A 57671-nucleotide genomic window follows, 5' to 3' on the forward strand; every position below is an offset into this window, starting at 1 on the left:
AAGAAAACTTCTATCTATTTTTAAATGCAGAAAACAAAAATATTGCTAGGAAAGAATTAGAGAAATGGATAGAAAGAGCGAAACAATCAAAAATATCTGAATTCAAAGCATGTATTAAAGCTTTAGAAAACTGGAAAGAAGAAATACTTCATTATTTTGAAAGCAGATTTACCAACGGAAGAACGGAAGGATTTAACAATAAAATCAAAGTGATTAAACGAGTATCTTATGGATATCGTAATTTCGAGACCTTTAAGAAAAGGATTTTGTGGTGTTGCAGTTAATTTAAACAAAAAATTAGAATAAAAATTGAGGTAGGAAAAAACCTACCCCAACATTTGACAATGAACCAAAAAAAGAAGCCCTTTGGCTTCTTAAAATTAATCTGCAGAATATGGAATTAACGCAATTTGACGAGCTCTTTTAATAGCTTTTGTCATTTCTCTTTGATGTTTTGCATTAAGACCGGTTACTCTTCTTGGTAAAATTTTACCTCTATCACTAATATAGTTTTTTAACAAAGCTACATCTTTATAGTCAATTTTTTTATTAGGATCCTTTTCAAATGGATCTACTTTTTTTCTAGGTCTAAATCTTCTTTGCATCTTCTACCCTCCTCTAGAATGGAATGTCTTCGTTATCTATTGGGAAAAAGCCGTCAACATCAGAAGAATCATTATCTGAAGAACTTCCGAAGTTGTTTGAAGGTTGATTAAAATCATTTGAATATGCTGAATTTACCGGTCCACCTTGATTTTGACCATAGTTACTAGGTCTTTGCATTTGTGGAGCAGCTCCCTGTTGCATATTATCTAAAAATTCCATTGTATCAACCACTATATCAGTTGTATAAACTGTATGGCCGTCTTTCTCATAGCTTCCTGTTTGAATACGTCCTTGCACACCTATTCTTCTACCTTTTTGAAGAAAGTTAGCAATTAGTTCAGCAGTCTTGTTCCAAGCTGTGCAAGATATAAAATCTGCAGTTGGTTGGTTTTTGGACTCTGCTTCCATTTTTCTTTCTTTTGACATACGTCTATCCACAGCAAGAGTAAACCTAACTACAGCTGCTCCGCTTGGAGTATATCTAAGTTCTGGATCTCTTGTAAGTCTTCCAATTAAACATACATTGTTCATTAAATCACCTACTTATCTAATCTGACAACCATGTGTCTCATAATTGAATCTGATATTTTAGAAACTCTATCAAATTCTTTAACAGCGTCTGGCTCAGCTTCAAATTCAACTAAAATATAGTATGCTTCCTTATAGTATTCAATTTCATAAGCTAATTTTCTAAGTCCCCATTCGTCAACATTTAAGATAGTTCCCTTTTCTTCAATAATACCTTTAAGTCTTTCAAAGATAGAAACCTTTTTTTCCTCTTCCGCATCTGGGTAAAACATCATTACTACTTCATATTTATTCATATCATTCACCTCCCTATGGACTACCGGCTCATCATTTAAGATGAACAAGGATTCTTATGAATCTAGATAATTATATAGCATTGATAAAAGCCTGTCAATTAGAATTTACCTCTTAATCCAATAATTCTCGGGATAATATTGTAAAAGTAATATATAATTGTACTGATGAGATTTTTTCATATTTTAGTAAATACTATACTCAAAGGAGAAAAATATGTATATTGTAAAAAAGACAGTTCACGTAAATAAAAGAAAGAACATTGCCCTAGTTGCCCACGACTTTAAAAAAGATGAACTATTAAACTGGACTTTAAAACACAAAGACATTTTAAAAAATCACAACTTAATGGGAACTGGAACTACTGCTACAATTATTTCACAACACACCGGATTGGAAGTTGAAAAATTTGCCAGCGGTCCACTTGGCGGAGACCAACAACTTGGTGCAAAAATAAGTGAAAGCTTAATTGACGTGCTCATATTTTTTTGGGATCCACTGGAAACTCAACCTCATGACCCTGATGTTAAAGCACTGCTTCGAATTTCCACTTTATATAACATTGCCATAGCAAACTGCGAAACCTCTGCCGATTACATTATAACTTCTCCTATGTTTTCAGGAGAATATGATATAGAAATTATAGACAACCTTGCCAATATTGAAAATAGAGCTGAGCAAATCAAACTTTAGAACATATTTCGTACTGTAACTCTGTCTAATGAAATAGTTAAAACAGGTGTTGTTTAATAATTAAATAATTATTTTTAATTCCAATCGAAATAAAATTATAGTCTTAACTATAAACCAGAGCTTTTAAGCACTGGTTTTATTTTTTTAACTTTACTATACTTTAAATTATAAGCTTTACATTTTTTCTATATTAAAAATGACTTATATTTTATATTTAAAAAGCAATGCAACTCAACGCATAGTCCAATATTGCTATATAAATTTGTTCTAATATTATTGACAACACTCATCTTAAATGTTATTATCCAATTAATCCCTTAAAGCGAATTTATATCCCTTATTACGGGATTTGCTTATAACTATACATAATTGAAAGGAGGTTTATATGGAACTAATAAAACGAACTCTTCGCGTTTTAGAATCTTTAAGTCATGCGGAAAACGGTTTATCTGTATCTGAAGTAGCTAAAGATATAGACATCTCATCGAGTTCTGCTCATCGCATATTAAAATGTTTAACAGAACAATCCTATGCTTATCAAGAAAAAGACACTAAACGATATTTCATTGGATATAAAGTTTTAACCCTCTGCCAAAATATAACTCAAGAAAATAGTCTTATTCAAATAAGTAAACCGTACATACGCGAACTTCGAGACGAGTTAAATAAAACTATCGCACTTTGTGTTAGAAAAAATGACACTATTATTTGCATAGACTATGCCGATGCAGGCGATGCTTCTATGTACTACGTTAGAACTGGATTTTCAATGCCAATACATTCCACGTCAGCTGGAAAAATTCTATGTAGTTACTTAGATCGAGATAAAGTATTTGATTTGTTAAAAAATACAAACTCCACTCAAAACACTCCTTTCACTATTACTAATGCTAAAGATTGGATAAAAGATCTAGATGAAATTCAAAAACAGGGATATGCAATATGTGACGAAGAACTTCAAATAGGTATTCAAGGAATTGCGGTTCCAATTTTTGATAGTCAGAAAAAAGCCGTGGCCAGCATATCTTTTACTTCGTTAAAATCTGAAAATTCTATAAATTCAAAAAATATAGATATCCTAAAACTGTATGCAGAAAAAATATCACAAATTTTAGGAAATAATATCGATTAAATAAATTTGGAGGTATGTATAAATGAATGAAGTAAGTTTTAGTGCAAAAAATATTGGAAAAATTTATCACAATTTATTAAAAGATGATACTGTAGCTCTTCAAAATATAAATTTAGATATAAAAAACGGAGAGTTTATATCTATTATTGGACCTTCCGGTTGTGGTAAATCTACGTTGTTACGCATTATTGGCGGACTTGACAGTCCCACCAGCGGAACTTTAACATATTCCGGAGAAGAAAATCCCGAATTAGGTTTTGTATTTCAAGATTCTGTATTACTTCCTTGGAAAAATGTTGAAGAAAATGCCGGCTTTCCACTTAAAATTAAAAAAATTGAAACAAAGAAAAATATGGATAACTTAGATAATCTCTTAGAGTTGGCAGGATTGGCTGATTTTAAAAAATCTTTGCCTAGAGAACTTTCAGGTGGCATGAAACAAAGAGTGTCCATTGTAAGAGCACTGTCTTATGACGCCCCTTTGCTACTGATGGACGAACCCTTTGGCGCTTTAGATGCAATAACTAGAGATCATTTAAATATTGAACTTTTAAAAATATGGGACAAAACTAAAAAAACTGTTTTGTTTGTTACTCACAGCATAGAAGAAGCTACATTTCTATCTGATAAAGTTATTGTGATGACTTCTCGCCCAGGACAAATAAAAGAAATCGTTGATATAGATCTTCCTAGACCACGTAACGAAGAAACTCGTAACAGTACTGATTTTTCTAAATACAATCAATATTTAAGGGAGATGATAGAATGAAGAAGCACTCTAAACTCCAAAAATCAATTAATTCTATTATGGAATATGTAATTTCAATTTTATTTTTTCTCATCATATGGCAAATATATGTACATATTTCTAAAATTCCCACATATGTCTTACCTAGTCCTTCCATAGTTCTTTCAGAATTATTTAATTTATTTTTAACTGGGGACATATGGTTTCATTTATTTATTACCAGCGCAGAAGTTATTTTGGGATTTGTTATTGGATCTATTTTAGGAATGATTTTAGGTTATATTATAGTTAAATTTGAAACTTTAAAACTTGCTCTAATGCCCTACTTGATTTTTGCTCAAACCGCTCCTAAAATCGCCTTAGTTCCACTATTTGTAATTTGGTTTGGAATTGGCTTTACATCAAAGGTAATACTTATTATCTCAATGGTTATATTTCCTGTAATGTCAGGTATGATAACTGGTGTGGACTCTATTCCTGAGGACTCTCGAAATCTAATGAAGATATTAAAGAGCTCCCCACTTCAATTATTTACACAGTTAGAACTTCCCTATTCACTACCATCTTTATTTTCCAGTTTTAAAATAGGTATCGTTCAAGCTGTAATAGGAGCTATTGTAGCAGAGTGGATTAGTGGAAAGCAAGGTCTTGGTTATCTTTTAACCTATGCTTCCTCTACTTATAATACTCCTATGCTAATTGCAGGAATTGTCGTAACTATAGTAGTAGGCGTCGTAACTTATGAATTAATTGGCTTCATTGAAAATAAATTAATTTATTGGCATGATTCTAAATCTTTTTAGATTTTTAGAAAGGAATATATCTATGAAAATTACATCAGCTTCATCCCCATCTTATGATGGAAAAGCTCCACACCTAATGTGTAGAAAAGAAGATATTGCAAAAATAGTTTTACTACCTGGTGATCCCGGCAGAGTAGATTTATTTAAAAGTTTATTTGATGAATTCTCAATTATATCCAGCAATAGAGAATATGTCGTTGGAACCGGAATATATAAAGGTGTTCCAATAAGCGTTTGTTCGACTGGAATAGGTGCACCTTCCACAGAAATAGCTGTAGTTGAATTAGTTGAGCTGGGAGCTGAGGTCTTAATTCGAGTTGGTGGAACAGGAGCAATTCAAGAAAATATAAATTGTGGAGATTTTATAATAAACACAGGTGCAGTAAGAAAAGGTGGCACATCTAATTTTTATGCTCCTGTAGAGTTTCCTGCAATTTCATCTTTTGAAGTGACAGAATGTCTATTAGAAACATGTAAAAAAAATAACCTAACTACTTGGAAGGGTATTTGCGCCTCTGTTGGTTCTTTTTTTGCAGGTCAAGGTCGCCCTGCTGCCGGTATAGAATTTTATAATTCAAACCTTATTGAAAACTACAGGAAACTTGGTATTTTAAATCTTGAAATGGAATCTGAAACTATAATGACATTAGGTTCTATATTTAATGTATTAACTGGAAGTATCTGTGCTGTACACTGCAATAGAATTACAGATGAGTGGGTTGTAGACTTTGAAGAAATTCAACTAGAACTCTGTAAAGTTGCTTTAGATAGCATGGTTGTACTTTATAATAGATATCTAAAAGAGGAGGAGAATTAAAAATGAAATTAAAGAAAAAAAACACACTTTTACTTAGCTTACTGGTGTTGTCTATGGTAGTTTTGGTTGGTTGCTCAAATAAGACCACTCCTGAAAATACTTCAGACAGCAAGACAAAATCAGATGAACTAACTACTGTTTCAATTCAAATTGATGGTGCAGCTGTTCCATATTATGCTCCACTATATTTAGCGCAGGAAAAAGGATACTTTGCTGAAGAGGGTTTAAATGTAGAATTCTACTATGCAGCTGCTGCAGATATTGTTAAGAACGTTGCTGCAGGAAATGTAGAATTTGGATTTCCAAATGCTGACTCAGTGATTTTAGCTAAATCACAGGAAATACCTGTAAAAGTAGTACACACTACATACCAAAACGGATTAGGTGCAACTATTTTTCCAGCAGAGTCCAATATTAAAGAACCTGCTGATTTGGCCGGCAAAAAAATAGCCGTTACCAGTTATGGAAGTCCTAACTACATTCAACTTCAAGTTCTACTTGCAAAAAATGGAATGTCTATAGATGACGTTAATGTTGAAATTATAGGAACTGGCGCAATACTTAATGCACTTACTACTGGAGAAGTTGACGCAATAGTATTTAGTATGCTAAGAACTATTGAGTTAAATGAATCTGGATTTGCTGCTGAAGAATTCCGTTCTGATGACTATTTACCTTCATTTGGAAATGTTTTAATAAGCAGTGATGACTATATTAATAAAAATCCAGAATTAGTTAAAGGCTTTAAAAAAGCTCTCAATAAGAGTATTGAATATATAATAGATGGCCACGTTGACGAAGCCGTTGACTTATCTATTGAAAAATATGCCACAACAGCATCAGATAAACGCGACATCAGTATCCAAATTATAAATGAAATTTTTGTTCCTTATCTATGGCAAAGTGACTATACTAAAGAACATGGAATTGGCGCATCAGATTTAAATCGTTGGGACAATTTAATTTCTGTTTCTAATGAATATAAAATTATTGATTCAGAATTTCCTGCTACAGATTTAATCTATGAATAAAACTTCTAAAGAGGTGGTTAAATGTTTTACCATAAGCATAAAAAAATTATATTACCCCTAATAATACTTCCCTTTATTTTCATAATCTGGGAAATGTCTGTTGTAATTTTTAATATTCCCCAATACTTACTTCCAAAACCTAGTTTTCTTGCGGAATATATGGCTAAATTATTTTCTTCAGGCACTATAGTTCCCCACATTTTAATAACATTAAAAGAAATTTTACTGGGCACACTTATAGGCGTTTTATTAGGACTAGTACTTGGATATATAATGGCTAAAATTCGCATTATTGAAAAACTAATAATGCCACTAGTAGTAATTTTACAAACAGCCCCTAAAATTTCTCTAGCCCCTCTTTTTATTTTGTGGCTTGGACTTGGTATAGAGTCAAAAATTGTATTAGTAGTATTAGTTGTAATGTTTCCTGTTATGATAAATGAAGTACTTGCAATTAGAACCATTGACAAAAATGTCTACGATCTAATGTCTGTTTTAAAATCTAATAAAATACAAGTATTCTTTTATATTGAGTTGCCCTATTCCTTCGAAATGCTCATATCAGGAATCAAACTTGCAATGACACAAGCTGTTACAGGCGCTGTAATAGGAGAGATGATTGGAGCTAAAGCAGGATTGGGTTACTTGCTCACACTCGGTAGTGAAACTTATGATATAAGTATGATTCTTTCATCTGTAATAATTTTAAGTTTTATAGGGCTGTTTTTATATGAAATATTTAATATTTTAGAAAATAAAGTTCTATATTGGAAAGCAACTGATATAAATACAACAAATTAAAAAAATCAGAAGATTAAATAATTTTAATCTTCTGATTTTTTATGGTGTACTATACTTACAAATTTGTCGCCTTCTTTAATTTTTCTAACTCGCTTTTCAAATTCCATTCTACTTAACCAGACTTGCCTTTCACAACCCAGGCACTTTAATTTAATATCCACACCTGTTCTAAGTATTTCCCACTTGTTTTCACCGCAGGGATGGCCTTTTTTTAATGTTACTATATCTCCCAATTCGTATACTAACATACACTACCTCCTAATTTTCATCTCTGGAAGCTCTATATTATTTTCTATAAATAGCTCTACAATTTTCTCTCTAAGTTCATATTCTACGTTAAACTGCTCTCCCGATTTAGTGTTAACTGACACCGTTATTTCATATCCTCTATCTGTATTATTTGTAACTCCCCAAATTCTTGGAGCGGAGAGTATTCTACTGTCTCCCTCTAAAAATACAATTTCTCTAGATAGTATATCTATAACTCTTTTGGGACTTTCAGATATATTCACGGGAATTACAACTTTTGCCCTTGCTACTCCCTTTTGTCTATTTGTAACTATTTCTATTTTCCCATTTGGAATTATGTGAACTTCTCCATTAAAGTCTCTAAGTGTGGTACTTCTTATTCCAAAGTCCTCCACATAGCCCTCATACTTTAATATCTCTACTAAATCTCCAACTCTATACTGGTCTTCAATTATTATAAAAAACCCGTTAATAACGTCCTTTATTAAGCTCTGCGCTCCAAACGAAATGGCAAGTGAGCCCACTCCAAAGGCTGCTATAATTGAAGATGTATTTAATCCCACTAAGTCCATGGAAAGTGTAAGTGCAAAGAAAAAGATTATTACCTTTGTAACTTTATTTGCCAAGTTCATTATAGTTACTATTCTAGTATAGGAATTTCTCTTTTTAGCCTCTTTAGAACTTAAATTTTTCTCTATAATAAAAGATATACACTTTGAAACAATAACTGCAAAGAGAAACACAATTCCTATTATTAATATTTTCCCAAAAATATTTAATTCTCCGCTATCTTTTTTCAGATATTGAGATATAAAACTAAAATACCTCATTTCTCCTCCTGTACACCTATTGGCTTACTATCCTCATTTAAATTTCTCTTGTCTATTATTTTATATGTGGTTACTACACCATTTCTAAGTGTTCCTATTGTAAGTCCAAAGAACTCAATTTTATCTACTGAATATCCAAACCTTGTATAGAACTGTGAATCACTTCCAAGTTCCCCACCTATATCACTGTTGCCATAGGCATAAATTGAATTTGAAACTTGAACTAAGCGATCTACATTTGCAGCAAGTATTTGCTTTGACTTCTCCTCAAGGTTAAAATTGTACTTTGAAAGTATTCCACTGTGAAGTAAATAAACATCTCTTCCCACTACTAAGACATCTGAAACATTTGGCACTTCTATGGATTTTTTTTCTCCACCTTTATATATATACATATTTTTATCTGTGACCATTAGTATTTCATGTTTAGAGGTGTAAAGATAGAGTGCTCCTTCTGATGTAAATTTTTCTGAACTCTTTTCTCCATATCCTTTCATATTTAATATACTTTGATATCCACTCGCATCTATAGTTAGTTCTGCAACTGCAAATTTAGACTTGTCATATATGTCAAAAGTCATAATATTGTTTGGAGTTTTATATATTTCTTCAATACTTCCATCGCTGTTTAAAATACTGAGTATTTCATATTCGTCATTTTTCATATGCAGTACAATATATTTATTTAAGTACTTTATATTGTATAGGTCATCATCTAACTGTACTGTATTTAACAGTTCACCTGTGTCCTTATATTCATAGATTTTTTTTAAATCTGAATCGTATAAAAAGGCATAGTTATTGTCAAAGAACACTTCCAATTCTCTGTCTTTGGAGCTTATGCTCTTTATAAAATTAACATCTTTGTCGCAAAAATATAGCTTTTGTCCATCAAATATCATAACTCCATTAGTGCTTATATGAAAATCCGTTGCATTTTCCGTCACATTGGAAACTTTGTGTTCAACAATTTCTCTGTTTTTAGCTATAGTTCCCCTATTTAAAAATACAAACAACAAAATTATAACTGTTATTGCCAATAAAATAGGTTTTATATATTTACGTACCATTTTATACCTCCACAAAAGTATTATAACATAGCTATTCTCAAAGATAAATTCTAAATAGTTCTCTAAAGTACATTAAAAAAGAGCATCTACAATTTTTTGTAGCGCCCTTTTTTAATTATAGAGATTTTGATCCCCGAACTTGATTTTGCTGTCTACTACCACTCTTTCTGCTGGAAGTCCATATCCATCCATCAATAGGTATAACATTTTGCAAACTTCTGCTCTAGAAATTCCATCATTAGGTCTCAATTGACCTGAATCACCACTTACTATCCCAAGCTTTACAAGAGCTCCTGCATAACCCTTGTTATCTGACGACAATTTTGAAGCATCGTTAAATTGTTTTAATATAGCTGTATCTGGTTTAAGCTTGTACATATACCCCAGTATTCCCATAACCTCTTGCCTAGTTATTGGATTGTTGGGATTTAATTTTCCTGTTGTGGGAGTTAGATATCCTGATTTTATAGCTTTTGAAACGTCTTTATAAAACCAATCTGATGTGGAAACATCTGCAAAAGTAACAGTGTAAGTCTTACTTAAATTAGCCATTGAGTTGACTATTTTATAAAACTCCACTCTAGAAATTTCTGCATCGGGTCTAAAACTATCAGACTCATATCCTGATACAAATCCTGCATCAGAAAGATTGTCGATATATTCAACCGCCCAGTGATTTCTAGTGTCTTGATACTTTTTTGCATATACATTTGAAGAACTAAATACAAATAAAAGAGCTAGTAGGACTAACAGCGTTTCCCTACCTTTTTTCATTGCCCTTCACCTTTTCACTGTTAACTTTTTTACTACTACCATTATATCAGCAATACAGGCAATTTTTCTTTAAGATTGTGTTACAAAATCACACTTACTTGTAATACTGGTGACATATAGAAAGGCTACTATATGACAATCTTTTGCAGTTTTAATTTATTTTTTTTCTCAATTTTTTTAACAGTTTAATATTTTCTTCATCCATAGATGAAATAGTATTTTCAGAGTTATCTTTTAAGATTTTTTGCTGTACTTCAATTTTTTTCATTGCGCTTTCCACTTCAATTTCAAACTCTCTTGCAGAAACTCTACTTCCTCCTCTTGATAGTATTATTTGCTGCTCTATATTATCTGAGGTTGCAACTCGCACTCTTCTAACTCTTCCTATTTCATTTAGCTCGTGTTCAATAAAGTGGTCTGCCGTTTCAAATTCTCTAGTAAATACTACTGTAATTCCATTGTGGTGGTATATTGCTCCCGGGGATTTTTTTACCATATATCCGTCAAAAACCAATATTATCTGCTCTTTTGTAGTGTGAGAATACTCTGATAAAATATCTATTAACTTAATTCTCTGTTCTTCTAAAGTAATATTTAAATCTTTAAAGGCATTCCAATAGTTAATAATATTGTATCCATCTACAAATAAATACTCTGTGTCTTTTTTATAGCGTAATTTTTTCATCTTGCCTTAACACTTCAAACATTAAAATTGAGGCTGCACAGGAGGCATTTAGTGAGTTAATTTTCCCAATCATTGGTATTGATATTATCTCGTCACAGTTTTTCTTTACACTGTGTCCTAAACCCTTGGATTCATTCCCTATTACCAGACACACTTTTCCCTTTAAGTCCACTTTCGTATAGTTGACACCTTCCATGTCCGCTCCGTAGATCCAGTATCCCTCTTTTTTTAACTTTTCTATTGCATTTGATAGATTGTTCTCTATTACTACGGAAATGTTTTCTATTGCCCCAGCTGAGCTCTTATATACTGCATCGTTTACATAGACAGACTTGTGCTTTGGAATTATAATTCCGTCAAATCCCGCTGCTTCCGCAGACCTTGCAATGGCGCCTAAGTTGTGAGGATCTTCTATTTTTTCAAGCATTAAAAGTCTTCCCGACGCTCCATTCATAACTTCTTCAAGAGTTTTATATTCATAACCACTTACAAGTGCCACAACACCTTGGTGATTTCCATCTTCGCTCATTTCATCAAGTTTCTTTTTATTTAATTCAGTGATTAAAATATTTTGTTCCTTTGCAAGAGCATATACTTTTTTCATTGAACCTTCAAAGTTTCCCTTTTGAACGTAGAGCTTATCTACCCTTTTATTTTTAAGTACTTCAATTACCGGATTTCTTCCGTATATATATTCCTTCATTACTCACCTAAATTTCTAAAAAATTCTCTTACTTCTGTTATCTTTCCACAAGTCATTGCACCTTCTGGACAAGGTCCATTTACACAGCCCGGTCCTCCGTCTTTAAATAAAATCGGACTTATTTTTTTGCACTCTTTTAACATTTCTGTGGCAAGTTCTCTGATTTCCCACTGAGCTCTATTACAACATCTAAGTTCAAAGAAGTGAAGTAGAGTTCTCACATTCATAGTAAATACTATCTTTGTCTCACAGGCATTTGGAAATACATATCTTGCATCTTCAATTGAATCTTTTTCAACTTTTTTTCTGGCTTTCTTTTCATCCATTCCGCCATCTATTAACTCTTTTGACCTTTGAGTTATTAAAAGTTCAGTAATTTCTTGGTAAGCTTCCTTATCTTTTTGCATTATTTCCTTATATACTTTTAATGCCTCTTCATTTTTTGCAATCTCAGGTGGAATTATATATTCAAAATTATCAAGTCTTACATACCTTTGAGACTGTTGAGAATAGCTTGCTATTCTATGTCTTACAAGTTGGTGTGTAAGAGTTCTTGAAACTCCTTCAACAGCAAATGTAAAACTTGCATGCTCTAACGGAGAAGCATGAGAAAAACTCATTAACATATTTAAAAATTTGTCTCTATTTTCAACTGTCATCTTTTCTCTTATTTCATCTACCCCAACAGCAGAATAACAAAGTTTTGCAGCCTGAGCTATAACCTCTTCCGGATTTGGTGTGTTAGCTATAATTTCAACCTTCATTTTTATACCCCTCCATCATTTCAAAAAGTTCTAAAATTCTATTTCCCCTGTTTAACAAATATAAATATCCAAATAAGCTCTCAAGTCCCGTTGCCTCTCTGTAGTCACTTACATTTGCATTTTTAGGCATTGTATTGGACTTTGCATTTCTGCCTCTCTTATAAACCATAAATTCTTCTTCAGTCAAGTTGTCTTTTAATTTTTTCATTAAATCTGACTGCCCTTTTGCCTTTACATATTCTATGGCCTCAATGTGAAGTTTCTTTGGATTTTTATTCTTATTTAATATATGCGTTCTAACTAAGAGTTCAAAAACCGCATCTCCCAAAAAAGCAAGAGCAAGAGGAGAAAGCTCTCTTATTGAGTTTTCATTATAATCCCTTGCCACTTGCAAAAACATTAAATTCTCTTCCATTTTGTTCCAGTCCTTGTGTCTTCTATTGAAATGTTCTTTGACAATAGTATATCTCTAATTTCATCAGCTCTTTTAAAGTCTTTGTTCTTTCTTGCGTCTTCTCTTTCTCTTATTAAGTCCTCTACTTCAGCGTCAATATTTTCTTCTTTTATCTCCAATATTCCAAGTACCTTTGTAAGTTTTAAAAGCGTACTATCTGCTATTTCCACTATTTTTCTATTGGAATCCTCTCCCAGTGACACGTTTATTAACTTTACTATATTAAATACAGCAGTAATTGCATCTGCAGTATTTAAGTCGTCGTCCATAGAGTCTTCAAACATTTTTACATTACCATCTATTTCATATATAAATTTTTTGTCTTCCTCTGAAAGTTCTCTATTTTCAGTACTGTCTATTAAACTGTCTAACTTGTCCTTTGCATTGTAAATTCTCTCCAGAGAGTTCTTTGTCTGCTCCATTACCTCTCTTGAAAAGTTAATTGGTGAGCGATAGTGACTGCTAATTAAGAAAAACCTAAGCACTTCAAGGTCAAATTCCTTTGAAACTTCTCTAACTGTAAAAAAGTTCCCAAGGGATTTACTCATTTTTTCATTGTCTATAGTAATCATTCCATTGTGAAGCCAGTAATTTGCAAAAGTTACTCCATTACAAGCTTCTGATTGAGCTATTTCATTTTCATGGTGAGGAAATTGTAAATCTTCTCCACCAGAGTGAATATCTATAGTAACACCTAGAAGTTCCTTTGCCATTACAGAACACTCTATGTGCCATCCTGGTCTACCTTGACCCCAAGGCGCATCCCAATAAGGTTCATTTTCTTTTCTGGCTTTCCAAAGGGCAAAGTCAGCCGGACTTCTCTTAATTGCAGATACGTCAACTCTTGCTCCGGAAATTAAATCATCTAATTTTTTGTGGGACAACTTGCCATAGTCCTTTGCAGCCTCAATATTAAAGTAGACATCTCCCTCTGAAACATAGGCAGCATCTTTATCTAAGAGTGTTTGAATAAATACAATCATCTCATCTACATAATTTGTAGCCCTTGGATTAATAGTATCGTAGTCATACAGGTGAAGACCACCTGCATCAATTTTAAACTCCTCAATATATCTGTCGGCAACTTCTTGGACAGTAGTTCCCTCATCATTTGCCTTGTTTATTAACTTATCATCAATATCTGTAAAGTTTACAACGAACTTAACTTCATATCCCTTGTATATAAAATATCTTCTCAATGTGTCAAAAACACTAAGGGGTCTGGCATTTCCAACGTGTATTAAGTTATACACTGTAGGTCCACAGTTGTACATTGTAACAAGCCCCTCTTTTATAGGTACAAATTCTTCTTTTTTTCTCGTAAGTGTATTATATAATTTCATAGTACCTCCCAAAACTCCATATATTAAAAAAAGTCTCCATTTTAGAGACGTTTACATCGGTTTTTTTATAGGCATTGACAACTATATCTCAAACCTAAATATATCTTTATTGCCCAAAACCTAAATATCATCTTCAATTATTTTATATTAAATAGGGTATTTTTTCAACAGACTTAAAGAATTTATCATAATAATCAAGATATATCATCTCACCGCTTTTAATTAACTTCTTTATTTCTTCAGAAGATACTATTTTTGCCTCTGATACCTCTTCTTTTTGAAGAACTAAATCATCTATGTTAATTTCCCTGTCAATTAAATATATATAAAAAATACTGTAGTCCTCTACAACAATTCTCTTAAGGCGAATTTTATCACTTGAAACATCTATACCCAACTCTTCTTTAACTTCTCTAATTATTCCATCTCTAGGTTCTTCCCCTGCAAGCACAGAACCTCCCGCTGAGCAATACCACATATTTGGAAACAGTTTTTTATTTGCACTTCTTCTTTGAATTAAAAATTCATTTTCTCCGCACCTAATCCAGCTTTCCACTACCAGGTGATATTCTCCCCTTAAAAGAAGCTGTCCTTTTTTAATTATCTTGTTTTTCTTTTTGCCTTTTTCATTATAAATGTCCCAAAATTCCGCCACATTAACTCACCCTTTAAATAAGTATATCAATTTAAAAAGCGAATGTAAATTATATAAGCACATATTCTAAAAACAACTTAAAATTTAACTAAACTGTTGGTTTACTAAAGTAAACTAGAAGTTTCTTGCCTTAAACTATTCCACTGTATATACTTATTTTACTACATTGGAGGTATTATTATGGAAAACAAAACACTTGGCAAAGTAATTTTGTCACTTAGAAAAGAAAAAAATATGACACAACAAGAACTTGCCGAAAAATTAAATATAACAGATAAAGCAATTTCAAAATGGGAAAGAGATTTATCTTATCCGGATATAGATTCCCTTCCAAAAATTGCAGAAATCTTTGATATTTCAATAGATGAGCTTTTAAAAGTTAAAATTACAAAACCGGAAGAAGAAAATATCTTTGAAAAAAATAGAGACTTGATAAATCTCATACTAAAAGCAGTATCACTTGCCATGGGTGTAGCCGTAGTCGTACTCTCCATACTTAAGAGTATTGACCCAAGTTCAGGACTTACTTTGCTGGCAATAGCAGTTACTTGTATTGGGATCTTACTTTTAAGGGAAAATTAATAAGTTATTTCATGAAAGTTTAATTTGTAAAATATACTAACCCTGTAACTGTAAAAAGTAAATTCTATTTACCCCTTTATTTAATTTAATGTAATTTAGTCCAAATTAAAATATGTGATACAATTTTGTTAAATTAATATTTAAATTTAGAGGAGGGGATTTTTTGAATAAAAAGAAATTGTTTTTTAGGCTGGTATTATTAATGCTGATTTTATTTTCAGTAAAGAAAGTTTTCTTCTCCTACCCTGATATAATTACAAGCTCTCCAGAAGAAGCAATTACCGACTTAGACCAACTGGGCCCTCGAACTGAAAGACTAGCTCATAAATTTTTAGAAAAGTGTGCAAATGAAGGACTGCCTGTGAGAATAATAGAAACCTACAGAACTAAAGAGCGTCAAGAGTACCTATATAGCTTGGGAAGAGATATACCCGGAGATGTAGTAACTTGGACAAAGAACAGCAAACACACCAATAGAAGAGCCTTTGATATCGTTAAAGATATTCCGGGTCAGTACTACAGTGACGAAAACTTTTTTAGAAGATGTGCAGAAATCGGCGAGAGCATAGGTCTTGAAGCCGGCTATTACTGGAAGGTTCAAGATAGCGGTCACTTTGAAAATAATGGTCTTGTAAAATAAGTATTCCCTTAAAAACAATTACGTAGAAATATTATATTTTATTTTATATTACAAAAGGCGTCTTTAAATTAGACGCCTTTTAATAATTTATTTTATAGCTGCTTTTACAAATCCATTAAAAAGTGGATGCACTTTATTTGGTCTGGACTTAAATTCAGGATGGAATTGACAAGCTAAAAAGAATTTGTGATCTTTTAATTCTATAATTTCAACTAAGTCTAAATCTTCATTTACTCCTGAAAATACAACTCCACCTTTTCTAACTTCGCCTCTAAAGCTATTGTTAAATTCATATCTGTGTCTATGTCTTTCAACTACATCTTCTTCACCATAGAGTTCTCTTGCAAGTGTATTTTCTTCAAGGTTGCACTTATAGTTTCCAAGTCTTAATGTGCCACCTACTAACTCAACTGACTTTTGATTTTCCAGTAAGTCTATTATAGGATAAGCTGTCTCTGCATCTATTTCAGTACTGTTTGCTCCCTTTAGCCCAAGTTTATTTCTTGCAATGTCAATTAGTGCTATTTGCATTCCATAACAAATCCCAAAGTAAGGTATGTTATTTTCTCTTGCATACTTACTTGTGCCAATCATTCCCTCTGTGCCTCTACTGCCAAATCCTCCCGGAACTATTATTCCGTCCATGTCTTTAAACAGTTCTTCTGCACCTTTTGTTTCAACCTCTTCAGAGCCAATCCACTTAATATTTACTTTTACTCCATTTGCATATCCCGCATCAACTAGAGCTTGTACTACAGATAAATAAGCGTCATGAAGATCTGTATACTTTCCAACTAGGGCAATATTAACTTTTCCTGTGGCCTCTTTATATTTTTCAACCATCTTACTCCAACATCCCTTTGATGGCTCTTGGTCTTTTAAATTGAGTTTATCTAAAATATATTCATCTATTCCCTGTTCATGAAATATTATTGGAACTTCATATATTAAATCCACTGTCTTGGATTCAATTATAGCTTCTTTTGGAACGTCGCAGAATAGAGAAATTTTATCTTTAATAGATTCTGTTATGTCTCCATCTGCTCTTGTTATTATTATATCTGCCTTTATACCGTAACTCATAAGTTGTTTGAATGAGTGCTGAGTCGGCTTAGTCTTTAGTTCATCTGAACCCGGAATTTTAGGAACTAGTACAGTGTGAACAAATAGTACATCTTCACTTTTTTGCTCAGAGTGAATTTGTCTAATTGCCTCTAAGAAAGGTAACCCTTCAATATCTCCTACAGTTCCCCCGATTTCAGTTATAACTATATCTGCTTCAGATTCCTTTGCAGCTTTGTACACCGCACTTTTTATTTCATCAGTTATGTGAGGAATTACTTGCACTGTTGAGCCGTTATAATCTCCTCTTCTCTCTTTTTCTATAATTTTAGAATAGACTTTTCCAGCAGTTATACTGGCTCTCTTAGTCAGTTCCTCATCTATAAATCTCTCATAGTGTCCTAAGTCAAGGTCTGTTTCAGCTCCATCTTTAGTGACAAATACTTCTCCATGTTGGTATGGACTCATAGTTCCGGGATCCACATTTATATATGGGTCAAACTTTTGCATAAAAACTGTAAGACCTCTATCCTTTAACAATCTTCCAATACTAGCAGCTGCTATTCCCTTTCCTATTCCCGATACAACACCGCCAGTAACAAAAATAAACTTGGTCATTTCTTCCTCCTATTTTCATGAACACATATTTAAAAACTCTTCTTTAAAAAACAAAAAAATTGGCAAATAATTCGCCAATATGAAAAAAATTATAATCTACCTCTAGAGGTGTTTTCTTTTATAATACATATTTTTCTATTTCTTGTCAATACTCCACCAACTTAGAATTGCAATAAAAAAGTAAAATAGCCCTAAGGCTATCTCACTTTATATATGCTCTAAATACATCTAAAACCTCTGCCGGTTCGTCTATTTTATAGACCCTTGCCGGATTTCCGCTTGCATCTAAATCCGTTCCGTTAAACCAAATTGCCACTTTAATTTTAGGGTACTTAGTATTTAATTTTTGCAGCATATCTCTAGTCCACTCTACCTTGTCTCCACCTGTTGTACTGCAGGCAAATTCTGTAATCATCATTGGTTTTTCATACATCTTTAGAGAGTCATTATAGAGTTTTGTGTAGAGTTGGTCAAAACTCTCCCAGAGTTCGTCACTATAGTAAGTTCCGGTGTTATAAAGTGTAAGTCCCAATATGTCGTAGTGATCTTCTTTAGGTCTATACATTGATTCATCATTGTATTTAAAGTTTGGAAAGTTTCTTCCATTGGGATTAAATACATAAAGTATATATGGATTTGCACCCTCTTCTTCAAATATTTTATAAATATACTCATAAAATGAAGTATAGATATCTGAATCAAGTCCTGTATTCCAAGCTGAGTAACTACACCAGTCTCCATTCATTTCATTTCCAATTCTAAATAGAGTTGGATGTTCTTCTTCTTTTATAATTTTAGCCATCTCTCTAAAGTAATCATCTCTTTCTCCATTTAAAACTGAATAAATCTGATTTTTTCCATCTACTTTATCTGTTTGAAATGTAAGCTCCAGAGATTTGTTCCAAGTTTTGCAATAGTCAATTGCCTCTCTAATCTGCTCATTGTTAAAACTAAAACTGTGATATAAAAGAGCATAGCTAAACTTGCTGTCTATTTTGTTTTCAATGTCACTCATTGTAGTATTTCTCCAAAAATCTTGGACAAAAATACCCCACTTTGTATTTCCGTTAGTTAAAAAATCATTGTAGTAAAGCTGCGCCGTCTTGGCACTTAAAGTTCTTCCGGCTTGAATATTTCCCCTGGAATCTGTAGTAATACTTTGCTTAACGGGAACTATTTCAACATTTTTCTTCTCAACGTCTGTCTTAAATGTGCCCACCATTGAAAGCACTTCCGACTTGTTAATTGCACTTTCAGATTTAATCATAAAAGTAACAGATCTATTATTTCCAAGTTCCTTTATCATAATTAAATAGTGATTTTTGTCATTGGGAACTCTACTAAGTTTTTGCCTATTAAATTGATATGCGTGAAAATCTCCAATTGCAGTTGGTTGAACTCCGTCATATAGAACTTCATATTCACTTTGGTTATCCCTTAGACCTTTTAAACTATAGTACTCATAATCAGCAAAGCTAAAATTTTTCCCGGTAGAATCTTCTATAAAAACTTTTACAGAAGTATCTGCATATGTAATTTCAGTCTTATAGTAGTTTCCATCACAAGTTACCTTTGAATTTTTGGGAATGTGAATTGAATACCCATCAACATAATTTTTTAATAAGTCCTTATTTGTATTTAAGGGTGCTACTCCAAAAGCTCCCTCTGCACTTGCAGGTTTTGTCAAAAAAAGTGCCATAAATAAAAATAGTACTATTCCTCTTAGTTTATTAACTCTCATAAAAAACTCCTTCTAAAATATACTATCTTAGAGTATACAATATTTAATAATAAAAGACAAAAGAGAAAAACATTAAACATATTATTTTTCTCTTTTAAATATAAAGAACAATTGGGTTATAAATAAAATTCACTTGATATAATTATCTCTTTTTAATTTTCTACTTATTATCTTTACAATATCTCTTACTTCCCTGACTCCCAGAAAATACAAGCACACTGAATATATTATCACCGCAACAATAATTACTATAAATAGAACGGCAAGCTTTATAATTTTTAAATGCATACCACTTACAAGTGTGGGAATAAATGTACTTTCAATTTGAAAATACACTAAACAAAACAGCCCCATTACAACTGATGCAATTGCAACTTTTATAAAGGCCTTTATATATGACTTCATTCCAAGTCTTCCTATTTTCCTTCTCAAAAATACAAAGTCCAAAAATACTGCAATAGCAGTAGATATACTTACAGATGCTGCCATTCCTCTAGTTCCAAATTTTTGCGCCACTATTAAATTTATTCCAATATTTAACAGTACATTTACCACTCCTACTATAAATGGCGTCTTAGTATCAGACAGGGAGTAGAACACTCTATTTAAAACACTGCTAAATGACAGAGATATTAATGCAAAAGAATAAAATCTGAGAGTTGATGCCGTATCTATTACGTTTTGAGTTGTAAACTTCCCATGTAAAAACGCAATTTCTACAATTGGTCTTGCAAAAATCAGCATTCCAACTGTAGCAGGAACTGTTATAAATAAGACTGCCTTAATTGAAGCACTCATAACACTTTTCCCCTGAACCATATTCTTACTTCCAAAATACCTTGACATAACAGGAAAAATTATTGCCGTTATTGCAGTTATAAAAACTCCCATTACCATCATATTTATTTTATTTGCATACCCTAAAATTGAAACTGCTCCCTCATTTATTTTAAGAGCCAATATATTATTTATTGTTGAATTTACATCACTTACAGCTGAACTTACAAGTACGGGAACTGCCAACAGTAGTGCTTCTTTTACGTATCTGTCTTTTACATCAAATATAAATTTAAGCCTGTATCCTGATTTTGCTGCACTGGGGATTAAAATTAAAAGTTGTAATAGAACTCCAACAACTGATGCAATAGTAAGTCCCACAATTCCCGCATGTGGTGATAAATATCCAAGATAGAGTATAAATGTTAAATTTAGTGGAATTGCCATAGCTCCCACTGCTCCAAATTTCCCTTCATTATGCAAATATCCTGTGAAAACTCCTGCAATTGTTGAAAATAGTATTGTGACCATTCCTATTCTCATAAGTTTAGTCATAAGTTCATAACCCTTATAATTTACGTCAAGAGTTAATACAAATGTAATTGCCGGAGCAAAAACTATTCCCAAAATTATAATTATTAACGACACTGCTGATACTATGAAAAGCATGTTGTTAGTAAAATAAAGTTTTTTGTTTTTTCCCAACTCCCTTTCAACTTTTTGAATTGTGGGAATAAATGTAGTTGCTATGGCTGCAGTTATAAGTGTTGAAATCATCGCTATAGTATTTTGACTTATATTAAAAGCATCCATTTCAAGTGTTGCCCCAAATTTATTAGCCATTAAAATCTCTCTTGTAAATCCCAAAACTTTTCCCACTAGAGAAAATAAAACTATAATTAAAGTTGACTTGGCTATTTTCTTAGTACTTTCCATAATTTACCTCTATTTTTATAGCATTTACTATTATTTTATAATTTAAACCACTATAAAATTATATCACAAACTCCTCTATAGACATTTTATAAGGAGCATTAAAAAAATTATAAATTTATATTTATTTTCCTGCTGCATTTTAATAATTGTGATAATATATTATTTAGAGGAAGTGACAAATTTGATTACTTACATTGTTAAATTGTTCTTGTCCGTTCTCATAAGTTTTATAATTAGCATGGCATTATCCTACTTTATACTTAAGAAAAACGGAAAGGACTACAAGAGAGCTTTTGTATTTTTTAGAACTGCAACTATAGTTTTTATGTCTCTCTACTTTTTTGAATTTTTCGCATAAAAATGCACCTTCAACTTAGAAGGTGCTCTTTTTTATTTAAAATATTCTTCTTCAATTGCAGATATTTTATCTACTCTCATCCCGTGACGTCCACCTTCAAATTTTTCTTCTAAGAAAGTGTCCACAATCATCTTTGCAAGGTCTTCTCCTACAACTCTTGAGCCCATTGCAATTATATTTGCATTATTGTGTCTAACTGTCATTCTGGCTGAATATGGCTCAGAGCAAACTGCAGCTCTTACTCCTCTTACTTTATTTGCAGCGAGTGAAATTCCAATTCCCGTACCACAAATTAAAACTCCCCTATCCACTTCTCCTGCTGCTACTTTTTCTCCCACAATTTTTCCATAGTCAGGATAGTCCACTCTGTCTAAACTATGTGTTCCATAGTCCACACATTCAAAGCCCTTTTCCTCTAAGTACTTTAACAAAATTTCTTTTAGTTCATAACCTGCATGGTCACTTCCAAAACCTAATTTCATAATTCCTCCTAAGTATAATATAGCAACTATTTTCATTTAAATTATATCACAATAACTTCAGTTTTCTTTAATAAAAAAGGGACTTTACAGTCCCTTTTATTATTTTTTTTCTATTAAATTTGAATCTATTGGAATCATCTTTGGTTCAACTTCTGGGTCTACTTTAATTTCGCCCTTAACTGCTTCAACCATTTCTCTAAGTGACGCTGCTCCAATTTCTGCAGGATCTTGCGCAACTGTTGCTGAAAGTTCTCCCTTATTTACAGAATCAATAGCTTCTGTATCTCCGTCTGTTCCAACTACAAATATTTCTCCAAGTTTATCTGCGTTTATAACTGCTTGAACTGCACCAAGTGCCATTGTATCATTACAGCAGTAAATTCCCTTTAAATCAGGATTTTGTTGAATTAAGTTATTTGCTGCATCAAGCGCTTTTTGTCTGTCCCAGTCAGCTGGAAGTGAACCAACTATTTCCATTCCTGCTTCTGTAAATGCCTTTGTAGCTCCATCTTTTCTGTTTTCTCCAGATGCATTTCCAGCTTTACCTTCAATAATTGCCACTTTGTCGCCTGAGTTTAATTTGGAAACTATGTAATTAGCTCCCTTTTCTCCAACTGCAACGTTATCTGTAGTAGCAAAAGCTATAACTGCTCCACCTTGTTTTTTAAGCTCATCTAAATCTAATTTTTCATCAATATCCATTACATAGATGCCCTTTTTATGTGCTTCGGCAACTCCTGTAACTAAGTTTACTGGTGAAAGTGGTGCAACTCCAATTGACTTGTAGTTCTTGTTTAATGCATTTTGTAAAATGTTAAGTTGACCTTCTGTGTCCTCTTCATTTTGTGCAGAATAAATGTCCACTTTTACTCCAAGTTTTTCTGCTTCTGCTTCAATACCGTCTTTCATCTTTACCCAGAAATCTGATGCTTGAGTTTTTAAAATTACTGCATATTCAGCGTCTGTTGCTTCAGTTCCAGGGTCAGTAGTTGCAGTATTGTTTGTGTTCTCTGATTTTCCACAGCCCACAAGTAATGCTCCAAATACTAAAACTACAGCTAATAAATTGAATCTCTTTTTCATAATTACCTCCTTAAAATTTATCTAAATTAAATTTAGAATCCATTAAATAGTGAAATTGCCCCTCCAATTACTCCATTTTCATGAGAATTTTCAGTAAATATATACTCTAAATTCTCAGCTGGATAGGGGTGTTTAGTCCTCTTTTTTATTTCCTCTATTAACATCTGCCTCGGAAAGTCTTTCATAGATATCACTCCACTTGAAAGTACTATTAAATCCGGATCTAAAACTGTAATTTCCGTAGCCAGAGGATAGCTTAAAAGTGTTATAAATTCTTTTATTTCATCAGTATTGGAGTGCCTTGTAAATATTTCTTCAAATGGAGTATCTTTAAAATGCTCTTCTCTTATATTTTCAAGAGCTTTTCCCGATGCTACAATTTCAACACAACCCACATTCCCACAAGGGCAAACTTCTTCTAAACCACGAATAGGCGTGTGGGCTAATTCTCCTGCAACTCCATTTTTCCCCCTGTAAATTTTCCCATTTATATAAACGGGATTTCCTAGACCTGTCCCAATATAAAATCCAAGAATAGTCTTTTCTTTCTTTTCATCTAAGCCGTACTTGTCAATGTCATGAATTAAAAGATAATTTACATCTCTATCAAGTGCAACTTTTAAATTTAGCTCTCCCTGTAAATAATCAGCTAAGTTAATATTTACAAGCCCCTTTAAATTAGGTGCTCTAAATACAAATTTTCTATCTTTGCTGACCATTGATGGAATCCCAATACTTATTGCTGTTATATCTGTTAATTTTTGTTCTTCTATATAATTTTTTATTAATTTAACAAGTTCAACATGTGAACCTTCTTCTCTTAAAAAATAACTGGACGTCTTATAAAAGTTTTCCACTTTTAAATTTTTATAGACAGTTCCTATTCTAAGATTAGTCCCTCCAATGTCTATTGCTATAATTTTGTCCATTACTCTGTTTCCCTTTTAAAATTTTCAATCATCTTGTCCCAAGCAACAGTTAAATCACTGTCAAGACCAAAAAGTCCACTACTTCCAACTATAAATACTTCACATCCTGCATCATTAAGTCTCTTAAATGTCTTTTCGTTACATGACCCATCTACTTCTATTAGGTATTTATATCCATTTTTTTCTTTTATATCTCTAGCTTCTTCTATTTTTTCAAGCATTTCTTCAATAAAGCTCTGCCCTGCAAATCCGGGATCAACTGTCATAATAGTAATTTTATCTAACAGGTGAATGTAGTGCTTTATATAGCTAAGTGGTGTTGCCGGATTTAACACTACTCCAACTTTAACTCCCAATGACTTTATCTTATTTATAATTCTAAAAGCTTGAGCATTAATAGTTTCAGCGTGAGGGCAAATATAATCTGCTCCTGCTTCTGCTAACATTTCTACAAAGTCCTCTGGATTTGTAACCATTAAGTGACAATCTATTGGCAACTTACAAACAGGCTTAACTGCTTTTACAAAATCCGGTGAAAGAGTAATATTTTTTACATAGTGTCCATCCATTATGTCCACATGGTAAAAATCTGCTCTTTCATTGATAATTTCAATTTGTTCTCTTATATTTAATAAGTCCATACACATAAGTGATGGTGAAAATTTTGCCTTCATAAAGACCTCCTTTAATTTTTAGATGCTACAAATCTATCTATTGTTACTGAAATAATTATAAGTGAGCCCATTACTATTTGTTGGTAACTACTTGGCACGGTTAAAACTGTCATTGCATAGTTTATAAGTCCTATAATAAGTCCCCCTATTACTACCCCAAATATCTTTCCCTTTCCACCGAAGAAGCTCGTTCCTCCAATTATTGCCGCTGCAATTGCATAAGTTTCAAAACCTGTTGCTGCTGCCGGCTCCGCTGCTCCTACTCTACCTAGTAATACAATTCCTGCTATACCTGAACACATTCCGGATATTATAAAAACTATTAACGTGTGAAGTTTTACATTTATTCCTGAATACCACGCAGCTTCTTTATTTCCACCCACTGCATAGATATTTCTTCCGACTTTTGTCCTTGTAGTAAAGAATATAAATACAATTGCCACTGCAAATGCTATAAGCGCAGTTATTGGAATTCCAAGTATTCTCTTAGAGATAAATGTTGTAAATTCAGCAGGAAATCCAAATACAGATCTGGCGCCTGTTCCTATTAGTGTGAGGCCTCTAAATATTGACTGTGTTCCCAAAGTTATTATAAAAGGATGTAGACCTGTCTTGTTTATTAAAAGTCCGTTTATTGCACCGAGTAATGCTCCTACTATTACCCCAACTAACACCGCCGCAATTACAGGTTGTCCCAGCACCATTAACTTTGCAACAATAAATCCTACAAGTGCTGCTGTTGAACCCACTGACAAATCAATTCCCGCTATTAGTATTGCAAAAAATTCTCCAACTGCCAACAGTATATTTACTGAACTTTGAGCCAGTATTTGAGGTACACTGCTCTTTGAAAATATAGCTTCAGGTTTTATAGCAGCCAACACAACTATTAAGAGCACAAAAATACCGATTGTACCATATTTACTCCAAATTTTATTAAATGACATTTTCTTTTTCTGAGTTTCCATATAATTATCCTCCCCTAAGCTCCTGTTGCTGCTTTTATTATTTTTTCTTCTGTTACATCTTCAATATTAAATTCTCCATTGATACTTCCATTACAAAATACCAGCATTCTATCACATACAGCCATAAGTTCCGGAAGTTCAGAAGATATTACCAACACTCCCTTACCCTTATCCGCCAAATCCCTCATTATCTTGTAAATTTCGTGTTTTGAACCTACGTCTATTCCCTTTGTAGGCTCATCAAATATTATAAGGTCCGAATTTGCAGCAAGCCACTTTCCAAGTATTACTTTTTGTTGATTACCACCGGAGAGTTCAGTAATATTTTGATCTATATCTCTACACTTTATATTTAAGTTTTTCTCCTGTTCCACAGCGTATTCATGTTCAGCTTTAAAGTCTAAAAGTCCATCAAGTCCCATAAATTTTGTTTCTTTTATAAAGGGTACTATGGAAATATTTTGTTTAATGTCAAAATTATTTAAAAATCCCATTTCACGTCTATTTTCAGTTACCATGGCAAATCCATTTTTTACTGCATCATAGGGACTCTTTATATTTACAGCTTTTCCTTTAAAAATAACTTCTCCACTTTGTTTTGGCACAGCTCCAAAAATTACATCCATAAGTTCAGTTCTACCTGAACCTACAAGCCCTGAAAATCCAAGTATTTCTCCTTCATGCAAGTTAAATGAAATATTTTTTACTCTATTGTCCTTCCTGCACAAATTTTTAACTTCTAAAATTACAGGTCTCTTTGTAAAATCTATTTCCTCATCTTTTTGATAAGTGACATGTATTTTTCTTCCAACCATCATTGAAATCAGCTCATCTATTTCAACATCTTTAACATCTCTGTCGCCAACGTATTCTCCATCTTTTAAGACTGTTACTCTGTCACCTATTAATTTTATTTCCCTCATTTTGTGAGTAATATATATAATTGCCTTGCCTTCTGATTTAAGCTGCTCTATAACTCTAAATAAATTATCTACTTCCGAATCTGTAAGTGAAGTTGAAGGTTCGTCCATAATTATTACATCTGAATTTACTATGAGAGCTTTCGCTATTTCAACTTGTTGCTTTTCTCCAATACTAAGTTCTTCTACTGGAGTTTCGGCATCTTTTTTAAGTCCTACTTTTTCAAGTATATCTTTGGCTTTATCGTTCATTTCTCTATAGTTTACTACAGGAATTCCCATAACTTTTTTCGTAGGAAGAACTCCCACAAATAAGTTTTCCAATATTGAAAGTTCATTTATCACACTTAATTCTTGATAGATAATTGAAATCCCTGATTCAATTGAATCTTTTGGGGTCAAGTAGCTAAACTCTTTTCCCTTTATCATCAAACTCCCTGAAGTTGGTCTATAAGCTCCACTTAAAATTTTCATAAGCGTAGACTTTCCAGCTCCATTTTCTCCAAGTAAAATATGAACTTCTCCCGGATAGACTTCAAAATTTATATTTGAAAGTGCAACTACTCCAGGGAACTCTTTCACTATATTCTCCATCTTAATTAAAGGTTCCATTACTTTCCCCTCTCCCTCTATTTAAACTTACAGGTATTTTTATTCTGGTCTTTATTGAAATATCTTCTGTCATCATTTCATAAAGTATTTTGCAGCCCTCTACAGCCATTTTTTCCACATCTTGATCTATTGTGAGTAAAAAGTCGAAGCAGGACTTAATCAATTCATTGCCGTCAAATCCAATTAACTTCACATCTTTTGGAACTGCTATTCCATTATTTTTTAATGTATTGTAAACTCCAATTGAAACTATGTCATTTGAAGCAAAGACTCCGTCAAATTTATAGCCACTATCAATTATTTCTTGCATTTTAATTTTCCCGTCTTCTACTGTGGGATTGTCTATATAAAAAATCTTAGACTCAACATTTTCTTCCCTCAATCGGGATATAAATCCCTCTATTCTATCGTTAATAGAGCTCAAATTGTGTATGTCTCTTATTGCAATTAAGTTTTTACATCCTAATCTCAACAACTCATCTGCAACTATAACTCCACCTAAGAAGTTGTCCGATTCAATTACTACATCGGCATTTACAGGACTTCTATCTATATATACAACCGGAATTTTTAAATCCATATCTTCAAGTCCATTGTTATTTTGACCTTGAACATAAATGATTCCATCAATATTTCTACTCTGCAACTCTGAAATATATTTTTTTTCTATTTCTAAACTCTCATTTGAATCACATACAAATACAGAATAATTGTAAGCTAAAAAATATAAGCTTATCTGCCTTACTATTCTGGAAAAAAATTCATTGGTAATGTCGGGCACAACTACTCCTATTGACTTGGAAATATTAGTTCTCAGCGCCTTTGCAGCTACATTTATAGAAAAACCTGTTTCCTTTACTATTCTAAGTACTTTTTCTTCTGTTTCACTTGAATAGCCACCTTTTTCATTTAAAATTCTAGAGACAGTGGCTGTCGATACTCCTGCTAGTTTAGCAAGCTCTTTTATGGATAATTTCTTTGACATATTACCACCCTAACGTAATCGTTTACGCCATAATATCAAAAGTTTACATATATGTCAATATTATTCACTGATTTTTAATAAATGACATACTACTTTTTATATATTGTATCCTAACCATATTATTAGTCCATACTATTTATTGTTGCTTTAAAATAAAAAAGGGACTTTACAGTCCCAAATTTGGATTGGCTCTAGTATCTTTATCTACAGCGCCACTTTTATATAAATAGTATCCGGCAGATGCAATCATCGCCGCATTGTCTGTACAGAGAATTTTTTCAGGATAGTAAATTTTTATATTTTCTTTACTTCCTCTACTCTCAAGCTCAAACCTAAGTCCTTCATTTGCTGCAACTCCACCTGCTAGAACAATTTTATCCATGTTTTCTTTCTTTGCAAGTCTCACTGCTTTTTCAACTAATACATCTGTAACCGCCTTTTGAAAAGATGCTGCCACATCTTCCTTTATTACTTCTTCACCCTTTTGCTCTTTGTTGTGCAAGTAGTTTATAACTGCAGTTTTTAAACCACTAAAAGAAAAATCGTAAGACCCCTCTTCAAGCATTACTCTTGGAAAATCCAACACGTCTTTCCCCTTGCTTGCAAGCTTATCTATTATTGGTCCTCCGGGATATCCTATCCCCATTGCCCTTGCAATTTTATCAAAGGCCTCTCCGGCTGCATCATCTCTGGTTCTGCCCACCAATTCAAAGTCCACATAGTCTTTTACTTTTATTAAATAAGTGTGCCCACCTGAAACTATTAGACCTATAAAGGGAGGTTCTAAATTGCTGTTGGAAATATAATTTGCACAGACGTGACCGTATATGTGATTTACTCCCACAAAGGGTCTGTCTATTGCATAGGCAAAAGCTTTTGCAGCGCTTAGTCCCACAAGTAGAGCTCCTATTAATCCCGGCCCTCTAGTTGCCACTACTAAGTCTATTTCTTCTCTATTTATATTTGCCTCAGTCAAAGCTTCTTCTAAAACACTGTTAATCGCTTCAACATGCTGTCTTGATGCAATTTCCGGAACAACTCCGCCATATTTTTTATGAGTGTCTATTTGCGATGATATTACATTTGAAAGTACATTTCTTCCATTTTCAATTACTGAAACTGAAGTTTCATCACAAGATGACTCCACTGCTAAAATTTTCATTTCTCACCTCTTCTCCACATTATAATTGCGTGAGATCCCGCTTTATAGTAATCTCTTCGAATTCCCTCTTCTTTAAATCCATACTTCTTATACAAGTTTATTGCAGGATAGTTGTCATGTCTTACTTCAAGTGTTAAGTTTAGTTCTCTATCTGATAAGCTTTCAATTGTACTTGATAGTAAAAAATCTCCCAGTCCTAAATTTCTATACTTCTTATCAATCGCCACATTATTTATGTCAATTTCTCCAAGAATTTTTACATAGTTTAAAAATCCGGCAATATCTCTTTTGCCGTCTTCAAATTCCAACTCCACTACATATACTTCTGAGAGTTCATTTTCTTCAATTTCAATTCGCAAAGCTTCTCTCGACCACGGCGTGTCAAAAGAAGCTTCTTCAATTTCCAATATTCTATTTAAATCAGAAACATCTGCTTTCCTAAAAATTTTATTTTTTATATTCAACCTGCACCCTACTTGTTCTTTCCAAACTCTCTTTCAGCTTGAGATGGATTTATATAATTTGGCAGAACTTCAAATAAATTGTCCTCACCACTTTCTTCAAACTCTATTTGCCCAAGATGAGCTATATTTAAACCATGAATTGTATTGTCTTTATATTTTACTACTTTTAGTTCTTTTTGCAACTCCTCAAAAAACACATCTCTTCCCGGTCCAATAACTACTACTTCTTCAGTAAAATTTTTTAAGTCTGCAATTATTTCATCTATATTTTTTAAAGAATCTTCTCTGTAAGTTTCAAGTTTTTCACTGTTTTTGTAAATTCCATAGTAAGCTCTCTTTCTCTTTGCATCAAATAACGGAAGAATAATTACTTCACCTTCATAATTTAACGCCATTGCCTTTAGAGAAGAAACTCCCTTTATTTTTATACCTAAAGTTTGAGCAAAAGTTCTGGCTATAGTTACAGCAATTCTGGTTCCGGTAAATGAACCCGGTCCAACTCCAACTGCCATAAGGTCTATATCAGAAATTTTATATTCTAATTTATCAAAAATATTTGAAACCATCTCAACTAACTCTTCAGAATTAAACATATTTGCTGAAAGTTCAAAAGATGCAACTTTCCTATTATTATCTATTAAGCCCACACAAGTTTTTTCTGTAGATGTGTCTATTCCAAGTACTTTCATTTTAATTCCTCCAAAAGTTTCTCTGAGCGTTCCCCAACTGCCACTACTTCAATTTCTCTCTCAAGCTCACCTCTTCTAGTGATGTTTAGTTCCAAGTAGTCCTCAGGTAAAGCATTTTTTATTTTATCTGCCCACTCAATAATACACACTCCGTTGCCATAAAAGTACTCGTCAAAACCCAGATAAAAAACATCTTCATCAGTTTCTAATCTGTACGTATCAAAGTGATATAAATTTATATCTCCATAGTATTCATTTATAATAGCAAAGGTGGGAGAGGTGATGTAGTCCTCTATCCCCATTCCCTTTCCAATACTCTTAGTAAGTGTGGTCTTGCCTGCTCCAAGATCTCCATTTAAACAAATTACATCGCCCGGTTTTAAAAGTTTTCCCAGAGCAAGTCCAAAGTTTTCAGTTTCTTCAACATCTTTTAAATGTATCTTCATCACAACCTCAAAATTTTTCGTAGTGAATGTGGTCTTCAAAATTAAGTGTCTTTTTTTCCCTTGGCGTTTCAGCTTTGTGTCCAATTCCAATAACACATTCCACGTTGTACTTTTCAGGCACACCAAGTATTTCCTTTACAACCTCTTGAGAAGGTCTGCCTTCATCATTTACGGCATCAGTAATGTTTCCCCAGCAACTTCCCAGTCCTAAGTCCTCAGCTTGTAATTGGATAAATGTAGCTGCTATACAAGCATCTTGATGGTAAGTTACAGGTGACAACTCCTTATCTGCCAAAACTGCAATTGCAACTTGAACTCCCTCTAAAAATCTGGCAGCACTTACTTTATATTTTGAAAGTTTTTTTAAAGTTTCTCTATCTCTTACAACTACAAATCTCTTTGAATCTAAATTTTTTGCAGTAGGTGATAATAATGCACTTTCTAAAATTAAATTTAAGTCTTTATCTGTAACTTCTTCTTCAGTGTATTTTCGTATACTTCTTCTCTTCTTTGCCAATTCATTAAACATAATATTACCCCCTTAAAATAATTCTATATATATTATACATAAAAGACTTTAAAAATAACTCCTTTTCTGTAATAATATTTTAAAGGAGGGCGAGAATGAATTTACTAGAAGAAAGAATTAAAAAAGATGGGTACATTTTAAATGAAAATATTATAAAGGTTGACTCCTTTTTAAACCACCAATTAGATATTAAATTTCTCTCTGAATTAAGTGAAGAAATTTATCAATATTTTAAAGGTAGAAATATAAATAAGATTTTGACAATTGAAGCATCAGGAATAGCACTTGCAACAGTACTATCTCAAAAATTCGACTATATTCCCGTAGTATTTGCAAAAAAACAAAAGAACAAAAACATTGGTGACGAAGTTTATCAGTCACTGGTAAAGTCTTTTACAACTGACAAGGAATACACCGTAACTGTTTCCAAGAGATTTTTAAATGAAGATGACAATTTGCTTATAATTGACGACTTCTTAGCTGAGGGAAATGCACTTAAAGGTCTAATTGACGTTGCAAACCAAGCAGGCTCAAAAATCAGTGGTGTATCAGTGGCAGTTGAAAAGGGATTTCAAGATGGCGGTAAAATAATTAGAGCTATGGGATATGACTTACTTTCTCTTGCAATTATAAAAAATATTGACAATGAAGAATTTAACTTTTAATAATCTATAGAAATCTGCGATTTCGTCATAGATTTTATGCAAGAATTTCCCAAGAGAACGAAGTTCGATTGGCTGAAATTTACTGCTAACAATCTATAGAAACTTTGAGACCTAGCAGAAATCTTTGATTTCGTTGTAGGTCCAATGTCAGGTTTTCCCAAGGCTGAAAGGCTTGGCTGAAAACTGCAACTTTGTTAGCCAAATTTAAAATTTGGACTTCGTTGCATCTGACCTATCATCAATTTATAAAATAAATTGGATTAGGTCATGAACGGCAAGGTTTCGTCATAGATTTTATGCAAGAATTTCCCAAGAGAACTAAGTTCGATTGGCTGAAATTTACTACCAATCTTTGATTTCGTTGTAGGTCCAATGTCAGGTTTTCCCAAGGCTGAAAGGCTTGGCTAAAAATTACAACTTAATTAGACTAACTACAAATTACTGTAAAGTTATCAAATATTAAAATAGAAGTACAAAATAATATATTTTAAAAGTAAAAACACATTTTTATTTTTAAAAAGATTTTTTAATACTTGAGGAAGGGCGGAGGGAACCTAAGATTTTCCCGCTTTAAGTCAAGTAGCATTTTCCAACACTTATGATTAAAGTCTTATCTAATCAACTAAGTAAAAGTAAAAACAGGAATACAAAATAATGTACTCCTGTTTTTTACTTTTAGTTCTTTAAATTTTCTTCTAATTTTTCCAATTCATAACTTATCTCTTTTGGAAGTCTATCTCCAAAGGGTTCAAAGAATTCTTTAATGTTTTCCACATCTGCAAGCCATTCTTCCGGCTTTACTTCTAAAAGTTCTCTTAGTAGTTCCGGTGAAACTTTATCTTCAATGCCCTCAGTATTAATATCTTCCACTTTTGGAACATAACCTATACTTATTTCATCAGCATCAACTTTATTTTCACATCTGTTTAAAATCCAATCTAACACTCTCATATTGTCGCCAAATCCCGGCCACATATACTTTCCATTTTCATCAACTCTAAACCAATTTACATGAAATATTTTAGGAGCTTTGTCTTTTAACTTATCGCCCATTTCAAGCCAGTGCCCAAAATAATCTCCCATGTTGTATCCGCAGAATGGCAGCATTGCCATAGGGTCTCTTCTAATTACACCTACATCTCCCGTTCTTGCAGCAGTAGTTTCAGAAGCCATAGTTGCCCCTAAAAAAGTGCCATGTTGCCAATCTCTTGACTCATATACAAGCGGAGCAGTTTTTGCACGTCTACCGCCAAATAATATGGCTGATATTGGAACTCCCTTTGGATCTTCCCAGTTTGGACTTATACACGGACAGTTTTTAGCAGCTGCAGTAAATCTTGAATTGGGATGAGCTCCTCTTTCAGAAGATTTTTTCCCATTCCAGTGGTTTCCCTTCCAGTCCTCTGCATTTTCAGGTGGATTGTCATTAAGACCCTCCCACCAAACAGTGTTGTCATCTAAATTAAGTGCCACATTTGTAAAAATAGTGTCTTTTTTTGTAGTCTCAAGAGCATTTGGATTTGACTTCTCATTAGTTCCCGGTACTACTCCAAAAAATCCTGCCTCAGGATTTATTGCATAAAGTCTGCCGTCTTCTCCTATGTTCATCCAAGCTATGTCGTCTCCAACAGTCCAGATTTTGTATCCTTTTTTTCTATATACTTCCGGTGGAACCAACATTGCAAGATTTGTCTTCCCACATGCAGACGGAAAAGCTGCCGCTATATACTTTACTTCTCCCTCAGGATTTTCAACCCCAAGTATTAACATATGCTCTGCCATCCAACCTTCTTTTCTTCCAAGGTAAGATGCAATTCTAAGAGCAAAGCACTTTTTCCCTAAAAGTACATTTCCACCGTAACCTGAATTTACTGACCAAATAGTATCATCTTCAGGAAAATGAGCAATATATCTGTTTTTATCGTCAAGCTCTGCTGTGGAGTGAAGTCCCTTTACAAAGTCCTTTGAATCTCCAAGAGCTTTTAAAACTACATCTCCCACACGAGTCATAATCGCCATATTTAAAACCACGTATATTGAGTCAGTTATTTCAAATCCTATTCTGGAATACTTTGAACCCACAGGCCCCATACTATATGGAATTACATACATAGTTCTATCTTTCATAACTCCATTAAAAAGTGGAGTTAACATACTATACATTTTTTGAGGAGCCATCCAGTTGTTGTTTGGACCTGCCTCATCTTTTTCACTGGTGCATATAAATGTTCTGTCCTCAACTCTTGCAACGTCATTTACTGCAGAGCGGTGTAGAGTACAACCCGGTAGTAACTCCTGATTTAGTAAAATTAACTCGCCCGTTTTAATTGCCTCAGCTTTTAAACTTTCCAGTTGATTTTCCTCGCCTGTTATCCACATAACTCCTTTTGGCTCTAAAAGTTCTGTCATTTCATTTATCCAATTTAATACATATTTATTATTTGTCATCTTTAGCTCCTAACTTTTAATACGTTATACTAATTTCTATTTATTATAACACATTGAAAGCTAAATTCGCATTTAGTATGTAGTTAAAACTATTTAAATTATTAATAATAGTATATTAAATTGACTATACAAAAAGAGCATTATGGTTTAAATAAGTTTTCAATGTTCTTACTTAAATCATTAATGCTCTTTGTCAGTTCTCCCATTTTAGTTTCAATTCTCACAAGCAAGTAACAGGAAACTACTATGGGAAATCCTATATTTGCAATTTGTGTAAATAGTTCTTCAATCTCCATAAACTCCCTCCTTTATGTAGCTTAAGAGAAATTATAAAATTTCTTTAATGTTAATTTCCTTAATATAAGCTTTTGAAACTTCTTTTATATTTCCCGTTGGTCCAAGAAATACATTGCTAGATACTATTGCCTGTTCAAAATTTACTATGTCTTCTCTTGCTATGTCATCCTTGGGATCAAACATACTTAGTTTTAATACCTTTTCATTTACATCTGACAGCTCTAATTCCAAACTCTTTGCATTTTCCATAACTACCCTCCTCTCTTATTTTCTCCTTTTACTCACCTTCTACTAATTCTGACTCAACTATCTTCTTTAATCCCAGTTTAGCTTTGCTGCAAAAATTTGCCAGATTGTTTCCAGTTTCAACTAGCGCATCAAGTTGAACAGCAGGATTTATACTTGAAAATAACTTTGACTTTACTTTTTGTTTTCCACTTTCTGTAAGACCGTTGTCAAATTCAATTTTAAGCTTTGATGTTAAGATATTTTCCTTTGCCATATTTCTCACCTCCTATTATATAAATAAAATAAAGGGACTAAAGTTGCTATTTAAAATAATTTTTCTAGATTAATTCTCTAAATACCCACCAGTCGTTCCAGTTGTTCTTACTCATTGACCTTGGGCAGTTTTTTCTTGAGGCGTCATAGTGCCTTGCCACATTATTTTTACCTATGTTGTAAGTACTCATTAAAAATCTTATTAACTCCAGAGCATTTGACTTTGTCTTTTCAAAATCTGAACCCTCATTAATACAAAGTTCCACTCCAATGGAATTTGAATTTGTAATTCCGTACTTGCCCTTGCCATCTCCACAGTGCCAAGCACTTAAACTCACCTCAACAGTTTCAACTACTCCCTTGTCGTCCACAAAGTAGTGAGCTGAGGCATTTCTATTGCCACCGTTAAAGTATTTATAGTGATTGTGAGCATCGGCAGTTGAACTTTTATTTCCGGTGTCATGAACTACTATAAACTTTGGCACAACACCATTTCTGGAAGAGTAGTTGTATTTTATTGGCAATTTATCTATATACATAGCAATTCCTCCTTTAAAATTTCTATAGCTCTACGCTTTGTATTTACTACAGTCCACTTACTTATTTCTAAAATATTACCTATTTTTTCATGAGTAAAATTATAGTGGTAGTAGAGAACTACAACTTGTCTTTGCCTGTGAGTCAGCTTATTTAGTGCCAGCTTTAAATGAGAACTCAGCTCTAAATTTAAAAAGTGCTCCTCCATATTAAAGTCATCTTCTAAAAATTCTAAAAGATTAAGCTCTTCTCTCTCATCTTCCATGGGAACTTTCCCATTTTCATCTTTTAATAAATATTTAAAAGTGTTTAAGTAGTAAAATCTCAAGTAGTTTTTTACAAAGTTAAGATATGTACCCTTGTTTTCATTGTGAAGTTCTATGCACTTTAATACCACTACAACTCCATCTTGATATAAGTCTTCAAAGTAGTCCCAAATTGGGCAGTACTTCTTTATAGAGGACTTAATAAGTGGGTTTAACTTTGAAACCAACACTGCCTTTGCATCTCTATCTCCACTTCTCGCCTTTAAATACAGTTCGTTAATAATTTCGTACATAATTTTCTCCTTTTTATTTTCAAACATATGTTCTTTTATTATTATATAAGTAGAACACCAGAAAATCAATAGTATTTTTTGTACGAAATATAACCACTTCTTTAGTATATGTAAACATAAGTTCTTTTTAGGACAAAAAGAAAACCTAAGAGAAAATCTCTTAGGTTTTAATCTTTTGTTTAAGACAATTACTTAACTTGAGTAATTCTGTATGTCAATTCACCAGCAATTGTTTTATTTGCTAATTTTGCAACAGCTGTTTCAGCATCTGTTTTTTTAGTTTCATCAGTAGCTCCTGCTGCTTCATAAGCTGCAACTGCTACTTCTGCATCTTCTTGAGCTGTAATTTCTGCTCTAGCTTCATCCATTTTAGTTGTGTCAACTAATTTTTGTTGTTTTGCATCTAAACCTTTAAAAGCATCTTCAGCTTCTTTAACTGCTGCATAATCTACATTTGCAACTATTTCAGCTTTAGGATTAAGAGCATCGATTTTATTTTGAACCGCTTGAGCTGCCGCTTTATCAGCACCAGTTTCAACGATTGTTGTTATTAAGCCTTCTGCTTTATCTAAGTCTACCCATACTTTATTAACATAAACTTGAATATCAGAAGCTTCAAAAGCTAAATCAGCATCTTTATTTCTATTAGATATAAAGAACAATCTAACAGTATCTTCTTGTAAATCTTCATAACCTAATGTTTTAAGGGCATTTCCATTCTTTTCTAAATAAGTTTTAAGATTATCAAGAGCTTTTCCTTCTTTTTCACCAACTTTAAATGTTGCTCCTCTATAGTCTTCTGAAGTACCAGTATTAGAATCTATTTGATTAGTAGTAAATCTCCAATCACTTTTAAATTCTGAAACTGTTCTAATTCCTATAGTGTAAACTTCTCTATTGTTAGTTGCTGATAATAAATTTTCGATATTTCCAGCTACTTTCCAATTAGCTCTATCTGGCATAATTGAAACTATTTCTACCATGTTTCTATCTTCAGAATCTTTAGCATCTTTAGCTGCTCTAATTTGAATTAAAGCACCTTCTTCAAGCTTAGGTCCTTTTGAAGTAAAGATATCAGCATCAGTTATGTTAATAACTGCACTTCTCTCTCCTATACCTTCAACAGTAACAAGTTTACCATTTACGTCAGTAACTTTTACTATTGGGTATTCTTTAGTATCACTGTGGTCTAACTTAGTTACTACACTACTGTTTGTTCCACCGTAAACTTCTACTACATCATGAAGATCACCATAGTTGTAAGGGAAGTTTGCATAGCTTTCCCAGAATGATTTGTCATAAGTTTTTCCATCAACGTCTTCTAAAGTTGCATTTCCAGTAGAAGTTGAAGAGTTAATAACTCTGTAAAGGTCTCCACCTTTATCTTTAGATACTACGTTAAATACTACAACTTTTGCAGTTTCAGTACCTGCTGATATAGCTGGATCATAAGCTACGTCTTTAGTAGAAGCTTTGTCAAATCCTGCATATACGTTAGGAACTACATCATATTTGTTTTCATAACCAATAAGTCTTAAAGCTTCATAAATGTCTTTTAATTCTTTCATTTGGTTATTGTAAGGGTTAGCAACGTATACTTTAGTATCGTCATTAATTCTTAATTCATAAGTTGCAATAGCTTTGTCAGAAGTATTCTTAACATCATGGAAAGTTATACTCTTAACATCAGTATTACTGTTTTTAAAGTTTACAGAAACATATCCATTAGTATCTTTAGGATCTAATTTTGTTTTTTCCTTTAATGTTTCAATGTTTGCTGTGTATTTAGTTGAAATAGTGCTGTCAGCAACGCCATTCCATCTTGAGTTTTTACCAACAACTCCGTCACTAAGACCTAGAGCCATTTTTTCTGGATTACCAAGTTCAAGAATGTGAGTTACTTCTTTTTTGTCATTGAACATAACTCTTACTAATGAACCATAGTAGTAATCAGGGTTAGTAATTGATTTAACTTTGATAGTGTTTGATCTATCATTTGTGTTGTTTACAAATACTGTATCATCAGTAATTGTATAAACTTGTTCTGAATCTTGGTTAAGAGTTAATTTACTCTTGTTTAATTCTGAAAGTACGCCAACTTTTTCGTTAGCTGGAACTCTCTTGAAGCTTTGCATTTTGTAAAGAGCGTTATAAAGCATAGTAAATGCATCTGCTCTAGTTGCAGGAGCATCTGAGTTAGCTACTGTAACGTCATCAAGAATTCCTAATTGTGCTGCCCAACTCATCCATTGTGTAGCCCATTTAGCGTTAGCATCTTTAATCATGTCAGCTGTTAAATCTTCTTTAACTAATACTACTAACATTTTTGAAAGTTCTGCATAAGTTACGTTCTTTTCTGGTTTAAATTCTCCAGTTGGGTAACCATTAAGCATAGCTTGACCGTTAGCTGAAGATGGTACTGTTGTACCTACAGAGATAACTCCGTTAGCCCAGAATGCAGTATCAACGTCATTGTAAAGTTTCATTGAACCTTGTAGTTTTTCTGCTAATTCTTTGTTACCATTAGCAAATACGATTAATTTAGTGATTTCAGATCTCTTAATTTCTTTGTCGTATCCGTAATCCCCATTTTCGTAGCCATCAACAAACTTTTTGTCGATAATGTACTGGATTTTGTTATCTTTTCCAGTAATTTTTTCAACAGTTTCTACTTTTTCGCCTAACTTTTCGTCAGTTGTAGTAGTTGTAGTTGTTTCGGCTGCGAAAGCACTTGTGAATGTTCCTAGTACCATTACTAATGAAAGTACTAAGGATAATAATTTCTTGTTCATATTGTCTTTCGACCTCCTTAAAATTTTTGTAGACCTACAAAAGTCTTAACTTTTGTCGCTGCTTACAAAACAGCTAGAGGTACGACATATAAACATTAGTCGTATTCGATTAATATTTAATTGTCATTGTCCTCTTTGTTAATATTATACACCAGTAAACTTAAAAGTAAAATTACAGTTATATTACAAAGCTGTAACTTTTCAAATACTGGCGAAATATTACTACGTACCTTTGCAATTTCAATGTTTATTCACTATCTTCCACTTATGTAGAAAACAGAGAATCTTTATGAAATCACTGTTTAGTTTAACAGATTTTTAAGATTATTTCAATGTTTATATAATATTTATACCCTTCTAACATTAAAAAAGGAGATAAAGCTTAAATTTCATCTCCCTTTAGTACACTTTTCACTTAATAGCTGGTAAACATATCTGAAATATCTCCTTGGCTTCCATCAAAGGGAATTACTATTCCCTGATTTCCACCTTGTTGTTCCATTTGTGTTTCCTTTTGTTCATTGTTGTCATCTGCCACAGAGTAGTTTGTAAATGTGACATCAAATTCTTTTTCTTTCCCGTTTCTAATTACAGTAACTTTTGCAGTGTCGCCAACTTTATAATTGTAAAGAGCCGCTCTTAGAGAGTCTACTGTCTTTATTTCACTGTCGTCTATTTTTGTTATAATGTCTCCTGCTTCAATTCCCGCTGCCTGTGCAGGTGAATCTTCTATTACTTTAAATGCAAATACTCCACTGTCTACTCCAAAGTCCTGTTTAAAGTACCTTTGAATTTCTGTTGCATCTACAGGTTGAATTCCTATTGACACTACTTTATAGTCTCCTGTTTCTATTACTTGACTTATAATTTGCTTTACTGAGTTTATTGGAATTGAAAATCCCAGTCCCTCTGCTTTAGAAAGTTTTACAGTATTTATTCCAACTACTTCTCCCTCTTGATTAAGTAGTGGTCCTCCGGAGTTTCCTCCATTTATTGAGGCGTCTGTTTGAATTAGCCCGGTCATATATCCGCCGCCTTCTACTTGGCCTACATATCTGTTTAACCCTGAAATTATACCTTGAGTTACACTTCTTTGATATGTCATATCTATTGGGTTTCCTATTGCAATGGCAGGTTCGCCTATTTGAAGTTTATCTGAATCTCCAAGTGTTGCCGGTTGAATTGCAGAGTCTGTCTTAACTTTTACAATTGCTATGTCTATAGTAGAGTCTGACCAAATTGTCTCTCCCTCTACGCTGTTTCCATCGTTTAACAGCACTTGTGGTTTTTTAACTATTTGATTATTCATAGTTACAACGTGAGCATTTGTAAGTATATAGCCACTTTTGTCTATAATGATTCCGGAACCTGTGCCCTCTGTTTCTATTGTTCCGAAGAAGGGATTTATCACTTGGCCTGAAGTAGTTATTCCAACAACTGAGGGCATAGCTTTCATTGCCACTGCTGTTGCCACATTTGTACTTCCTGTAGTAGTTATATTAACTTCTGAGTTTTGACCTCCAGATGACACCTTATTTTCTCCAAGAGCAAAATATGTCACTGCTGAGCCTATTACTCCACCTATTATGGCAAAAACCAATGCCAAAGCAATTATACCCTTGCCTGATTTTTTACTTTTCTTCTTATTATAGTTGTTATTTGAATTATTATCTTCACCGTTAACTATTATTTCAGTAGTATCTAAATTATTATTTTCATCCATTAGTCTCTTCTCCCCTTTTCTTATTTTGTTTATATACCCAATTTTATGTTATTTTTGTGAAAACAAAGTGTTTATTTTCTTATAATACTGTAGAAAAATGTTATAATCTCCTTTGAGGAGGATATTATATGAAAGTAAATTTTATTAAACACTCTTGCTACACTATAGAAACTGAAGATTATTTTCTTATCTTTGACTATATAGGAGAAAGCTTGAATATACCTTTAAATAAAAAAGTAATATTTTTTGTATCTCATAGACATGCAGATCACTTTTCTGATCAAATCTTTGACTTTGATGCTGACTACTATGTGCTAAGTGATGATATTGAAAATGTTAAGTCTGAAAAGGACAATGTTATATATATTTCTATGGACAAGGAGCTTAAACTATTTGACTTGGAAATTAAAACTCATGGCTCAACTGATGAGGGAGTGAGTTTTTATGTAAAGGCAAACGGAATTGGAATTATCCACTCCGGAGATTTAAACTACTGGATGTGGCCAAGATATTCCAAAGAAGAAGTTGAGGAAATGGACAGATGGTTTAAGGGAGAAGTAGACAAATTTAAATCAGAAGATGTATTTATAGTGATGATGCCTGTTGATCCAAGGTTAAATGAATACTACTCACTAACAGGCGAATACTTTTTAGATACTATTGATGCCAAGCACTTTTTTCCAATGCACATGTGGGAGGACTTTGCTATTTCTCAAAAATTTAAAGATGAATTTCAATCAAAATACCCTGATAAAATTATCCATGTAATTAGTAACAACAACGAAATATTTGAGACCTAACAGAAATCTTTGATTTCGTTTTAGGTCCAATGTCAGGTTTTCCCAAGGCTGAAAGGCTTAGTTGAAAACTGCAACTTCGTTAGCCAAATTAAAAATTTAGACTTCGTTGCATCTGACCTATCATCAATTTATAAAATAAATTGGATTAGGTCATGAACGGCAGATTTGGCTAGCGTAACTGTATAATGACTTTCTATAATTATTTAAAATAAATTGAATTAGATTTCTTGTCATAGATTTTATGCAAGAATTCTCCACGAGCATTAGCGAGTGGGTAGAATTTACTGCTAATTTACTTTGTAGATTTTATTTAGTTTAGTTAAAGTATTATTTAATATTTATTTTTGTTTTTCTCTAAAAATAATTTCAGTACACTTCTTGAGGGAGGGCTTTGAGACCTAACCCAATTTATGTAGTAAATTGTAGGTAGGTCCAATGTCAGGTTTTCCCAAGAGAACGAAGTTCGATTGGTTGAAAACTGCAACTTCGTTAGCCAAATTAAAATTTGGACTTCGTTGCATCTGACCTATCATCAATTTATAAAATAAATTGGATTAGGTCATGAACGGCAGACTTGGCTAACATAACTATACAATGAATCAGTATAAAATCTATGTGTTTAGACTAAAAAACAAAAAACGACCAAGTTGGGAGTTCTTGGTCGTCTGTTTCCGCTCATTATTTATGTAATGAAGGAAAATAAGATTGGTATAAAATTTTACTCAACTAATCTTAAGGGGGGTACCTTAGATTAATTAATAATGGGTGTAATATAAAATGCATTACCTTTAGTTAATTGATAGTCAATATCATTAACTGTTATTAGTATAATATACTATTCAGTAAATGTAAAGGATATTTTTAAAATAATTTCCACTATTTTTCTATGAATTAATCAAATGAGATTATAGCAATGTTACAGCAGTAAACTTTTTTAAAATTTTTTTAAAAAGTCTTATTTTCATTGTGCGTAAACTAAATTAAATACCTTATATATTATTTTAAGATAAAAAATACCTTGTACTAAATGTTTTACACTTAGTACAAGGTATTAAATATTTATTTTTTATTTATCCCAACACTCAATTTCATCTTCAAGTCCTTTTAAAGACTCAATATTTGAAACTTTAAATACAGGTTCTTTCCCTTCTTTTAGTTGTGAGAAGTAATCATAGTAGGTTTCCACTGCAATCTTCCCTAGGGCAAATAGGACAACTAAGTTAATTAGCGCCATTATTCCCATAAATACATCTCCCGTATTCCAAACTACTGAGAAATCACCAACACACCCTAAAAATACCATAACTAAAACTAATACTCTGTATACATTTATTGCCGACTTTCCAAATCCCAAGTGCGCAATATTATTTTCTCCATAGTAGTAGTTCCCTATTACTGACGAGAACGCAAACATAAATATACACACTGTTAAAAACATTTGAGCCCAGTTGCCAACTTCTGCTGAAAGGGCATTTTGAGTTATTGCAAGTCCTTCTAGTGATGGGTCTGCATATACTCCCTCTCCTGCAAGTATTATAATAAATGCTGTTGCTGAACAAACTAAAATTGTATCTAAATAAACGCCTAGCGCTTGAATAAGTCCTTGTTTTGCTGGATGAGATACGTCTGCTGTTGCTGATGCATTAGGTACAGCTCCCATTCCTGCTTCATTTGAAAATAATCCACGTCTTACTCCGTTTAGTATTGCTGCTCCAACTCCTCCACCTACTACTGCTTGAATTCCAAAAGCTGATTTAAATATGATTCCAAACATATGTGGAACAAGTGCTATGTTTTTTATTATTATAAATATTGCAAGTGCCATATATGCCACTGCCATAACAGGAACTAGTAGAGATGTTACATCTGCAATTCTTCTAACTCCACCAAATATAATAACTGCAACTATTGCTATAAGAACTACACCAACAATTCTTACATCTATGTTAAAAGATCCACTAAAAGCTGCTGCTATAGTATTGGCTTGCATTGCATTAAACATAAATCCGTACACTACTGCTACTATTACAGAAAATATAATTCCAAGCTTTGGAAGTCCAAGTGCCTTTGTCATATAGTATGCAGGTCCACCTTTAAATGTACCATCTTCATTTTTTTCTTTAAATATCTGTCCAAGGGTGTTCTCTACAAAAGATGATGCTCCACCTATTAGCGCTGTAATCCACATCCAAAATACAGCTCCAGGACCTCCAATTGCAATCGCTGCTGCAACTCCTACAATATTTCCAGTTCCTATGTGAGATGCCGCTGAAATTGTAAATGCCTTAAATGGAGATAGTCCTTTTTTTCCATCTGCTTGTTTTTCTGCAGGTTGAGTTATTAATTTTACTGCATGGCCAATATGTGTAAATTGTCCTCCTTTTAATTTTATTGTGTACCACAATCCCAACATTAAAAGTATTGGAATTAAGTAATATGTGTAGATAAAGTCGTTTAAAAAACTTGTTATTGCCTTAAAGGTTTCCATATTATCCTCCTATTATAAATATATTTAAATTTAAATAAATATATTTAAGTCCAAGGTCTTAGAAATTTCAGCCAAGACCTTTTTTCCCCTTATGCTATTTCCCGACTCATCGAGTCTGGGAGAATAAGTGCAAACTCCACACTTTCCCGGAATAATTCCAAGAATAGCTCCCCCTACTCCACTTTTTGACGGGAATCCAACTTCTATTAAGTACTTTCCGCTTTCTTCATACATTCCACAAGTTGCCATTAGTGCAAGTGTTGTCTTTACAACCTCTTTTTCTACTAACTGTACTTTGTTATCTAAAGACCTCCCTCCATTTGCAAGGACTGCTCCAATTGTTGAAAGTTGTCTTACATTTAACCCTATGGAACAACCTCTTACATATAAATCCAAAATTTCTTCTGCATTCCCTTCAATTATTCCTATACTCTTTAAGTAATAGGCTATTGAGCGATTTCTATCTGTAGTCCTCATTTCAGACTTATACACTTCTTCTAAAAAAGTAACTTCATCACCATTTGAAAGCTCACTTACTTTTTTCATAACTCTATTGAATTTATTAATTACATCACTTCCGCTTATTAGAGATGATGTAGTTATTGCACCTGCATTTAAAAATGGATTTACAACTTTTTCTTCAATTGGAATCAGGGAATTAAACTTATATTCTGTGGGTTCAGTTCCCACTTTAGAAAATACTTTTTCCGCTCCCACATCTTCTAATGCCATTATTAAATCTATAACTTTAGAAATACTCTGTATTGAAATTTTAAATTTATCATCACCTAGAGATACAGTCTCTCCCTCTGTAGTTGTAAGAGATACACCAAAATTATCTTGATCTACATTTGCAAGCTCAGGTATATAAGAAGCTACTTCACCTTCGCATTTTAAATTTTCACTGTTTTTTATAGCTAACTTTAATATTCTCTCTGTTTCTATTAAATCCATCATAATATGTCATCCACCAATTCTTTTAATTTAATTATTATTTCACTTTCTTCGCCATTTAACAAGTATTTATGCTCTATTAAATAGTCCATTCCAACACTTGTAATAGTATTGCCAATTCTTCCAACATTTATTTCAATTAACTTTGTTTTTTCAAGTTCACTTACTAAATTTCTAACTTCTACTTCTGATATTTTAAAATACATTTCACTAAATACTCTTTCTAGCGTTCTTCTACCGGGGCTTACATTTATTACTTTAAGCGCATATATTAAAAGTAGTATTAAATATTTTACAATTCCGTCCTCAAAGTTTTCCCTACTCTTCAAATATCCGGGAACTGAGCAAAAGTATATTTCCCTTTCAGTCATAACTTCTAAATAACTTAAGAGATTTTTTAGCTCTCTTACATTCCCTGGCCAGCGATAACTCTTTAAAAAAGTTTCAAATCCAAAACTAAATTTTCTACTTAAGTTATTTGCCACCATAAAGTTATTTAAAATATATGGTATGTCCTCAGGTCTTTCTCTTAAACTAGGTAAGTCCAATTCAAAGACGTTTAGCCTATACATTAAATCCCTTCGAAATTCTCCACTATCAACCATTTTATTTATATTTCTATTTGTAGCGGCAACTATTCTGGTGTTAATTTTTATTACCTTGTCGCCACCAACTCTCATAATACTTTGTTCTTCTAAAGCTCTTAGAAGTCTAGGTTGAAGTTCCATTGGCAAATCGCCTATTTCATCAAGAAAAAGCGTGCCTCCACTTGCCCTTTCAAATAACCCTATCTTTCCACCCTTTTTAGCTCCTGTAAAGGAACCTTCTTCATAGCCAAAGAGTTCCGACTCAAGGAGAGTCTTTGAAAGTGTGGAGCAGTTAATTGCAATGAAGGGTTCTTTTTTTCTATTAGATGCGTTGTGAATTGCACCTGCAAAAAGTTCTTTTCCCGTTCCCGTTTCTCCAAGTATTAGCACAGGATGGTCTGTAGCGGCAAACTTCTTCGCCTCGCTTATAGTCTTTTTCATTAAGTTGGACTTCCCGATTATGTCTTCAAAGGTATATTTTGAAAAGTATCCACTTTTTACAATTTTATTTGACTTGTTAAACATCTCTACAACGTCAAAATACTCCTTTACTAAAATAATTTTCCCATAGGAATTCCCCTCATAATCTATGTTGCCAACTGATATAAAGCACTCTATTCCATTGATATTTGTAAGTTCTTCTCTAACTTCAACTTTTCTAACTAAGGTCTTAAAAGCTTCTTCTTTATTAAATACTTCAAAGAAATTTTTATAAGCTATTTCTCTTTCACTTAGTCCGAAAATTTCAGAAAAGGGCTTATTTATAGTGCTTATGTCATAATCTTTATCAAGTATTAAAACTCCTGAATCCAAATCATTTAAAATATATTCTAACTGTACTTCAGAGATGAGTTTTCTCTCCATTGAGTAGTTTACACCGTACCAATATGTTGGAACTACACTCATCATCTTTAAAATTATCTCTCTGGATATTTTTTCATCAATATTTAACATGTAAATTATATCCAACGCATTTGAAATATCCAGTATTCTATGGCCTGTAACTATATCTTTTCCCACTATGTCTCCAAGAAAGTCAAATTTTTCAGGAGCTATGTGAAGTATGTAGTCGTATTTCTTCTTACTTACAACTTTTCCGGGAAAGTAAGGTTCCATTTGGATATCAGTTTTTCCAAGTTGGTATATAAGCGCCATAGTTTCATTTGCCATAAATTCGTTGTTATTTACCACCAGCACATCACTGTCACGTTCTATTTTATTTATCTCTCTTAAAACCTTTTTTGGAATTGTCCTCTTCATCATTAGCTGAGATACATTACACTGAATTTTATCTATAAGTAAATTTATAATTTCAGGGTCTGTGTAAAGTATTAAATCAGTCTCTACAATAGGTAGCACCGGTTCCATTTCCAAATTTCTATAGTCTACTTTTATATTGTCTTTAAAAATTGAAGTAACTTGATTTTTATAAAATTGAGATGAGTCTTCATCAATTGAAAGAATTGTTATCCTCTTCATAATCCCTCCTCTATATTAAAGTGAGTTCTCCAACTCAACTTAAATATAATGCAATAACTGTGCCAACTTTTTTATTATGCATAAAAGTTGCAATCGCTTAGTTTTTTCTCTTAAATTAACTTCTACTTTCTCCCTTAATGGGATTATTTAAATTATATCACATTATTAATCCCATTAAAGTTGTGCCATATAAAAAAATGCCTCCAAAATAGAAGGCATCTTTAATTTATTTTACTTTGCCCAACCCTCGGCACATTCTACTGCTCTATGCCATCTATTTAACTTTTCAATTCTCACTTCTTCAGCCATTTCAGGCTCAAATACTCTATCCACCTGAGAGTTCTTTTCTATTTCTTCAATATCTTTCCAATATCCAACAGCAAGTCCTGCCAAATACGCTGCACCTAGAGCAGTAGTTTCCACACATTTCGGCCTAATTACCACTGTATTTATTATGTCAGACTGAAATTTCATTAAGAAGTTATTTTCACTTGCCCCTCCATCTACTTTTAACTTTTTGAGTTTTAAGTTGGAGTCTTCTTCCATTGCACTTAGTACATCGTAGGACAAGTAGGCTATTGACTCAAGTGTCGCTCTTATAATGTGATATTTATTTACACCTCTTGTTATTCCAACTATCGCTCCCCTTGCATATTGATCCCAGTAAGGAGCACCCAGTCCTGTAAATGCCGGCACTACATAGCAGTCATTTGTATCTTCTACTTTTAATGCCATATATTCGGAGTCCTCTGCAGAATCTATTAATTTGAGTTCATCTCTCATCCACTGAATTGCCGAGCCGGCAACAAAAATCGAACCTTCAAGTGCATAGTTTACTTTCCCGTCTATGCCCCAAGCAATCGTAGTTACAAGCCCATTTTTACTAAATACAGGTTTTTCACCGGTATTCATTAATAAAAATGCACCTGTACCATAGGTATTTTTTGCCTCCGACTTTTCATAGCAACCCTGACCAAAGAGAGCCGCTTGTTGATCTCCTATAGCAGATGCAACGGGAACTTCTCCTCCCAAGTACTTTGATGAACTAACTGCATATACTTCACTTGAAGATACTACCTTTGGAAGTAAATTCTCTGGGATATCTAGAAGTTTTAATATGTCTTCATCCCACTTTAAAGTATTTATATTAAAGAGCATAGTTCTGGATGCATTAGAGTAGTCTGTTACATGAACTTTTCCATCTGTCAATTTCCATATTAGCCAAGTATCTATAGTTCCAAATAGAAGTTCGCCATTTTCTGCTTTCTGTCTTGCTCCTTCAACATTGTCAAGTATCCACTTTATCTTTGTAGCTGAAAAATAAGCATCTATTACAAGTCCGGTTTTTTCTCTTATAGTATCTACATAACCCTCTGCTTTTAATTGGTCGCAATACTCAGAGGTCCTTCTACACTGCCAAACTATTGCATTATAAATCGGATCTCCTGTTAATTTATCCCATATAATAGTAGTTTCTCTTTGATTGGCAACTCCTATTGCAGCTATATCATCGGCCACTGCATCTATTTTAGTCATGGCCTCTACTGCTGTACCTATTTGAGTTGACCAAATTTCATTGCCATCATGTTCTACCCATCCGGGTTTTGGAAAGTACTGAGTGAATTCTTTTTGTGCAACTGAAATAATATTGCCCTCTCTGTCAAACAAAATTGTTCTACTACTAGTTGTTCCGGCATCAAAAGCCATTATGTATTTTTTCAATTTATATACCTCACTTTAATATCTCTTACAATAAGTATATTATTACGGCAATAAAAAAGAAAGGCTTGATTAACAATAATCAAACCTCTCTATAAATACTATTAGTTAAATGCAGGAACTACTAAATTTAATCTTATCCTTTAAATAAATGTAAAACTTAAATTAATTAAAACTAATAATATTATCCTAAAAATGCATTGTATATACTTTTTATTGCTTTTTCGTAGTCTTTTTCACTTACGCCCACAATTATGTTTAATTCACTTGAACCTTGAATTATCATTCTAATATTTACACCCGCATCAGCCAAAGCTTTAAATAACTTCGCTGAAACTCCTATATGTTTTCTCATTCCTCTGCCTACCACAGTTATAAGGGCTATGCCAGATTCAATAGTTATCTTATCCGGATGGCAGAAAGTCTTTATTTCACCAATTAATGTATCTTGAATACCCGCTAAATATTTATCAGACACAATTAGAGAAATAGAATCTATAGAAGTTGGCATGTGCTCAAGCGTAATTCCATTTACCTCTAATACACTCATAAGTTTTCTGTGAAAACTTCTATCTGCATTCATCTGCACTTTTTCAATATTTATTACAGAGAAGTGTTTTTTTCCTGTAACTCCTGTTATTTCTCCACTTGGCACTTCATCAGCACTAGGTAATATTAAAGTGCCTTGGTCATCCGGTTTAAATGTATTTTTAATTTCTATTGGAATACCTGCAGCTGTAACCGGAATTATAGCCTCTTCATGTAGTACAGAAGCTCCCGCATAGGACAATTCCCTTAATTCTCTATAAGTAATTACCTTTATTTCCTTTGCATCTTTTACTATTCTTGGGTCAGCTGATAAAAACCCTGACACATCTGTCCAATTTTCATATAAATCCGTCTTTACGCCTCTTGAGATTATTGAGCCTGTCAAATCTCCTCCGCCTCTTGAAAATGTCTTTATATTTCCAGCTGAATTTTGTCCATAAAAGCCCGGTATTACTGCTGATTTATGTTCTTTTGCCATTTTACCTATGGCCTTATAAGAACGTTCTTCATCAAATTGACCCTCTTTGTCAAAAAATATTAAATCTTTTGCGTCAACAAAGTCATACTCTAAAAGTTCAGCTAAAATAATTGCGTTTAAATATTCTCCCCTACTGGCTATATAATCTTTGCTCTTTAAATTTACAAAGTCAGCTCTAATTTGGTCAAAGTGTTTTTCCAAGTCAATCTCAAGCCCACACCCCGTTGCAATTTCTCTATATTTATCAAATACTTTTTCCAGCGTATCTGAAAAAGTAATGTTGTGATTTGCTAAATCATAACTTAAATACAGTAAATCTGTAACTTTCGTGTCGTCACTATTGGACTTTCCCGGCGCAGATGCAACTACGTACCTTCTCTGCTCTTCATTTGACTTAATAATATCTCTTACTTTTAAGAAGTGTTTACTATTGGCAAGAGATGTCCCACCAAATTTTGAAACTATAACTTTCATTTTATCCCTCCAACATCTTTCCACTATTCTACACATCTTTAAGCACAAGGTCAATATTATAAATATAAAATTGCTATCTTAAAAAATCTAGTTTATTATATAGTAGTAGGATTGAATTAATAGAAGAAATATTTAGAGGTGATTTATTATGAGTAATCAAACGACTAAAAAATCCTTGTCTAATATAGTGTATGAAGATTTAAAGGCTAAAATTTTAAACAATAACTTACTTCCAGGCAATAAGCTTATTGAAATAGATATTGCAAAGGATTTAAATGTTTCAAGAACACCTGTTAGAGAAGCGCTTTCAAAGTTGTCAAAAGAAAATTTAGTGGAAAGCCATCCTAGGAAGTCCTATATAGTATCAAAATTTTCCTTAAAAGATGCTAGGGAACTTTACGACGTAAGAGCTGCATTAGAACCACTTGCAGTAAAAGAAATCTGTGAAGAGGGAATAACCAAACGCACTGAAGACTTAGAATTAATAGCACTGGAAATGCAGTCCAATCTTAAACAAAAAAATATTACTTCAATTAAGACAAATGTAATAGATTGGAACTTAAAACTTATTGAACTCACAAAAAATAAGTTTCTAAGAGAAATTATGTCACTTATAAATTCAAAACTGTATAGATTTACAAGTTTTATTGTAAATGATGAAGAAAATCTGTTTGAAATTTGTTCCTCAATAAAAATTATATTTGATAATATAAAAGCTCAAGACTGTGAAAAAGCTTATAATTCAAGCTTAAAATACGTCTCTAGTATCTATCCAATGCTGGAGAAAAAAAGTAACTATAAAATGTTTAAAAATTATTAATTTAAATTTTTAAATTAAATCTATTGACGAATCTAAAAAATATCTGTATAATTGGTTATTGTCAGTAGATTGCACCTTTAGCTCAGATGGTAGAGCAACTGACTCTTAATCAGTGGGCCCAGGGTTCGAGTCCCTGAAGGTGCACCATTTTTAAAACCGTTGGAACAAAACGTTCTAACGGTTTTTCTTTGTTTGAAATATTTTTTAATTATTAAAAACAAACACTTAGTAAACAAGTTTCTTATACATTTCCCTTTTTGTTTTTCCCAAGATATACTAAAATAAGGTTTGCAAAATTTATAAATGTAGCGATTGAAATTCCTATAAAAGTAAAAATTTGAATAATTTCAAAATATGTAGAAGTTCTTTTATTCTTTCTCAATTTTCTCATCCCCTTTTTTATCTAAAAGTATTCTTTTGTTATTACACCTATCTTCAACTAATAATACAAGCGTACAAAAACTAAATATTGCCGATTTAATTATTGCCCCTAGGGTCAAGATCTGCAATATTTTTTGAAATGTAGGCTTATTTTGACATTTTTTCATAATCAACCTCCCAGAAGTTTATTTGTCGTGTTTATACCCTCACCTAAGTATTTAAACCTATATTTTAGCAATTCCACTATTATTGTTTTATTTTAAATATCACTTTTTATTCTAAAAAAGCTATCATATTTAATAACATTGTCACAACCACTAAAATTATAGTACAAAATAAAAATGTACCAACTGTATCGTAAAATGCAGAAACATTTTCTTTAAGTGCTAATTTATAAAAATATTCAACTCCAAACATAATACTTAACAAAACATTGCCTCCATAATTTTATCTTATTTAAGATACAACAATATATTGCTATCTTAATTTTACTCTTAATAAAATATAAACATCCATTAGTATGATATAATATTTAAAGTTTAAAATTTATAATGTTTTAAGAAAGGAAATTTTAATAAATATGTTTAAAGATAAAAAAATGATTTTCATATACTCTACTACTGGTTTAACTTTAGTTACAATACTTTTACAAATTTTAGCTTATTTTAGCACAGCTTTTGTAAAAGTAAATGGACTTGTAACCACACTTCTACTGTTTATAATTGCACCAATTACTTTTTTTATAATAGCTTCTATGTTAAAAAAAGAACCTAAAGTTCAAATTAAATTGTGGAAAAAAATAGCTATATTATTAGTTTTTACTATAGTCTACTTTATAGTAGTTATAGTGCTAACTCATTTTGTAAACTCCTTTAATCCAACTACCACTAATCCAATAGTCAAGGGGATTCAAAATAACTCGGTTTTTATAAGAACTATTATAGTACTGGCTTGGTCTATGTTTGCAGAAGAAGCTGTAAAACTTTCACTTTTATTTGTAGTGCTAAAAGATTATAAATACAGCACGCAAAATAGAAGCAGATATTGGGTATCTTGGATTGTAGTTTCAATTTTATTCGGTTTACTACACCTTCAAACTTACAACTACAATATTATTCAGTGCTTAATTTTAATAGGCCTTCCTACAATGATGTTTGGTTATCTTTGGAAAAAGACTGCTAGTCCATATATGACTTGGGGTGCCCACTATCTTTTTGACGTATTGGCAATTTCCATAGCTAAATTTGCTACAGCACTAATATTTTTAAATATGTAATGTAAAAGTCCAAGGCAAATGCCAAGGACTTTTTTATTTATAAATATTTAAATCTACTATTTTTCTAAAAAATTTATTACCTTTAATTCCTATATTAAAAATAATATAATCTTCTAGCTTTCTATTATTACACAGGCTAATTATAAAGCTGTCCTATAATTTAAAAAACAAGCCTAATTATATAGGCTTGTAAGTAATTATTTTTATTTTGTATCATCTATAATCTTTTCACGAAGTTCTTCTGCTTTTTCATTCCACTCTTCTAATTTTTCTTCTTTTCTCTCTCTTTTTCTCTCTTTTCTCATTTTAGACTTAGCTTCTCTTCTCAATTCAGTTTCTGTTTTTTTAGCTAATTCCATTTCTTCTAAAATAGAACCCTCAGTACAACGCATAATTTTTTCAGTTCCATAATTTGCAAAGAAAGAGTCCAGTTCAGAGTTATCTTCTTCTTTGGCAATTAAAATTAGTGCAATGTATTGGTCTTTTAATTCACTTGCCACTTGCTCTATAATTCCAGATTGCTCATCTAATTCGTTTTTATCTGAAACTTCTCCAAGTACCATTCCTATTCCTGTTCCCAGTAACATTCCAACAGGACCACCTAAAATCCCTACTAAGGCGCCCATTATCCCACCATCAATCCACAAATTATCATTTTCATCTACTGTCCAACCATCTTTAACTACTAATGATCCTCTAACATTTTTTACAAGTCCTGCCTGTAGTACTTCCGATATTCCCGAGCGATTTTTTAATTCTGACAACACTTCATAACTTGTCTTTTCATCTTTATAAACTACTACTAATACATTTTTACTAATCACAAATATCACTCCCGTTTAAAACACAACGTAGATAAACTTTATCTACATATATTTATTACCCAAGTTTATAGACAATAAGTGGCATTTGAAATATATATTTACTGTTAACAATCTATAGGAACTTTGAGACCTAACAGAAATCTTTGATTTCGTTGTAGGTCCAATGTCAGGTTTTCCCAAGAGAACAAAGTTCGATTGGATGAAAACTACGGCAGAGACCTAACATAACAATCTATAGGAACTTTAGTTCCGTTATAGATTTTATGTACGAATTTCCCAAGAGAACGTAGTTCGATTGGTTGAAATTTACTACCAATCTTTGATTTCATTGTAGGTCCAATATCAGGTTTTCCCAAGACTGAAAGGCTTGGTTGAAAATTGCAACTCCCTTAGCCAAATTTTATGCAAGAATTCTCCACGAGCGATAGCAGGTTAATAGAATTTACCGCGAGTTTTATTAGCTAAATTAAAATTTTGATAAAACTTCAAGCAGACTGTTGTTGCCAATCGCTAAAGCTCTTGGACAACAGGTTGCATGAGTTTTATTGACTAAATTAAAATTTTGATAAAACTTCAAAAAAGAGTAGAAATATTTCTATTTCCACTCTAAAAGTTTATTTCCTGATATCTATTTTTATTTTTCTTCTACAACAAATTTTTCAATATAGTCTTCATAGTTCATAGATACATCTCTATAAGTTCCGTCGTCAAAGAACTCAATTATTCTATTTGCAACTGAAGATACAAATTGGTGATCCAGAGATGTAAATAGTATATTTCCCTTAAAGCTCATAAGACCATTATTTACAGCTTCAATACTTTCAAGGTCCAAATGATTAGTAGGTTGGTCAAATGTCAGCATATTAACAGGGCTAATCATCATTTTAGAAAACATCATTCTAACCCTCTCTCCCCCTGAGAGCACATTTGCCTTTTTCAGTACTTCATCTCCTGAAAATAACATCTTACCCAAAAATCCCCTTAGGAAAATTTCTGATTGTTCTTCAGAGTACTGTCTCATCCAGTCTATTAAGTTATAGTCTATACCGTCAAAAAATTCTCCGTTGTCCTTTGGGAAATAGTCATGAGTTATAGTCTGACCCCACTTATATTCTCCGGTATAGTTGTCGTCTTTTCCGTTTATTATTTCAAAGAACTTTGTAATTGCAATTTCACTACCTATAAATCCAATTTTATCATCTTTGTTTACTCTAAAGGTCAAGTTGTCTATGATTTTTCCATTTTCAGAGTCCACTGTAAGTCCCTCTACATTTAAAATTTCATTTCCAACTTCTCTAGATAAATTAAATCCAACGAAAGGATATCTTCTGGAAGATGGTCTAATGTCATCTAATGTAATTTTATCCAGAAGTTTTTTTCTACTTGTCGCTTGTTTAGATTTAGATTTATTTGCAGAGAACCTTTGAACAAATTCTTGAAGTTCTTTAATTTTATCTTCTTTCTTTTTGTTTTGATCCTTTGCCATTCTCATAGCAAGTTGTGAAGACTCATACCAAAAGTCGTAGTTACCCACAAACATAGTTATCTTTCCGAAGTCTATATCCACCATGTGAGTACAAACTTCATTTAAAAAATATCTATCGTGAGAAACTATAATTACTATTCCCTCAAAGTCCGCTAAAAAATCCTGTAACCAGAGAATAGCTCTTAAATCAATACCGTTAGTAGGCTCATCTAGTAACAAAATGTCAGGATTTCCAAAGAGAGCTTGGGCTAGTAGCACCTTTACTTTATCTGACTCTATTAATTCACTCATCTTTTTATCGTGTAAACTTGTAGGTATTCCCAGTCCCTGTAATAGAGTAGAAGCCTCTGATTCAGCTTCATATCCTCCCTTTTCGGCAAATTCCGCCTCAAGTTCAGCCGCTTTCATTCCATCTTCATCGGAAAAGTCGGGTTTCATATATATTTCATCTTTTTCTTTCCCAATTTTATATAGCTCTTCATTTCCCATTATTACAGTATCTATTACTACTTCATCTTCAAATGCATAGTGATCCTGACTTAGTTTACTCATTCTTGAATTTTTATCTATTGATATATTTCCACCAGATGGATCTTTTTCTCCTGATAGTATTTTTAAAAATGTACTCTTTCCAGCTCCATTTGCACCTATTATCCCGTAACAATTTCCAGGATTAAATGTCAAGTTTACATCGTCAAATAATTTTTTATCCGGAAACAACACACTTAAATTATTTACATTAATCATTTTTTCACTCTCCAATTTCTTTGGTAATTATAGCATATTCAATATAAAAAAGGGTACAAATTATAATAGTATATTCCAATAATTTAAAAACAAAAACTAAATAAGAGGTGATATTGTGAAAAAGCTAGCACTGTTGTTTTCTTTTGTTATTCTGTTAGTAACTCCACTTCAAACTTTTGCATCCCAACAGGTCACTAAAGATTCCATTAACGAAAAAGAAGTTTTAAGATTAAAAGAGATGTTTGAAATTTCCGATGAGTATAAAAACTTTGATTTTTCCACATCTACAAACCCACAAGGTGCAAAATTTTATTCCTACACTTGGAGTAATAAAAATGATAGCCTATACATTAGTGTAGATAAAGATGGAAATATAATTTCATATTCCAACTACATAATGGATGAAACGGAACCTATACTCTTAAAAAACAAAGCTGATATTGAAAGTGTAATAAAAACTTTTGTTGACAATATAGATGAAAACATATTAAAAAATTATAAACTTGGACAGTACAACATCGATATTAGAAATGGATATGCCAGCTTTAACTACAATAGATATGTAAATGACATATTAGTTTTAAATGACTCAATTAGTGTATCTGTTGACTTGAGAAGCAAAAAAGTAAACGACTACAATAAATCTTACGCTTCTTCCATATTTAAAGACGGCAGCTTCCCCAAAAAATCTGATGCAATATCACCGGATAAGGCAAGAGAAGTTTTAAATAGTAAAGAACCCTTTGTGCTTTCTTATAAAGTAGTTGATGAATACACCAATCCAAAGACAATTGCTGTTTATTCTCAAATTTCAAATCACAAAGCTATTGATGCACTAAGCGGCAAATTAATTGAAGATGACATCTACAATATTCCATCCGGAAAATGGGGAATGGGTGGAGATATTTCTGTTATGGACGAGAAGACAGACTCTGCAACCTTAACCGATGTAGAAAAAGCAGAACTTGATACAGTTAAGGGCTTGGCAAGTACAGAAGATACAAAAAAGGAAGTTGAATCAAAGTTAAATATATCCGGCTCAACTTTTAAATCTATAGATTTAAGAAAGTACAATAACTCTATTTACTCATATGACTTGCTCTATTCAAGTGATGAGTCAAGTGAAACCAGAGTTGGCGTTGATGCTAAAACTCTTGAGATTTTAAATTACAATTCCTATAGTCCGTCGGATACACGTAAAAGTGTAGAACTACCTAGAGAAGAGGCAACTAAAATTGCAGAAGACTTAACTAAAAAACTAAGCAAGAAACTGGACTATTTAGATTTGAAAAATCCAATAATCAATTCTGACGAATACTCAACTTATGTTCAATTTCCAAGAATAGAAAATTCTTACCACGTTCTGGGAAACGGAGTAAATATTACAATTAACAACTCCACTAAAAAAGTTGAAAACTACTATGTTAACTTTTCAGACGTTAAATTTGAA

The 57671-nt window shown here is 32.6% G+C and carries 63 protein-coding genes and 1 tRNA gene (1 of these 64 running past the window's edge); 17 read left to right on the top strand and 47 right to left on the bottom strand.

The window, feature by feature from the left end:
- Window positions 1-284 (top strand): transposase (locus BUB47_RS07475; RefSeq protein WP_143270626.1); only part of this gene is annotated, 284 nt, incomplete at its 5' end.
- A gap of 96 nt (window positions 285-380) precedes the next feature.
- Here the strand turns inward: BUB47_RS07475 and rpsR are convergent.
- Genes rpsR through rpsF form a run of 3 tightly spaced genes read right to left on the bottom strand, consistent with a single transcriptional unit; the run spans window position 381 to window position 1430 of the window.
- Window positions 381-605, bottom strand: coding sequence for a 30S ribosomal protein S18 (rpsR, locus tag BUB47_RS07480; RefSeq protein WP_073185109.1), 225 nt, complete (start codon window positions 603-605; stop codon window positions 381-383).
- A 13-nt stretch (window positions 606-618) separates the two neighbouring features.
- Window positions 619-1137, bottom strand: a complete 519-nt coding sequence (locus BUB47_RS07485) for a single-stranded DNA-binding protein (RefSeq protein WP_073185110.1) — start codon at window positions 1135-1137, stop codon at window positions 619-621.
- Between the two features lie 8 nt (window positions 1138-1145).
- Window positions 1146-1430: a 30S ribosomal protein S6 gene (rpsF, locus tag BUB47_RS07490; protein ID WP_073185111.1), complete on the bottom strand. Its 285-nt coding sequence runs from the start codon at window positions 1428-1430 to the stop codon at window positions 1146-1148.
- A 214-nt stretch (window positions 1431-1644) separates the two neighbouring features.
- On the opposite strand from rpsF, the gene BUB47_RS07495 reads away from it, so the two are divergent.
- From BUB47_RS07495 to BUB47_RS07520, 6 genes are all read left to right on the top strand, one after another.
- Entirely contained in the window at window positions 1645-2121 is a 477-nt protein-coding gene (locus BUB47_RS07495) for a methylglyoxal synthase (RefSeq protein ID WP_083529146.1), read from the top strand.
- 385 nt (window positions 2122-2506) lie between these two features.
- Window positions 2507-3253, top strand: a complete 747-nt coding sequence (locus tag BUB47_RS07500; RefSeq protein WP_073185112.1) for an IclR family transcriptional regulator — start codon at window positions 2507-2509, stop codon at window positions 3251-3253.
- Window positions 3254-3275: 22 nt separating this feature from the next.
- A complete protein-coding gene (locus tag BUB47_RS07505; RefSeq protein ID WP_073185113.1) occupies window positions 3276-4022 on the top strand; it encodes an ABC transporter ATP-binding protein in 747 nt (248 codons plus the stop codon).
- A complete protein-coding gene (locus tag BUB47_RS07510) occupies window positions 4019-4804 on the top strand; it encodes an ABC transporter permease (protein WP_073185114.1) in 786 nt (261 codons plus the stop codon). The genes BUB47_RS07505 and BUB47_RS07510 overlap by 4 nt, the downstream gene beginning before the upstream one ends.
- A gap of 22 nt (window positions 4805-4826) precedes the next feature.
- Entirely contained in the window at window positions 4827-5621 is a 795-nt protein-coding gene (locus tag BUB47_RS07515; protein WP_073185115.1) for a nucleoside phosphorylase, read from the top strand.
- A gap of 2 nt (window positions 5622-5623) precedes the next feature.
- Complete coding sequence (locus BUB47_RS07520) at window positions 5624-6652, top strand: ABC transporter substrate-binding protein (RefSeq protein ID WP_073185116.1); 1029 nt, start codon at window positions 5624-5626, stop codon at window positions 6650-6652.
- Window positions 6653-6678: 26 nt separating this feature from the next.
- Here BUB47_RS07520 and BUB47_RS10110 read toward each other — a convergent pair whose 3' ends face one another.
- Window positions 6679-6837 (bottom strand): hypothetical protein, encoded by a 159-nt coding sequence (locus BUB47_RS10110; protein ID WP_234945649.1) that lies wholly within the window; start codon window positions 6835-6837, stop codon window positions 6679-6681.
- Between BUB47_RS10110 and BUB47_RS07525 the strand changes: the two genes are divergently transcribed.
- Window positions 6812-7453 (top strand): ABC transporter permease, encoded by a 642-nt coding sequence (locus tag BUB47_RS07525; RefSeq protein ID WP_234945650.1) that lies wholly within the window; start codon window positions 6812-6814, stop codon window positions 7451-7453. The two genes, BUB47_RS10110 and BUB47_RS07525, sit on opposite strands and share 26 nt — an antisense overlap.
- Window positions 7454-7476: 23 nt before the next feature.
- Here BUB47_RS07525 and BUB47_RS07530 read toward each other — a convergent pair whose 3' ends face one another.
- The 10 genes from BUB47_RS07530 to BUB47_RS07575 all read right to left on the bottom strand — a co-directional run bounded on the left by BUB47_RS07530 (window position 7477) and on the right by BUB47_RS07575 (window position 14980).
- Window positions 7477-7701 carry a DUF951 domain-containing protein gene (locus tag BUB47_RS07530; RefSeq protein ID WP_073185118.1) on the bottom strand — a complete coding sequence of 75 codons (225 nt, stop codon included), beginning with the start codon at window positions 7699-7701 and terminating at the stop codon, window positions 7477-7479.
- Between the two features lie 3 nt (window positions 7702-7704).
- Complete coding sequence (locus tag BUB47_RS07535; protein ID WP_073185119.1) at window positions 7705-8532, bottom strand: mechanosensitive ion channel family protein; 828 nt, start codon at window positions 8530-8532, stop codon at window positions 7705-7707.
- Entirely contained in the window at window positions 8529-9602 is a 1074-nt protein-coding gene (locus BUB47_RS07540) for a hypothetical protein (protein ID WP_073185120.1), read from the bottom strand. The genes BUB47_RS07535 and BUB47_RS07540 overlap by 4 nt, the downstream gene beginning before the upstream one ends.
- A 111-nt stretch (window positions 9603-9713) precedes the next feature.
- Window positions 9714-10376 carry an S-layer homology domain-containing protein gene (locus BUB47_RS07545; protein WP_083529149.1) on the bottom strand — a complete coding sequence of 221 codons (663 nt, stop codon included), beginning with the start codon at window positions 10374-10376 and terminating at the stop codon, window positions 9714-9716.
- 151 nt (window positions 10377-10527) lie between these two features.
- Complete coding sequence (locus BUB47_RS07550) at window positions 10528-11061, bottom strand: NYN domain-containing protein (protein WP_073185121.1); 534 nt, start codon at window positions 11059-11061, stop codon at window positions 10528-10530.
- The gene (gene rlmB, locus BUB47_RS07555; RefSeq protein ID WP_073185122.1) at window positions 11042-11764 is read right to left on the bottom strand and encodes a 23S rRNA (guanosine(2251)-2'-O)-methyltransferase RlmB; all 723 of its coding nucleotides are present in this window, start codon (window positions 11762-11764) and stop codon (window positions 11042-11044) included. Before rlmB ends, BUB47_RS07550 begins: the two co-directional genes overlap by 20 nt.
- Window positions 11764-12528: an FAD-dependent thymidylate synthase gene (thyX, locus tag BUB47_RS07560; RefSeq protein ID WP_073185123.1), complete on the bottom strand. Its 765-nt coding sequence runs from the start codon at window positions 12526-12528 to the stop codon at window positions 11764-11766. Before thyX ends, rlmB begins: the two co-directional genes overlap by 1 nt.
- A complete protein-coding gene (locus BUB47_RS07565) occupies window positions 12518-12943 on the bottom strand; it encodes a Mini-ribonuclease 3 (RefSeq protein ID WP_073185124.1) in 426 nt (141 codons plus the stop codon). The genes thyX and BUB47_RS07565 overlap by 11 nt, the downstream gene beginning before the upstream one ends.
- Window positions 12928-14325 carry a cysteine--tRNA ligase gene (gene cysS, locus BUB47_RS07570; RefSeq protein WP_073185125.1) on the bottom strand — a complete coding sequence of 466 codons (1398 nt, stop codon included), beginning with the start codon at window positions 14323-14325 and terminating at the stop codon, window positions 12928-12930. The genes BUB47_RS07565 and cysS overlap by 16 nt, the downstream gene beginning before the upstream one ends.
- Before the next feature lie 142 nt (window positions 14326-14467).
- Complete coding sequence (locus BUB47_RS07575; protein WP_073185126.1) at window positions 14468-14980, bottom strand: NUDIX hydrolase; 513 nt, start codon at window positions 14978-14980, stop codon at window positions 14468-14470.
- 180 nt (window positions 14981-15160) lie between these two features.
- Between BUB47_RS07575 and BUB47_RS07580 the strand changes: the two genes are divergently transcribed.
- Together BUB47_RS07580 and BUB47_RS07585 are read left to right on the top strand one after the other, a co-directional pair.
- A complete protein-coding gene (locus tag BUB47_RS07580) occupies window positions 15161-15562 on the top strand; it encodes a helix-turn-helix domain-containing protein (protein ID WP_073185127.1) in 402 nt (133 codons plus the stop codon).
- A gap of 163 nt (window positions 15563-15725) precedes the next feature.
- Entirely contained in the window at window positions 15726-16202 is a 477-nt protein-coding gene (locus BUB47_RS07585; RefSeq protein ID WP_073185128.1) for a M15 family metallopeptidase, read from the top strand.
- A gap of 87 nt (window positions 16203-16289) precedes the next feature.
- On the opposite strand, the gene BUB47_RS07590 is transcribed toward BUB47_RS07585, so the two are convergent.
- The 3 genes from BUB47_RS07590 to murJ all read right to left on the bottom strand — a co-directional run bounded on the left by BUB47_RS07590 (window position 16290) and on the right by murJ (window position 21336).
- Window positions 16290-17882: a CTP synthase gene (locus tag BUB47_RS07590; protein WP_073185129.1), complete on the bottom strand. Its 1593-nt coding sequence runs from the start codon at window positions 17880-17882 to the stop codon at window positions 16290-16292.
- 202 nt (window positions 17883-18084) lie between these two features.
- Window positions 18085-19623 (bottom strand): glycoside hydrolase family 26 protein, encoded by a 1539-nt coding sequence (locus tag BUB47_RS07595; protein WP_073185130.1) that lies wholly within the window; start codon window positions 19621-19623, stop codon window positions 18085-18087.
- A gap of 129 nt (window positions 19624-19752) precedes the next feature.
- Window positions 19753-21336 carry a murein biosynthesis integral membrane protein MurJ gene (gene murJ / locus BUB47_RS07600; protein ID WP_073185131.1) on the bottom strand — a complete coding sequence of 528 codons (1584 nt, stop codon included), beginning with the start codon at window positions 21334-21336 and terminating at the stop codon, window positions 19753-19755.
- Between the two features lie 109 nt (window positions 21337-21445).
- Here murJ and BUB47_RS10235 point away from each other — a divergent pair, with 109 nt between their 5' ends.
- Window positions 21446-21694 (top strand): DUF4229 domain-containing protein, encoded by a 249-nt coding sequence (locus BUB47_RS10235; protein ID WP_407639561.1) that lies wholly within the window; start codon window positions 21446-21448, stop codon window positions 21692-21694.
- Between the two features lie 32 nt (window positions 21695-21726).
- Here the strand turns inward: BUB47_RS10235 and rpiB are convergent, their stop codons facing one another.
- From rpiB to BUB47_RS07660, 12 genes are all read right to left on the bottom strand, one after another.
- Entirely contained in the window at window positions 21727-22176 is a 450-nt protein-coding gene (gene rpiB, locus BUB47_RS07605; RefSeq protein ID WP_073185132.1) for a ribose 5-phosphate isomerase B, read from the bottom strand.
- Window positions 22177-22275: 99 nt separating this feature from the next.
- Window positions 22276-23259, bottom strand: coding sequence for a D-allose transporter substrate-binding protein (gene alsB, locus BUB47_RS07610; RefSeq protein WP_073185133.1), 984 nt, complete (start codon window positions 23257-23259; stop codon window positions 22276-22278).
- A gap of 32 nt (window positions 23260-23291) precedes the next feature.
- Window positions 23292-24188: an allose kinase gene (alsK, locus tag BUB47_RS07615; RefSeq protein ID WP_073185134.1), complete on the bottom strand. Its 897-nt coding sequence runs from the start codon at window positions 24186-24188 to the stop codon at window positions 23292-23294.
- Window positions 24188-24862 carry a D-allulose 6-phosphate 3-epimerase gene (gene alsE / locus BUB47_RS07620; protein ID WP_073185135.1) on the bottom strand — a complete coding sequence of 225 codons (675 nt, stop codon included), beginning with the start codon at window positions 24860-24862 and terminating at the stop codon, window positions 24188-24190. The genes alsK and alsE overlap by 1 nt, the downstream gene beginning before the upstream one ends.
- Before the next feature lie 11 nt (window positions 24863-24873).
- Window positions 24874-25830, bottom strand: a complete 957-nt coding sequence (gene alsC / locus BUB47_RS07625) for a D-allose ABC transporter permease (protein WP_073185136.1) — start codon at window positions 25828-25830, stop codon at window positions 24874-24876.
- 14 nt (window positions 25831-25844) lie between these two features.
- Window positions 25845-27362, bottom strand: coding sequence for a sugar ABC transporter ATP-binding protein (locus BUB47_RS07630; protein WP_073185137.1), 1518 nt, complete (start codon window positions 27360-27362; stop codon window positions 25845-25847).
- Entirely contained in the window at window positions 27346-28347 is a 1002-nt protein-coding gene (locus BUB47_RS07635) for a LacI family DNA-binding transcriptional regulator (RefSeq protein WP_073185138.1), read from the bottom strand. Before BUB47_RS07635 ends, BUB47_RS07630 begins: the two co-directional genes overlap by 17 nt.
- Before the next feature lie 166 nt (window positions 28348-28513).
- On the bottom strand, window positions 28514-29509 hold the full coding sequence (gene tsaD / locus BUB47_RS07640; protein ID WP_073185139.1) for a tRNA (adenosine(37)-N6)-threonylcarbamoyltransferase complex transferase subunit TsaD: 996 nt from the start codon (window positions 29507-29509) through the stop codon (window positions 28514-28516).
- A complete protein-coding gene (gene rimI / locus BUB47_RS07645) occupies window positions 29506-29973 on the bottom strand; it encodes a ribosomal protein S18-alanine N-acetyltransferase (protein WP_083529153.1) in 468 nt (155 codons plus the stop codon). Before rimI ends, tsaD begins: the two co-directional genes overlap by 4 nt.
- Before the next feature lie 8 nt (window positions 29974-29981).
- On the bottom strand, window positions 29982-30662 hold the full coding sequence (tsaB, locus tag BUB47_RS07650; RefSeq protein ID WP_073185140.1) for a tRNA (adenosine(37)-N6)-threonylcarbamoyltransferase complex dimerization subunit type 1 TsaB: 681 nt from the start codon (window positions 30660-30662) through the stop codon (window positions 29982-29984).
- Entirely contained in the window at window positions 30659-31108 is a 450-nt protein-coding gene (tsaE, locus tag BUB47_RS07655) for a tRNA (adenosine(37)-N6)-threonylcarbamoyltransferase complex ATPase subunit type 1 TsaE (RefSeq protein WP_073185141.1), read from the bottom strand. Before tsaE ends, tsaB begins: the two co-directional genes overlap by 4 nt.
- 7 nt (window positions 31109-31115) lie before the next feature.
- A complete protein-coding gene (locus BUB47_RS07660) occupies window positions 31116-31637 on the bottom strand; it encodes a nitroreductase family protein (RefSeq protein ID WP_073185142.1) in 522 nt (173 codons plus the stop codon).
- 95 nt (window positions 31638-31732) lie between these two features.
- Here BUB47_RS07660 and BUB47_RS07665 point away from each other — a divergent pair, with 95 nt between their 5' ends.
- Window positions 31733-32302: a xanthine phosphoribosyltransferase gene (locus BUB47_RS07665; RefSeq protein ID WP_073185143.1), complete on the top strand. Its 570-nt coding sequence runs from the start codon at window positions 31733-31735 to the stop codon at window positions 32300-32302.
- A gap of 675 nt (window positions 32303-32977) precedes the next feature.
- Here the strand turns inward: BUB47_RS07665 and BUB47_RS07670 are convergent.
- The 8 genes from BUB47_RS07670 to BUB47_RS07705 all read right to left on the bottom strand — a co-directional run bounded on the left by BUB47_RS07670 (window position 32978) and on the right by BUB47_RS07705 (window position 41159).
- Entirely contained in the window at window positions 32978-34750 is a 1773-nt protein-coding gene (locus BUB47_RS07670; RefSeq protein ID WP_073185144.1) for a phosphoenolpyruvate carboxykinase (GTP), read from the bottom strand.
- A gap of 140 nt (window positions 34751-34890) precedes the next feature.
- Window positions 34891-35046: a YvrJ family protein gene (locus BUB47_RS07675; RefSeq protein ID WP_200779502.1), complete on the bottom strand. Its 156-nt coding sequence runs from the start codon at window positions 35044-35046 to the stop codon at window positions 34891-34893.
- 31 nt (window positions 35047-35077) lie between these two features.
- Complete coding sequence (locus tag BUB47_RS07680) at window positions 35078-35296, bottom strand: DUF2922 family protein (protein ID WP_073185145.1); 219 nt, start codon at window positions 35294-35296, stop codon at window positions 35078-35080.
- Window positions 35297-35324: 28 nt separating this feature from the next.
- Window positions 35325-35549, bottom strand: a complete 225-nt coding sequence (locus tag BUB47_RS07685; RefSeq protein ID WP_073185146.1) for a DUF1659 domain-containing protein — start codon at window positions 35547-35549, stop codon at window positions 35325-35327.
- Window positions 35550-35613: 64 nt separating this feature from the next.
- Window positions 35614-36087, bottom strand: coding sequence for a peptidoglycan recognition protein family protein (locus BUB47_RS07690; protein WP_073185147.1), 474 nt, complete (start codon window positions 36085-36087; stop codon window positions 35614-35616).
- Entirely contained in the window at window positions 36078-36644 is a 567-nt protein-coding gene (locus tag BUB47_RS07695; RefSeq protein ID WP_159430544.1) for an RNA polymerase sigma factor, read from the bottom strand. The genes BUB47_RS07690 and BUB47_RS07695 overlap by 10 nt, the downstream gene beginning before the upstream one ends.
- A 188-nt stretch (window positions 36645-36832) precedes the next feature.
- Window positions 36833-39436, bottom strand: coding sequence for a hypothetical protein (locus BUB47_RS07700; RefSeq protein WP_073185149.1), 2604 nt, complete (start codon window positions 39434-39436; stop codon window positions 36833-36835).
- Window positions 39437-39851: 415 nt separating this feature from the next.
- Window positions 39852-41159 (bottom strand): S1C family serine protease, encoded by a 1308-nt coding sequence (locus tag BUB47_RS07705; RefSeq protein WP_073185150.1) that lies wholly within the window; start codon window positions 41157-41159, stop codon window positions 39852-39854.
- 128 nt (window positions 41160-41287) lie between these two features.
- On the opposite strand from BUB47_RS07705, the gene BUB47_RS07710 reads away from it, so the two are divergent.
- Window positions 41288-41959, top strand: a complete 672-nt coding sequence (locus BUB47_RS07710; protein WP_073185151.1) for an MBL fold metallo-hydrolase — start codon at window positions 41288-41290, stop codon at window positions 41957-41959.
- 1066 nt (window positions 41960-43025) lie between these two features.
- Here the strand turns inward: BUB47_RS07710 and BUB47_RS07715 are convergent.
- The 5 genes from BUB47_RS07715 to BUB47_RS07735 form a co-directional block, all read right to left on the bottom strand.
- Entirely contained in the window at window positions 43026-44447 is a 1422-nt protein-coding gene (locus tag BUB47_RS07715) for an alanine/glycine:cation symporter family protein (RefSeq protein WP_073185152.1), read from the bottom strand.
- A gap of 30 nt (window positions 44448-44477) precedes the next feature.
- Window positions 44478-45401, bottom strand: coding sequence for a glutaminase A (gene glsA, locus BUB47_RS07720; RefSeq protein WP_073185183.1), 924 nt, complete (start codon window positions 45399-45401; stop codon window positions 44478-44480).
- Entirely contained in the window at window positions 45401-47467 is a 2067-nt protein-coding gene (locus tag BUB47_RS07725; RefSeq protein ID WP_073185153.1) for a sigma-54 interaction domain-containing protein, read from the bottom strand. Before BUB47_RS07725 ends, glsA begins: the two co-directional genes overlap by 1 nt.
- A 231-nt stretch (window positions 47468-47698) precedes the next feature.
- Window positions 47699-49189, bottom strand: coding sequence for a glycerol kinase GlpK (gene glpK, locus BUB47_RS07730; protein WP_073185154.1), 1491 nt, complete (start codon window positions 49187-49189; stop codon window positions 47699-47701).
- Window positions 49190-49370: 181 nt separating this feature from the next.
- Window positions 49371-50687, bottom strand: coding sequence for an aspartate kinase (locus BUB47_RS07735; protein ID WP_073185155.1), 1317 nt, complete (start codon window positions 50685-50687; stop codon window positions 49371-49373).
- Window positions 50688-50835: 148 nt separating this feature from the next.
- Here BUB47_RS07735 and BUB47_RS07740 point away from each other — a divergent pair, with 148 nt between their 5' ends.
- Together BUB47_RS07740 and BUB47_RS07745 are read left to right on the top strand one after the other, a co-directional pair.
- Complete coding sequence (locus BUB47_RS07740) at window positions 50836-51507, top strand: GntR family transcriptional regulator (protein WP_073185156.1); 672 nt, start codon at window positions 50836-50838, stop codon at window positions 51505-51507.
- 71 nt (window positions 51508-51578) lie between these two features.
- Window positions 51579-51654 (top strand) — tRNA-Lys (locus BUB47_RS07745).
- A gap of 94 nt (window positions 51655-51748) precedes the next feature.
- Here BUB47_RS07745 and BUB47_RS10015 read toward each other — a convergent pair.
- The 3 genes from BUB47_RS10015 to BUB47_RS10020 all read right to left on the bottom strand — a co-directional run bounded on the left by BUB47_RS10015 (window position 51749) and on the right by BUB47_RS10020 (window position 52317).
- Window positions 51749-51889 (bottom strand): hypothetical protein, encoded by a 141-nt coding sequence (locus BUB47_RS10015; protein ID WP_159430545.1) that lies wholly within the window; start codon window positions 51887-51889, stop codon window positions 51749-51751.
- Window positions 51876-52055, bottom strand: coding sequence for a hypothetical protein (locus BUB47_RS07750; RefSeq protein WP_073185157.1), 180 nt, complete (start codon window positions 52053-52055; stop codon window positions 51876-51878). Before BUB47_RS07750 ends, BUB47_RS10015 begins: the two co-directional genes overlap by 14 nt.
- A 106-nt stretch (window positions 52056-52161) precedes the next feature.
- Window positions 52162-52317, bottom strand: coding sequence for a hypothetical protein (locus BUB47_RS10020; protein ID WP_159430546.1), 156 nt, complete (start codon window positions 52315-52317; stop codon window positions 52162-52164).
- A 151-nt stretch (window positions 52318-52468) separates the two neighbouring features.
- Between BUB47_RS10020 and BUB47_RS07755 the strand changes: the two genes are divergently transcribed.
- On the top strand, window positions 52469-53164 hold the full coding sequence (locus BUB47_RS07755; RefSeq protein ID WP_073185158.1) for a CPBP family glutamic-type intramembrane protease: 696 nt from the start codon (window positions 52469-52471) through the stop codon (window positions 53162-53164).
- Window positions 53165-53367: 203 nt separating this feature from the next.
- On the opposite strand, the gene BUB47_RS07760 is transcribed toward BUB47_RS07755, so the two are convergent.
- Entirely contained in the window at window positions 53368-53988 is a 621-nt protein-coding gene (locus BUB47_RS07760) for a DUF456 domain-containing protein (protein ID WP_073185159.1), read from the bottom strand.
- A 634-nt stretch (window positions 53989-54622) separates the two neighbouring features.
- On the bottom strand, window positions 54623-56221 hold the full coding sequence (locus BUB47_RS07765) for an ABC-F family ATP-binding cassette domain-containing protein (RefSeq protein ID WP_073185160.1): 1599 nt from the start codon (window positions 56219-56221) through the stop codon (window positions 54623-54625).
- A 115-nt stretch (window positions 56222-56336) separates the two neighbouring features.
- Here BUB47_RS07765 and BUB47_RS07770 point away from each other — a divergent pair, with 115 nt between their 5' ends.
- Window positions 56337-57671, top strand: the 5' portion of a protein-coding gene (locus BUB47_RS07770) for a YcdB/YcdC domain-containing protein (RefSeq protein WP_073185161.1). It continues 669 nt past the right edge of the window; only the first 1335 of its 2004 coding nucleotides appear in the window; it begins with the start codon at window positions 56337-56339; the stop codon falls past the right edge of the window.

The sequence above is a fragment of the Anaerosphaera aminiphila DSM 21120 genome (assembly GCF_900129925.1).
Classification (GTDB): Bacteria; Bacillota; Clostridia; order Tissierellales; family Peptoniphilaceae; genus Anaerosphaera; species Anaerosphaera aminiphila.

What these genes read in the sequence shown, in the direction of transcription:
- rpsR (WP_073185109.1), bottom strand. Translation starts at nt 605, where the DNA reads ATGCAAAGAAGATTTAGACCTAGAAAAAAAGTAGATCCATTTGAAAAG.
- BUB47_RS07485 (WP_073185110.1), bottom strand. Translation starts at nt 1,137, where the DNA reads ATGAACAATGTATGTTTAATTGGAAGACTTACAAGAGATCCAGAACTT.
- rpsF (WP_073185111.1), bottom strand. Translation starts at nt 1,430, where the DNA reads ATGAATAAATATGAAGTAGTAATGATGTTTTACCCAGATGCGGAAGAG.
- BUB47_RS07495 (WP_083529146.1), top strand. Translation starts at nt 1,645, where the DNA reads ATGTATATTGTAAAAAAGACAGTTCACGTAAATAAAAGAAAGAACATT.
- BUB47_RS07500 (WP_073185112.1), top strand. Translation starts at nt 2,507, where the DNA reads ATGGAACTAATAAAACGAACTCTTCGCGTTTTAGAATCTTTAAGTCAT.
- BUB47_RS07505 (WP_073185113.1), top strand. Translation starts at nt 3,276, where the DNA reads ATGAATGAAGTAAGTTTTAGTGCAAAAAATATTGGAAAAATTTATCAC.
- BUB47_RS07510 (WP_073185114.1), top strand. Translation starts at nt 4,019, where the DNA reads ATGAAGAAGCACTCTAAACTCCAAAAATCAATTAATTCTATTATGGAA.
- BUB47_RS07515 (WP_073185115.1), top strand. Translation starts at nt 4,827, where the DNA reads ATGAAAATTACATCAGCTTCATCCCCATCTTATGATGGAAAAGCTCCA.
- BUB47_RS07520 (WP_073185116.1), top strand. Translation starts at nt 5,624, where the DNA reads ATGAAATTAAAGAAAAAAAACACACTTTTACTTAGCTTACTGGTGTTG.
- BUB47_RS07525 (WP_234945650.1), top strand. Translation starts at nt 6,812, where the DNA reads ATGGCTAAATTATTTTCTTCAGGCACTATAGTTCCCCACATTTTAATA.
- BUB47_RS07530 (WP_073185118.1), bottom strand. Translation starts at nt 7,701, where the DNA reads ATGTTAGTATACGAATTGGGAGATATAGTAACATTAAAAAAAGGCCAT.
- BUB47_RS07535 (WP_073185119.1), bottom strand. Translation starts at nt 8,532, where the DNA reads ATGAGGTATTTTAGTTTTATATCTCAATATCTGAAAAAAGATAGCGGA.
- BUB47_RS07540 (WP_073185120.1), bottom strand. Translation starts at nt 9,602, where the DNA reads ATGGTACGTAAATATATAAAACCTATTTTATTGGCAATAACAGTTATA.
- BUB47_RS07545 (WP_083529149.1), bottom strand. Translation starts at nt 10,376, where the DNA reads ATGAAAAAAGGTAGGGAAACGCTGTTAGTCCTACTAGCTCTTTTATTT.
- BUB47_RS07550 (WP_073185121.1), bottom strand. Translation starts at nt 11,061, where the DNA reads ATGAAAAAATTACGCTATAAAAAAGACACAGAGTATTTATTTGTAGAT.
- rlmB (WP_073185122.1), bottom strand. Translation starts at nt 11,764, where the DNA reads ATGAAGGAATATATATACGGAAGAAATCCGGTAATTGAAGTACTTAAA.
- thyX (WP_073185123.1), bottom strand. Translation starts at nt 12,528, where the DNA reads ATGAAGGTTGAAATTATAGCTAACACACCAAATCCGGAAGAGGTTATA.
- BUB47_RS07565 (WP_073185124.1), bottom strand. Translation starts at nt 12,943, where the DNA reads ATGGAAGAGAATTTAATGTTTTTGCAAGTGGCAAGGGATTATAATGAA.
- cysS (WP_073185125.1), bottom strand. Translation starts at nt 14,325, where the DNA reads ATGAAATTATATAATACACTTACGAGAAAAAAAGAAGAATTTGTACCT.
- BUB47_RS07580 (WP_073185127.1), top strand. Translation starts at nt 15,161, where the DNA reads ATGGAAAACAAAACACTTGGCAAAGTAATTTTGTCACTTAGAAAAGAA.
- BUB47_RS07590 (WP_073185129.1), bottom strand. Translation starts at nt 17,882, where the DNA reads ATGACCAAGTTTATTTTTGTTACTGGCGGTGTTGTATCGGGAATAGGA.
- BUB47_RS07595 (WP_073185130.1), bottom strand. Translation starts at nt 19,623, where the DNA reads ATGAGAGTTAATAAACTAAGAGGAATAGTACTATTTTTATTTATGGCA.
- murJ (WP_073185131.1), bottom strand. Translation starts at nt 21,336, where the DNA reads ATGGAAAGTACTAAGAAAATAGCCAAGTCAACTTTAATTATAGTTTTA.
- rpiB (WP_073185132.1), bottom strand. Translation starts at nt 22,176, where the DNA reads ATGAAATTAGGTTTTGGAAGTGACCATGCAGGTTATGAACTAAAAGAA.
- alsB (WP_073185133.1), bottom strand. Translation starts at nt 23,259, where the DNA reads ATGAAAAAGAGATTCAATTTATTAGCTGTAGTTTTAGTATTTGGAGCA.
- alsK (WP_073185134.1), bottom strand. Translation starts at nt 24,188, where the DNA reads ATGGACAAAATTATAGCAATAGACATTGGAGGGACTAATCTTAGAATA.
- alsE (WP_073185135.1), bottom strand. Translation starts at nt 24,862, where the DNA reads ATGAAGGCAAAATTTTCACCATCACTTATGTGTATGGACTTATTAAAT.
- alsC (WP_073185136.1), bottom strand. Translation starts at nt 25,830, where the DNA reads ATGGAAACTCAGAAAAAGAAAATGTCATTTAATAAAATTTGGAGTAAA.
- BUB47_RS07630 (WP_073185137.1), bottom strand. Translation starts at nt 27,362, where the DNA reads ATGGAACCTTTAATTAAGATGGAGAATATAGTGAAAGAGTTCCCTGGA.
- BUB47_RS07635 (WP_073185138.1), bottom strand. Translation starts at nt 28,347, where the DNA reads ATGTCAAAGAAATTATCCATAAAAGAGCTTGCTAAACTAGCAGGAGTA.
- tsaD (WP_073185139.1), bottom strand. Translation starts at nt 29,509, where the DNA reads ATGAAAATTTTAGCAGTGGAGTCATCTTGTGATGAAACTTCAGTTTCA.
- tsaB (WP_073185140.1), bottom strand. Translation starts at nt 30,662, where the DNA reads ATGAAAGTACTTGGAATAGACACATCTACAGAAAAAACTTGTGTGGGC.
- tsaE (WP_073185141.1), bottom strand. Translation starts at nt 31,108, where the DNA reads ATGAAGATACATTTAAAAGATGTTGAAGAAACTGAAAACTTTGGACTT.
- BUB47_RS07660 (WP_073185142.1), bottom strand. Translation starts at nt 31,637, where the DNA reads ATGTTTAATGAATTGGCAAAGAAGAGAAGAAGTATACGAAAATACACT.
- BUB47_RS07665 (WP_073185143.1), top strand. Translation starts at nt 31,733, where the DNA reads ATGAATTTACTAGAAGAAAGAATTAAAAAAGATGGGTACATTTTAAAT.
- BUB47_RS07670 (WP_073185144.1), bottom strand. Translation starts at nt 34,750, where the DNA reads ATGACAAATAATAAATATGTATTAAATTGGATAAATGAAATGACAGAA.
- BUB47_RS07675 (WP_200779502.1), bottom strand. Translation starts at nt 35,046, where the DNA reads ATGGAGATTGAAGAACTATTTACACAAATTGCAAATATAGGATTTCCC.
- BUB47_RS07680 (WP_073185145.1), bottom strand. Translation starts at nt 35,296, where the DNA reads ATGGAAAATGCAAAGAGTTTGGAATTAGAGCTGTCAGATGTAAATGAA.
- BUB47_RS07685 (WP_073185146.1), bottom strand. Translation starts at nt 35,549, where the DNA reads ATGGCAAAGGAAAATATCTTAACATCAAAGCTTAAAATTGAATTTGAC.
- BUB47_RS07690 (WP_073185147.1), bottom strand. Translation starts at nt 36,087, where the DNA reads ATGTATATAGATAAATTGCCAATAAAATACAACTACTCTTCCAGAAAT.
- BUB47_RS07695 (WP_159430544.1), bottom strand. Translation starts at nt 36,644, where the DNA reads ATGTACGAAATTATTAACGAACTGTATTTAAAGGCGAGAAGTGGAGAT.
- BUB47_RS07700 (WP_073185149.1), bottom strand. Translation starts at nt 39,436, where the DNA reads ATGAACAAGAAATTATTATCCTTAGTACTTTCATTAGTAATGGTACTA.
- BUB47_RS07705 (WP_073185150.1), bottom strand. Translation starts at nt 41,159, where the DNA reads ATGGATGAAAATAATAATTTAGATACTACTGAAATAATAGTTAACGGT.
- BUB47_RS07710 (WP_073185151.1), top strand. Translation starts at nt 41,288, where the DNA reads ATGAAAGTAAATTTTATTAAACACTCTTGCTACACTATAGAAACTGAA.
- BUB47_RS07715 (WP_073185152.1), bottom strand. Translation starts at nt 44,447, where the DNA reads ATGGAAACCTTTAAGGCAATAACAAGTTTTTTAAACGACTTTATCTAC.
- glsA (WP_073185183.1), bottom strand. Translation starts at nt 45,401, where the DNA reads ATGGATTTAATAGAAACAGAGAGAATATTAAAGTTAGCTATAAAAAAC.
- BUB47_RS07725 (WP_073185153.1), bottom strand. Translation starts at nt 47,467, where the DNA reads ATGAAGAGGATAACAATTCTTTCAATTGATGAAGACTCATCTCAATTT.
- BUB47_RS07735 (WP_073185155.1), bottom strand. Translation starts at nt 50,687, where the DNA reads ATGAAAGTTATAGTTTCAAAATTTGGTGGGACATCTCTTGCCAATAGT.
- BUB47_RS07740 (WP_073185156.1), top strand. Translation starts at nt 50,836, where the DNA reads ATGAGTAATCAAACGACTAAAAAATCCTTGTCTAATATAGTGTATGAA.
- BUB47_RS07750 (WP_073185157.1), bottom strand. Translation starts at nt 52,055, where the DNA reads ATGAAAAAATGTCAAAATAAGCCTACATTTCAAAAAATATTGCAGATC.
- BUB47_RS07755 (WP_073185158.1), top strand. Translation starts at nt 52,469, where the DNA reads ATGTTTAAAGATAAAAAAATGATTTTCATATACTCTACTACTGGTTTA.
- BUB47_RS07765 (WP_073185160.1), bottom strand. Translation starts at nt 56,221, where the DNA reads ATGATTAATGTAAATAATTTAAGTGTGTTGTTTCCGGATAAAAAATTA.